General features: G+C 64.9%; 65 protein-coding genes and 1 pseudogene (2 of these 66 running past the window's edge). 26 read left to right on the forward strand and 40 right to left on the reverse strand.

Translation table 11 applies throughout. The annotated features are described in order from the left end of the window. The 8 genes from CBQ26_RS13385 to CBQ26_RS13410 all read right to left on the reverse strand — a co-directional run. Positions 1–612, reverse strand: the 5' portion of a protein-coding gene (locus CBQ26_RS13385; protein ID WP_088249127.1) for an ATP-binding protein. Its footprint begins 108 nt before the window's first position; the window shows 612 of its 720 coding nt (coding positions 1–612); the start codon lies at positions 610–612; its stop codon lies off the left edge, out of view. 1 nt (position 613) lies between these two features. Continuing rightward, positions 614–778, reverse strand: a complete 165-nt coding sequence (locus tag CBQ26_RS21940) for a hypothetical protein (protein ID WP_172418077.1) — start codon at positions 776–778, stop codon at positions 614–616. Beyond that, the gene (locus CBQ26_RS13390; protein WP_172418078.1) at positions 775–1,380 is read right to left on the reverse strand and encodes a M23 family metallopeptidase; all 606 of its coding nucleotides are present in this window, start codon (positions 1,378–1,380) and stop codon (positions 775–777) included. Before CBQ26_RS13390 ends, CBQ26_RS21940 begins: the two co-directional genes overlap by 4 nt. Further along, positions 1,373–1,951, reverse strand: a complete 579-nt coding sequence (locus CBQ26_RS21945; protein ID WP_172418079.1) for a hypothetical protein — start codon at positions 1,949–1,951, stop codon at positions 1,373–1,375. Before CBQ26_RS21945 ends, CBQ26_RS13390 begins: the two co-directional genes overlap by 8 nt. A gap of 493 nt (positions 1,952–2,444) precedes the next feature. Then, the gene (locus CBQ26_RS13395) at positions 2,445–3,233 is read right to left on the reverse strand and encodes a hypothetical protein (protein ID WP_088249129.1); all 789 of its coding nucleotides are present in this window, start codon (positions 3,231–3,233) and stop codon (positions 2,445–2,447) included. Continuing rightward, positions 3,233–3,634 carry a hypothetical protein gene (locus CBQ26_RS13400; protein WP_088249130.1) on the reverse strand — a complete coding sequence of 134 codons (402 nt, stop codon included), beginning with the start codon at positions 3,632–3,634 and terminating at the stop codon, positions 3,233–3,235. Before CBQ26_RS13400 ends, CBQ26_RS13395 begins: the two co-directional genes overlap by 1 nt. Next, complete coding sequence (locus CBQ26_RS13405) at positions 3,634–4,014, reverse strand: hypothetical protein (RefSeq protein WP_088249131.1); 381 nt, start codon at positions 4,012–4,014, stop codon at positions 3,634–3,636. Before CBQ26_RS13405 ends, CBQ26_RS13400 begins: the two co-directional genes overlap by 1 nt. A 164-nt stretch (positions 4,015–4,178) precedes the next feature. After that, positions 4,179–4,838: a tyrosine-type recombinase/integrase gene (locus tag CBQ26_RS13410; protein WP_244898043.1), complete on the reverse strand. Its 660-nt coding sequence runs from the start codon at positions 4,836–4,838 to the stop codon at positions 4,179–4,181. 167 nt (positions 4,839–5,005) lie between these two features. Here CBQ26_RS13410 and CBQ26_RS13415 point away from each other — a divergent pair, with 167 nt between their 5' ends. Next, the gene (locus CBQ26_RS13415) at positions 5,006–6,073 is read left to right on the forward strand and encodes a GTP pyrophosphokinase (protein WP_088249133.1); all 1,068 of its coding nucleotides are present in this window, start codon (positions 5,006–5,008) and stop codon (positions 6,071–6,073) included. Positions 6,074–6,111: 38 nt separating this feature from the next. Here the strand turns inward: CBQ26_RS13415 and CBQ26_RS21370 are convergent, their stop codons facing one another. The 9 genes from CBQ26_RS21370 to CBQ26_RS23160 all read right to left on the reverse strand — a co-directional run bounded on the left by CBQ26_RS21370 (position 6,112) and on the right by CBQ26_RS23160 (position 10,435). Then, a complete protein-coding gene (locus CBQ26_RS21370; protein WP_143342109.1) occupies positions 6,112–6,405 on the reverse strand; it encodes a JAB domain-containing protein in 294 nt (97 codons plus the stop codon). A 103-nt stretch (positions 6,406–6,508) separates the two neighbouring features. Then, the gene (locus tag CBQ26_RS13420; RefSeq protein WP_088249134.1) at positions 6,509–7,306 is read right to left on the reverse strand and encodes a hypothetical protein; all 798 of its coding nucleotides are present in this window, start codon (positions 7,304–7,306) and stop codon (positions 6,509–6,511) included. Between the two features lie 88 nt (positions 7,307–7,394). Then, a complete protein-coding gene (locus tag CBQ26_RS13425; RefSeq protein WP_088249135.1) occupies positions 7,395–8,672 on the reverse strand; it encodes a hypothetical protein in 1,278 nt (425 codons plus the stop codon). Then, positions 8,669–8,950 carry a hypothetical protein gene (locus CBQ26_RS13430; RefSeq protein ID WP_143342110.1) on the reverse strand — a complete coding sequence of 94 codons (282 nt, stop codon included), beginning with the start codon at positions 8,948–8,950 and terminating at the stop codon, positions 8,669–8,671. The genes CBQ26_RS13425 and CBQ26_RS13430 overlap by 4 nt, the downstream gene beginning before the upstream one ends. 216 nt (positions 8,951–9,166) lie before the next feature. Further along, positions 9,167–9,331: a hypothetical protein gene (locus tag CBQ26_RS21950; RefSeq protein WP_172418080.1), complete on the reverse strand. Its 165-nt coding sequence runs from the start codon at positions 9,329–9,331 to the stop codon at positions 9,167–9,169. An 8-nt stretch (positions 9,332–9,339) separates the two neighbouring features. Next, complete coding sequence (locus CBQ26_RS13435; RefSeq protein ID WP_172418081.1) at positions 9,340–9,531, reverse strand: hypothetical protein; 192 nt, start codon at positions 9,529–9,531, stop codon at positions 9,340–9,342. A 199-nt stretch (positions 9,532–9,730) separates the two neighbouring features. Next, entirely contained in the window at positions 9,731–9,919 is a 189-nt protein-coding gene (locus CBQ26_RS21375; protein WP_143342111.1) for a hypothetical protein, read from the reverse strand. After that, positions 9,916–10,188: a hypothetical protein gene (locus CBQ26_RS13440; protein ID WP_143342112.1), complete on the reverse strand. Its 273-nt coding sequence runs from the start codon at positions 10,186–10,188 to the stop codon at positions 9,916–9,918. The genes CBQ26_RS21375 and CBQ26_RS13440 overlap by 4 nt, the downstream gene beginning before the upstream one ends. Further along, a complete protein-coding gene (locus tag CBQ26_RS23160; protein ID WP_143342113.1) occupies positions 10,181–10,435 on the reverse strand; it encodes a helix-turn-helix domain-containing protein in 255 nt (84 codons plus the stop codon). The genes CBQ26_RS13440 and CBQ26_RS23160 overlap by 8 nt, the downstream gene beginning before the upstream one ends. A gap of 137 nt (positions 10,436–10,572) precedes the next feature. On the opposite strand from CBQ26_RS23160, the gene CBQ26_RS13445 reads away from it, so the two are divergent. From CBQ26_RS13445 to CBQ26_RS13475, 8 genes are all read left to right on the forward strand, one after another. Continuing rightward, positions 10,573–11,265 (forward strand): XRE family transcriptional regulator, encoded by a 693-nt coding sequence (locus CBQ26_RS13445; RefSeq protein WP_088249139.1) that lies wholly within the window; start codon positions 10,573–10,575, stop codon positions 11,263–11,265. A gap of 56 nt (positions 11,266–11,321) precedes the next feature. Next, complete coding sequence (locus tag CBQ26_RS21385; RefSeq protein ID WP_143342114.1) at positions 11,322–12,284, forward strand: ABC-three component system protein; 963 nt, start codon at positions 11,322–11,324, stop codon at positions 12,282–12,284. Between the two features lie 2 nt (positions 12,285–12,286). After that, complete coding sequence (locus CBQ26_RS23165; RefSeq protein WP_088249140.1) at positions 12,287–12,523, forward strand: ABC-three component system middle component 6; 237 nt, start codon at positions 12,287–12,289, stop codon at positions 12,521–12,523. Further along, positions 12,520–14,265 carry a DUF2326 domain-containing protein gene (locus CBQ26_RS13455; protein ID WP_088249272.1) on the forward strand — a complete coding sequence of 582 codons (1,746 nt, stop codon included), beginning with the start codon at positions 12,520–12,522 and terminating at the stop codon, positions 14,263–14,265. Before CBQ26_RS23165 ends, CBQ26_RS13455 begins: the two co-directional genes overlap by 4 nt. Before the next feature lie 12 nt (positions 14,266–14,277). Beyond that, the gene (locus CBQ26_RS13460; RefSeq protein ID WP_088249141.1) at positions 14,278–15,657 is read left to right on the forward strand and encodes a recombinase family protein; all 1,380 of its coding nucleotides are present in this window, start codon (positions 14,278–14,280) and stop codon (positions 15,655–15,657) included. A 50-nt stretch (positions 15,658–15,707) separates the two neighbouring features. Further along, the gene (gene miaB, locus CBQ26_RS13465; RefSeq protein WP_088249142.1) at positions 15,708–17,087 is read left to right on the forward strand and encodes a tRNA (N6-isopentenyl adenosine(37)-C2)-methylthiotransferase MiaB; all 1,380 of its coding nucleotides are present in this window, start codon (positions 15,708–15,710) and stop codon (positions 17,085–17,087) included. A 140-nt stretch (positions 17,088–17,227) separates the two neighbouring features. Continuing rightward, positions 17,228–17,803 carry a hypothetical protein gene (locus CBQ26_RS13470; RefSeq protein ID WP_229844052.1) on the forward strand — a complete coding sequence of 192 codons (576 nt, stop codon included), beginning with the start codon at positions 17,228–17,230 and terminating at the stop codon, positions 17,801–17,803. 113 nt (positions 17,804–17,916) lie between these two features. After that, positions 17,917–18,465 (forward strand): hypothetical protein, encoded by a 549-nt coding sequence (locus CBQ26_RS13475; protein WP_088249143.1) that lies wholly within the window; start codon positions 17,917–17,919, stop codon positions 18,463–18,465. A gap of 219 nt (positions 18,466–18,684) precedes the next feature. Here the strand turns inward: CBQ26_RS13475 and CBQ26_RS13480 are convergent, their stop codons facing one another. From CBQ26_RS13480 to CBQ26_RS13490, 3 genes are all read right to left on the reverse strand, one after another. Continuing rightward, positions 18,685–19,635 (reverse strand): ring-cleaving dioxygenase, encoded by a 951-nt coding sequence (locus CBQ26_RS13480; RefSeq protein ID WP_088249144.1) that lies wholly within the window; start codon positions 19,633–19,635, stop codon positions 18,685–18,687. Between the two features lie 184 nt (positions 19,636–19,819). Then, positions 19,820–21,001, reverse strand: coding sequence for an acetyl-CoA C-acyltransferase (locus CBQ26_RS13485; protein ID WP_088249145.1), 1,182 nt, complete (start codon positions 20,999–21,001; stop codon positions 19,820–19,822). A 99-nt stretch (positions 21,002–21,100) separates the two neighbouring features. Next, the gene (locus CBQ26_RS13490) at positions 21,101–23,203 is read right to left on the reverse strand and encodes a 3-hydroxyacyl-CoA dehydrogenase NAD-binding domain-containing protein (protein WP_088249146.1); all 2,103 of its coding nucleotides are present in this window, start codon (positions 23,201–23,203) and stop codon (positions 21,101–21,103) included. A 142-nt stretch (positions 23,204–23,345) separates the two neighbouring features. Here CBQ26_RS13490 and CBQ26_RS13495 point away from each other — a divergent pair, with 142 nt between their 5' ends. Together CBQ26_RS13495 and CBQ26_RS13500 are read left to right on the forward strand one after the other, a co-directional pair. Next, positions 23,346–24,335 carry an NADPH:quinone oxidoreductase family protein gene (locus CBQ26_RS13495; protein WP_088249274.1) on the forward strand — a complete coding sequence of 330 codons (990 nt, stop codon included), beginning with the start codon at positions 23,346–23,348 and terminating at the stop codon, positions 24,333–24,335. A gap of 271 nt (positions 24,336–24,606) precedes the next feature. After that, positions 24,607–25,815: an NAD(P)/FAD-dependent oxidoreductase gene (locus CBQ26_RS13500; protein WP_143342115.1), complete on the forward strand. Its 1,209-nt coding sequence runs from the start codon at positions 24,607–24,609 to the stop codon at positions 25,813–25,815. Between the two features lie 48 nt (positions 25,816–25,863). On the opposite strand, the gene CBQ26_RS13505 is transcribed toward CBQ26_RS13500, so the two are convergent. Together CBQ26_RS13505 and purU are read right to left on the reverse strand one after the other, a co-directional pair. Continuing rightward, entirely contained in the window at positions 25,864–26,307 is a 444-nt protein-coding gene (locus tag CBQ26_RS13505; RefSeq protein ID WP_088249148.1) for a hypothetical protein, read from the reverse strand. Positions 26,308–26,404: 97 nt separating this feature from the next. Further along, positions 26,405–27,292 (reverse strand): formyltetrahydrofolate deformylase, encoded by an 888-nt coding sequence (gene purU, locus CBQ26_RS13510; protein WP_088249149.1) that lies wholly within the window; start codon positions 27,290–27,292, stop codon positions 26,405–26,407. Between the two features lie 44 nt (positions 27,293–27,336). On the opposite strand from purU, the gene CBQ26_RS13515 reads away from it, so the two are divergent. Both CBQ26_RS13515 and CBQ26_RS13520 read left to right on the forward strand, forming a co-directional pair. Continuing rightward, positions 27,337–28,440 carry an aminopeptidase gene (locus CBQ26_RS13515; protein WP_088249150.1) on the forward strand — a complete coding sequence of 368 codons (1,104 nt, stop codon included), beginning with the start codon at positions 27,337–27,339 and terminating at the stop codon, positions 28,438–28,440. 100 nt (positions 28,441–28,540) lie between these two features. Continuing rightward, entirely contained in the window at positions 28,541–29,089 is a 549-nt protein-coding gene (locus CBQ26_RS13520) for a P-loop nucleotide/nucleoside kinase family protein (protein ID WP_172418082.1), read from the forward strand. A gap of 160 nt (positions 29,090–29,249) precedes the next feature. Here CBQ26_RS13520 and CBQ26_RS13525 read toward each other — a convergent pair whose 3' ends face one another. Next, on the reverse strand, positions 29,250–29,735 hold the full coding sequence (locus CBQ26_RS13525) for a hypothetical protein (RefSeq protein WP_088249152.1): 486 nt from the start codon (positions 29,733–29,735) through the stop codon (positions 29,250–29,252). 54 nt (positions 29,736–29,789) lie between these two features. Further along, entirely contained in the window at positions 29,790–30,392 is a 603-nt protein-coding gene (locus tag CBQ26_RS13530) for a C39 family peptidase (RefSeq protein ID WP_244898044.1), read from the reverse strand. Positions 30,393–30,754: 362 nt separating this feature from the next. Here CBQ26_RS13530 and CBQ26_RS13535 point away from each other — a divergent pair, with 362 nt between their 5' ends. The 5 genes from CBQ26_RS13535 to CBQ26_RS13555 all read left to right on the forward strand — a co-directional run bounded on the left by CBQ26_RS13535 (position 30,755) and on the right by CBQ26_RS13555 (position 35,020). Then, positions 30,755–31,180 carry an acyl-CoA thioesterase gene (locus tag CBQ26_RS13535; RefSeq protein WP_088249153.1) on the forward strand — a complete coding sequence of 142 codons (426 nt, stop codon included), beginning with the start codon at positions 30,755–30,757 and terminating at the stop codon, positions 31,178–31,180. Beyond that, the gene (nrdI, locus tag CBQ26_RS13540; RefSeq protein WP_088249154.1) at positions 31,177–31,581 is read left to right on the forward strand and encodes a class Ib ribonucleoside-diphosphate reductase assembly flavoprotein NrdI; all 405 of its coding nucleotides are present in this window, start codon (positions 31,177–31,179) and stop codon (positions 31,579–31,581) included. Before CBQ26_RS13535 ends, nrdI begins: the two co-directional genes overlap by 4 nt. Further along, positions 31,565–33,652, forward strand: a complete 2,088-nt coding sequence (nrdE, locus tag CBQ26_RS13545; RefSeq protein WP_088249155.1) for a class 1b ribonucleoside-diphosphate reductase subunit alpha — start codon at positions 31,565–31,567, stop codon at positions 33,650–33,652. The genes nrdI and nrdE overlap by 17 nt, the downstream gene beginning before the upstream one ends. 101 nt (positions 33,653–33,753) lie before the next feature. Beyond that, complete coding sequence (locus tag CBQ26_RS13550; protein ID WP_088249156.1) at positions 33,754–34,752, forward strand: ribonucleotide-diphosphate reductase subunit beta; 999 nt, start codon at positions 33,754–33,756, stop codon at positions 34,750–34,752. Beyond that, positions 34,745–35,020, forward strand: coding sequence for a thioredoxin (locus CBQ26_RS13555; protein WP_088249157.1), 276 nt, complete (start codon positions 34,745–34,747; stop codon positions 35,018–35,020). Before CBQ26_RS13550 ends, CBQ26_RS13555 begins: the two co-directional genes overlap by 8 nt. 158 nt (positions 35,021–35,178) lie before the next feature. Here CBQ26_RS13555 and CBQ26_RS13560 read toward each other — a convergent pair whose 3' ends face one another. The 4 genes from CBQ26_RS13560 to yidD all read right to left on the reverse strand — a co-directional run bounded on the left by CBQ26_RS13560 (position 35,179) and on the right by yidD (position 39,847). Beyond that, a complete protein-coding gene (locus CBQ26_RS13560) occupies positions 35,179–35,778 on the reverse strand; it encodes an HAD family hydrolase (protein ID WP_088249158.1) in 600 nt (199 codons plus the stop codon). 99 nt (positions 35,779–35,877) lie between these two features. Then, a complete protein-coding gene (polA, locus tag CBQ26_RS13565; protein ID WP_088249159.1) occupies positions 35,878–38,667 on the reverse strand; it encodes a DNA polymerase I in 2,790 nt (929 codons plus the stop codon). Between the two features lie 97 nt (positions 38,668–38,764). Next, positions 38,765–38,950, reverse strand: a complete 186-nt coding sequence (locus tag CBQ26_RS13570; protein ID WP_088249160.1) for a hypothetical protein — start codon at positions 38,948–38,950, stop codon at positions 38,765–38,767. A 600-nt stretch (positions 38,951–39,550) separates the two neighbouring features. Beyond that, on the reverse strand, positions 39,551–39,847 hold the full coding sequence (gene yidD, locus CBQ26_RS13575) for a membrane protein insertion efficiency factor YidD (protein ID WP_088249161.1): 297 nt from the start codon (positions 39,845–39,847) through the stop codon (positions 39,551–39,553). Between the two features lie 101 nt (positions 39,848–39,948). On the opposite strand from yidD, the pseudogene CBQ26_RS22555 reads away from it, so the two are divergent. After that, positions 39,949–40,026: pseudogene (locus tag CBQ26_RS22555) on the forward strand (hypothetical protein); the annotation flags it as partial. A 119-nt stretch (positions 40,027–40,145) separates the two neighbouring features. On the opposite strand, the gene CBQ26_RS21395 reads toward CBQ26_RS22555, so the two are convergent. Next, on the reverse strand, positions 40,146–41,129 hold the full coding sequence (locus CBQ26_RS21395; RefSeq protein WP_172418083.1) for an XRE family transcriptional regulator: 984 nt from the start codon (positions 41,127–41,129) through the stop codon (positions 40,146–40,148). Between the two features lie 928 nt (positions 41,130–42,057). On the opposite strand from CBQ26_RS21395, the gene CBQ26_RS13585 reads away from it, so the two are divergent. Further along, positions 42,058–42,450 carry a hypothetical protein gene (locus CBQ26_RS13585; protein WP_088249163.1) on the forward strand — a complete coding sequence of 131 codons (393 nt, stop codon included), beginning with the start codon at positions 42,058–42,060 and terminating at the stop codon, positions 42,448–42,450. A gap of 36 nt (positions 42,451–42,486) precedes the next feature. Here CBQ26_RS13585 and CBQ26_RS13590 read toward each other — a convergent pair whose 3' ends face one another. Next, positions 42,487–42,693, reverse strand: coding sequence for a hypothetical protein (locus CBQ26_RS13590; RefSeq protein WP_088249164.1), 207 nt, complete (start codon positions 42,691–42,693; stop codon positions 42,487–42,489). 89 nt (positions 42,694–42,782) lie between these two features. On the opposite strand from CBQ26_RS13590, the gene CBQ26_RS13595 reads away from it, so the two are divergent. Next, positions 42,783–43,490 (forward strand): DUF2726 domain-containing protein, encoded by a 708-nt coding sequence (locus CBQ26_RS13595; RefSeq protein ID WP_088249276.1) that lies wholly within the window; start codon positions 42,783–42,785, stop codon positions 43,488–43,490. Positions 43,491–43,564: 74 nt separating this feature from the next. Here CBQ26_RS13595 and CBQ26_RS13600 read toward each other — a convergent pair whose 3' ends face one another. Beyond that, positions 43,565–43,945, reverse strand: coding sequence for a hypothetical protein (locus tag CBQ26_RS13600; protein ID WP_088249165.1), 381 nt, complete (start codon positions 43,943–43,945; stop codon positions 43,565–43,567). Positions 43,946–44,143: 198 nt separating this feature from the next. Between CBQ26_RS13600 and CBQ26_RS13605 the strand changes: the two genes are divergently transcribed. Then, positions 44,144–45,109 carry a GGDEF domain-containing protein gene (locus tag CBQ26_RS13605; RefSeq protein WP_172418084.1) on the forward strand — a complete coding sequence of 322 codons (966 nt, stop codon included), beginning with the start codon at positions 44,144–44,146 and terminating at the stop codon, positions 45,107–45,109. A gap of 13 nt (positions 45,110–45,122) precedes the next feature. Here the strand turns inward: CBQ26_RS13605 and CBQ26_RS13610 are convergent, their stop codons facing one another. Next, entirely contained in the window at positions 45,123–45,728 is a 606-nt protein-coding gene (locus CBQ26_RS13610; RefSeq protein WP_088249167.1) for a glycoside hydrolase family 19 protein, read from the reverse strand. Between the two features lie 105 nt (positions 45,729–45,833). On the opposite strand from CBQ26_RS13610, the gene CBQ26_RS13615 reads away from it, so the two are divergent. After that, a complete protein-coding gene (locus CBQ26_RS13615; RefSeq protein ID WP_088249168.1) occupies positions 45,834–46,298 on the forward strand; it encodes an NUMOD4 domain-containing protein in 465 nt (154 codons plus the stop codon). Positions 46,299–46,318: 20 nt separating this feature from the next. On the opposite strand, the gene CBQ26_RS13620 is transcribed toward CBQ26_RS13615, so the two are convergent. After that, positions 46,319–46,657: a hypothetical protein gene (locus tag CBQ26_RS13620; protein ID WP_088249169.1), complete on the reverse strand. Its 339-nt coding sequence runs from the start codon at positions 46,655–46,657 to the stop codon at positions 46,319–46,321. Beyond that, entirely contained in the window at positions 46,654–47,013 is a 360-nt protein-coding gene (locus CBQ26_RS13625; protein WP_088249170.1) for a hypothetical protein, read from the reverse strand. The genes CBQ26_RS13620 and CBQ26_RS13625 overlap by 4 nt, the downstream gene beginning before the upstream one ends. A 93-nt stretch (positions 47,014–47,106) precedes the next feature. Here CBQ26_RS13625 and CBQ26_RS13630 point away from each other — a divergent pair, with 93 nt between their 5' ends. The 3 genes from CBQ26_RS13630 to CBQ26_RS21400 all read left to right on the forward strand — a co-directional run bounded on the left by CBQ26_RS13630 (position 47,107) and on the right by CBQ26_RS21400 (position 48,326). Further along, positions 47,107–47,322, forward strand: a complete 216-nt coding sequence (locus CBQ26_RS13630; RefSeq protein ID WP_088249171.1) for a hypothetical protein — start codon at positions 47,107–47,109, stop codon at positions 47,320–47,322. A gap of 186 nt (positions 47,323–47,508) precedes the next feature. After that, positions 47,509–47,796, forward strand: a complete 288-nt coding sequence (locus tag CBQ26_RS13635) for a hypothetical protein (protein ID WP_088249172.1) — start codon at positions 47,509–47,511, stop codon at positions 47,794–47,796. Positions 47,797–48,008: 212 nt separating this feature from the next. Beyond that, entirely contained in the window at positions 48,009–48,326 is a 318-nt protein-coding gene (locus CBQ26_RS21400) for a hypothetical protein (RefSeq protein ID WP_143342117.1), read from the forward strand. 75 nt (positions 48,327–48,401) lie between these two features. On the opposite strand, the gene CBQ26_RS13640 is transcribed toward CBQ26_RS21400, so the two are convergent. From CBQ26_RS13640 to CBQ26_RS22865, 6 genes are all read right to left on the reverse strand, one after another. Further along, complete coding sequence (locus CBQ26_RS13640) at positions 48,402–48,902, reverse strand: hypothetical protein (RefSeq protein ID WP_143342118.1); 501 nt, start codon at positions 48,900–48,902, stop codon at positions 48,402–48,404. Between the two features lie 138 nt (positions 48,903–49,040). Next, entirely contained in the window at positions 49,041–50,621 is a 1,581-nt protein-coding gene (locus CBQ26_RS13645; RefSeq protein WP_172418085.1) for an SGNH/GDSL hydrolase family protein, read from the reverse strand. A 67-nt stretch (positions 50,622–50,688) separates the two neighbouring features. Next, positions 50,689–51,420, reverse strand: a complete 732-nt coding sequence (locus CBQ26_RS13650; protein WP_143342119.1) for a hypothetical protein — start codon at positions 51,418–51,420, stop codon at positions 50,689–50,691. After that, a complete protein-coding gene (locus CBQ26_RS13655; RefSeq protein WP_088249176.1) occupies positions 51,401–52,069 on the reverse strand; it encodes a hypothetical protein in 669 nt (222 codons plus the stop codon). Before CBQ26_RS13655 ends, CBQ26_RS13650 begins: the two co-directional genes overlap by 20 nt. 9 nt (positions 52,070–52,078) lie before the next feature. Continuing rightward, a complete protein-coding gene (locus tag CBQ26_RS13660) occupies positions 52,079–53,773 on the reverse strand; it encodes a hypothetical protein (RefSeq protein ID WP_088249177.1) in 1,695 nt (564 codons plus the stop codon). A gap of 13 nt (positions 53,774–53,786) precedes the next feature. Further along, positions 53,787–53,889, reverse strand: the 3' end of a protein-coding gene (locus tag CBQ26_RS22865) for a phage tail tape measure protein (protein ID WP_088249178.1). 6,494 nt of this gene lie beyond the right edge of the window; the window shows 103 of its 6,597 coding nt (coding positions 6,495–6,597); the start codon falls outside the window, past its right edge; its stop codon occupies positions 53,787–53,789.

The following is a 53,889-nucleotide window of genomic DNA, read 5'->3' on the forward strand; positions in this document are numbered from 1 at the left end:
CCGGGCGAACGTCTCCGGATCCGGAATGGACGGGAACAGCGCCTGAATGCGCCGCCGGTCGTTGAAATCGGTCATGTTGAACACGACCAGGACGTTCACCTGCTTGATGGCCAGGTGCGAGAGCGTTTCGCCTGTGGTGCTCTGCAGGGTCTGCGTGATCTTCACCAGGTCGAAGCCGAACTTGCGGCCCTCGGTTTCCAGGCGGGCCATCGAGGACGGCATGCTCTTCTTCGCGAGGAACAGGTGCGTCTCGTCGTAGACGACCAGGCATTCGGTCACGTCGGTGTTGTACTGGCCCAGCAGCCACAGCGCCTTGCCCAGCGTCTCCAGAAAGGCCTTGCAGTTCTCGCCGGCGGCCACCTCGAAGAACACGCGGCGGTGGTGGCGGATCAGCCCGGCCAGGCCCTCGACGTCGTACGTCTTCAGCTGCTCTTCCTCGCCCACGTACTCCCGGTGGGCGCAGTGCCGTGACAGTTCCTCGGTGGTGTTGATCATCACCAGGTGGCGGTACCGGCCTTCCAGGGCGGGCAGCAGATCCTCGTCCACCCAGTGGCTCTTGCCACTGCCGGAAGATCCGCAGATCAGCATGTTCAGGTACCCGCGGCCGGCCATGTCAGCTGTCCCCGTCGCCCTCGTCCAGCAGGTCGCGCACCAAGTCCTCGTCCGCCTGCACCACGATCACGGTGGGGCGTGGACGCTCGAATAGCCCTTCGAAGATCTTGATCAGGCCGTAGGCGGCCAGGGTCGTCAGGACGATGTGTTCCAGTTGGTCTTTCATGCGTGGGCTACCTTCTGTGTGACGGGGTTCAGGGCGCTGCGGGCGTTCAGGAAGGCCAGCGGGTCCTGGAAGTACTTGCGAACCAGGGCTTCTTCGACGGGATCCAGACCGGAGAGGGGCGTGCGGACGCCACCGGTGGCCGGGTTGTGAGGGTTGAAGCGCGGGTTGGGCAGGGCGAGTTTGATGACGTCCCAGTGCAGGTGCACGTTGTCAGTGCCGCTGTCGCCCACGCGCCCGATCTGCTGCCCGGCGGTCACGACGTCACCGGCCTTCACGTCACGGCTGTACAGGTGCGAAGAGCGCGTCCACACGCCCAGCGCGGGGTGGTGAATCAGGACGTTGTGCCCGTAGCCGTAGCGGCTGGCCGTGGGTGTGCTGCTGACGACTACGCCATCCGCCATGGCCACGACCTTCAGGCCGACCGCACTGGTCAGGAAGTCCAGACCGGTGTGGTACCCGTAGCCGTGGCGGTAGGTCTTCAGGGCCGCGTGACCCATGAACTTGGGGCCGATCCGGACGCGGGACAGGTCCACTGGCCAGAACAGACGCCCGGCCGGGGTGGGGGTGGACGGGTCACGTTTGGGGGGGAGGGGTTTAGTCACCACCGCCTCCCGTACCAGTTCCGCTGAAACCGATATTTGTCGTCTGAAGAGGAGTGCCGAGGCCAGCGCCAGCGAACCCACCAGCAGCAGCTTCCGCTGCTTCTCCGGCGGGATCTCCCTGAAGTTGATGGGGGACATACTTGCTCCTGGTGGTCTGAATGCCGTACCCCAGGACCGCCACGCCCAGCGCCACGCTGAGCCATTCGGGCATCTTGCCGCCGCCGGCAGTCATGCCGTAGGCGGCGAGGGCGTTCGTCAGGCCGCTCATCTGCACGCCCAGCTGCACGATGGGGTTCGACTTGAAGTCGTTCTTGTACGCGTCCGCTAGGCCGCCCGGCAGCCCGAAGGCGGAGAATTCCGCTACGACCCCGATGATCTGTTCGGGAGTCATGGGCGGCGCGTCCGGCTCCGTCTCGGCCTCGGTAGGTTTCGCGGGTCCGGAGAGGGCGACGTCGCTGAGGGTTGGAACCGGGCCGGTAACTTCCGGCGCGAGCGGAGGCGGGGCGTCCGGCATCGGCGGGGGCGGGCCGGGCGGCATGAGGTCCTGCGGGGCAGTGGTGGGGGCGGTCATCTTGAACCTCCGGCGGTCAGCCATGACGCGGCCGGGGCCGGCACGGAAGCGGGAAGGATGGGTGAAGTGGAGGGTGTGGACGCGCGCGCTCCCTGGCCTGCCGGTACGGGATGACCCGTGACCGCGCGGCGGTGCCTCGTGGCTCCCGTGAGGACCAGCAGACCAGCGGCGAGCGTGCCACCCAACGCGACCAGAAACGCTGGTTGTTTCAGGCTGATCCCACGCCGCGGAGGGCGCTGTGGGTCAGGCTGTGTGGGTGGAGAGGGTTGGGATGGAATGGGTGGGGGCGTGGTGGCCACCAGGGGGGCCGCCTCGATCAGAGACCGGGTGAGGGGATCGAGCCCCGTGAAGGGCTCCCCTGCCGGCGCAGTGACAGGCGGCGCAGGAGTGGACGGGGTGGGAACAGGCGCGGCGGGAGTAGCCGGGGCGGCCGGGGCAGCCTCGGGCGTGGCCGGAGCCTTCCGGCCGGACAGACGATCAGGATTCATGGCCATCAGGTCCCCCTCCCGGCCTGCAGGTACTTCAGGAGCAGCACGCCCGCCACGCAGGCGGCCACGACAGCGACCGGGTTGGTGCTTGCCGTCTTCACGGCCTTCGTCGTGACGGCTTTCGTGGTCTGGACGGTCTTGGCGGTCGCAGTCTTGGTGGCCTGCACGACCTTCGTCGTCGCGGTCTTCGCGGTCTGCGTGACGGTCTTGGCCGGGGCAGCCTTGGGCGCGCTGGTCGTGCCGGCAGGCTTGGGCGCCGGGGTGGGCGCGGGCGCAGGAATCGGCTTCACGCCGGTGCTGGGCGCAGGAGTGCTGGGCGTCTGGTAACCAGGGGCCACGGCGCCACTCGACACGAACTGCTGATACCCGACCGACTTACCCAGCGACCGCAGTCGTGCCGAATCGTTCCCCAGCGCCAGCGGTAGCACGCCAGGAATGCGCCTCAGGACCCGCTCGTACAGGTCCTGTGTCAGTGCACCCGGCTTCACGGACGTCACGGCCATCAGGCACCAGAACGAACCGCGGGCACTGTCGTACCCCTTGCGCACCAGGTACGCACCGCCCGGCTGATCCAGTCCCGTGGAGGGATTGAGCGTGCTTGTTCTCGGGAACTTGAACGCGAACCTGGACCCCAGGATGGGCGCGTGCTCCAGCGTGCCGATCACGGCGCCCCACGACCTGGAAGAAGTGGCCAGGGAACGCAACGGCAGTTTCTCGACCCCGAACAGCGGGACCTCCACCCGGTACAGGCCCTTCTGCAGCGGCGCTTTGCCCGCCACGTCCTTGAAGCTCATCAGTCCTTGGCCCGCCGGCTGATGTTCTTCGTGCTGCCGTCCGCATTGGCCAGCGAGCGGCTGGCACTGCTTCCCGCGCTGTAGAGATCCTTGGAGGTCTCCACCGCTTCATGGGTCCCGGCGCGCACCTGGGCAATGACGAACACCGTCACGAACCCGATGGCCGCAATGCCGAACAGAGACGACGGCTTGTTCACCGCGTCATTAATGGTCTCCGCTGTCGTGGGCGGCTTCGAAGGCTCAGGCTGCCCGCCCTGCGCCGGCGTGGCGTTCTGCGCCGCGGCCGCGCCGGACACACCGTTCGTGACGTCCGCTCCCGTGAGATCGATACCGAACCCCTTCAGGACAGACGGAGCGAACAGCGCACCGATGATGATCTGCAGCAGCATGGGGATGGCCATCAGCTGACCACCACCCAGAGGAACGCAACGCCCGTCACGGGGTCGTACCCCTTCCGCGGGTAGTACTTGAACCCGGCGGGTACCTTCGCCAGCGGCGCCTGCTTCGTAACGCCGGCGCTGTCCGCGTAGAAGTTGCCCGAGGGGAACCGCAGGTTGGTGACTCCCTTGGCCTTCAGGGCAGCGTTCATGGCGGGAATAGCCACACGGTCCCAGAAGGTCTTGCTGCTGAACACGAAGGCCGTGGCCTTCTTCATCACCGGACTGGTGACCTTGAACTGCAGCTTGGCGACCCCTTTACGCAGGGTTTCGTTGCTCCCGACCGGGACCGTGTACAGCCCGGCCGGAGCCTTCGCGTTGGTGCTCGTGGCGGTCATGGTCATGCCGCCTGCCCGCCTTCAGAGTTCACTCGCATCGAGGAGGGTCATAGCAGGGGCTGCAGGACGATTACGACAGGGATACTTGATGTGGCACCCACTGAGGGATGCCACTTCTTTGCCGTGCTGAACAGGGTTTATGAAGGCGTCTTAATACTTTTTTCGACCCTCTATTTCAGGGCCTTCATGTATGACTCGCCCATGTTCCGCACACTGGTTTCCGCGTAAATCTGCGTCGTCGCGATCCGCTTGTGACGCAGGAAGCGCTGCACCTGGTCAAGCGGCATGCCCGCATCGAGCAGGATGGTGGCCACACTCGCCCGCAAGCGGTGAGGCGTGACCTGCTTGTCGATCCCGGCCACCCGCGCCGCCTCTTTCACGATCTTCTGCACCATGCGCGGCGTGTAGGCGTCGTGCCGGTTGCTCTCGAACAGGTACCCGACGGCGCGGCCGCCGAGGTACGTGCGCAACTCCTGCGCCAGCGCCGGCAGGACCGGCACGTACCCGTCACTGCCTCCCTTCGCCACGGCAATCCGGATCTGTGGCGGTTCCAGGTTCAGGTGCAGGTCACCGGGTGTCAGGTTCACCAGTTCACTCACCCGTGCGCCGGTATAGAACAGTGTCTTCACCAGCAGGCCGTACCGGGGGGACTGCCGGTAAGCCGCATCGATCAGCGCGTCGATCTCTCCCCTGTCCAGCCGCTCGACCGTCCGCTGCCGCTGGCGGGGCGGCGTGAGCTTCAGTTCCTTGCGGGCCGCCTCGACCACGTGTTTGGTCTGGTCGTACGTCAGGTGGTGCCGTCGCCACAACCTGGCCATCTCGCGGGCCACATCCGCCAACGGGACAGAGTTCGCAGTGTCTGAGTGACCACGAACTTCGCCCCGTTTCTGCCCTGTCTCACCGACCGTCATGCCCCCATTCTACGGGGAAAAGTTCGCAGTATGAGCATTAGGCGAAATCCCAAATCGACTTTGCAAATGTGCGTATTGTTGAGTGCATGCCACTACTCACACCTGAAGAGATTCCAATAATATACAAAAAGCATATTGACGATTTTACTCTCCTTGAGGCCACAGTTAAATCGCTTCTATCAAATTTAATATCCGCAAAAGGCCACAAGATCCATCTAATAACATCTCGAGTAAAAACTCTGGAGAGCACGACGGAAAAAATAACTAGAAAAAATAAATACTCCTCTTTAGAAGACATGACCGACATAATCGGAATCAGAATCATAACCTTCTTCGAAAAACAGGTCGATGAAATTGCCGAAATAATAGAAAGAGAATTCGATATAGATGAAGAGAATTCAATAGACAAGCGTAAATCTATAGATCCAGAAAAGTTCGGCTACCTCTCATTGCATTACGTAGCATCCATAAACCATTCCAGAATGTCTATGCCTGAGTATCAGCATTTAACCAAGCGAAAGTTCGAAATTCAGGTTCGATCAATATTACAGCATGCTTGGGCAGAAATAGAACATTCGATTGGATATAAGAGCCGCGATGATGTTCCACGAGAGATCAGAAGGACATTTTCACAAGTAGCAAGTCTGCTTGAGGTCTCCGATAAAAACTTTAATGACGTTGGTAAGCAGATATTAGAGTATAAAGAAAAGGTTAGAAGAGAAATTAACATAGATGCCAATGGCATTAAACTAGATAAGGTCTCTTTAGACGAATTGAAAAACAACTCCTCCTTCCAAGAATTAGAAGATAGGATTGCGAATGAATTTCGATTCACGGTGGTTGAAAACGCGGGCAATATCAACACGCATTTAATTAATGAAGCCGGATTTAAAAGTATTGGCGAATTACTTGGTTATCTCGCCCGCAACTTTGATAAAATTAAAGAATACCATAGGATATATGATGATCCCTCCAACTCCGCTACTTACTTCAAACCTAGAGGATTCACTATAGCAACTATGTGTTACCTTAAGCTGGATGAGCAAAATAAACTGGAAAAATATTTCCACGAATCTCCATTACCAAAAAAGTACGGCAAGCTAGCCTTGTTAAATAGGCAGAGAATAGTTGAAAAAATTAAAAGCCTGAAATAGCGAATCGCTCCATAAATACAAAAAGATAGCAATCTATTTCAACCCAGCCTACAACTCACTTCAAACAACACATCCAACTTCAATGCCGTTCCCTTGCTGATCCCAGGTCGGTGCATCATTCCGGCGCCCTCACCGATTCGACTGAAATGGCCCAGTTCGCCTATCTCCTCGAGCACACTGGCGGCCGCCGTGGGGTTGCCGAGCAGGATAGTCAGCAGTTCCTGATCGCTGAGCGATTCAACCTTCGTGGGGGTGCGCTTGCTGTAGATCCGGTTGAAGCGGGCCGCACCGGGATTCTTGATGGAACGCTTCTTAGTGTGGGTGCCACTCAAAGTACTTCCTCCACGGTGAAAAACGAAGTCACAGGATGCCCAAGAAGGGGCCTGCGAGAAGCAGCGAGGGGTACAGCAGGGGGGCAGAACACGTGGGTGCCACTCACAGGCTCACCCCGGCGGCTTTCGCTTCCTTCCGCAGCTTCGCGGCCTTGATGGTCAGGCTGTGGATCCGCTTGCGTTTCGCCTCTACGGACTTCGGGGTGCGCGCCGTCTTCAGGGCGAAGCGGGCGGCCTGCAGGTCCGCCTGGATCTTCAGGTGGTCGGACTGGATGGCGGCCGCCGACCGGTGCTTCCGGGTGGCAGCCTTCGCCTTGCGCGTGACGGCCGCGCGTTTCGCCTTGTCGCTGCGGTGGGCGGCGTGCATCTCCTGACTGTGCTGGGCCGCCTCGACCTGGCGCATGATGGCCTGCCCCTCTTCGGACATGAGGCCATCGGCGAGGTCGTCTTCCAGGGCACGGAGTTCGGCGGTCCCCAGTTCGCCGCGGCGGTGGGCTTCGCGCGCTTCCAGGTACTGCACCTTGTAGCGGACGGGGACGCGCATGCCGGTTGCCTCGTCGCGTTTGAAGGTGCGGGTGATGACCATGCCGTCCTTCGCGCCGGCGCGCGGCCGCGCCACCTTCAGGCGCAGAGGCGTGCCCTCGTTCGGTGACTTCACGAACTTGCCGGTACGGGAATCCTTCCAGCGGGTGGTGACCACCTGAATCGGGTAGATCCGGCCTCGACCGCCGGGCCGCGCGGCGGGCGTTCCCTTCCCTCCCCCACTGCGGGAGGTCCAGCCTTTCCCGGCGCGCTTCACGCCCGGTTCCTGCGGTTTGCCCTGCACGTGTACAGGGGGCTGCTTGGAGCCTTTCAGGACCTTCGCGCGGGCAGGTTTCCGGGTCTGATCGTCAGTGGTCATGCAGTGCCTCCAGTGCGTGTGAGAGAGGAAAGAAGTGGCATCCACATGTGGTCGTCACGGGTGGGGCGTGTGGGTGGCCGCCACATCGTCATGCCCACACCGACTCCCGCGGGGCAAGCACGTACGCGTCTTTCAGCTGCGCCCACAGACTCTGCCCACCCCCTTCCGGAACGGACTTCAGGCGCCACATCAGCAGCGCGCCGGCGTTCGTGCAGTCACCGGCCGCCAGGTCGCCGCGCACCTGGTCCATGGTCAGTAGCACCACGTCCCAGAGGTTGACGCCGATGGTGTCCAGGCGCAGCAGTCGCCAGAGCACCCAGTGGTACATGCTCACGCTGCCCGAATCCCCGTACAGGGCGGCAAGGTACTGGGCCGCAGCATCCACGGCAGAGGCCTGCTCGTGCCGCCGGAGTCCCCGGACACTCTGCACGTCCCAGACAGCGCCCAGCGCGGCCCCACGGGTTGCAACAGTCATGTTTAACGGGGACTCTGATTTGAATCCCGGATTAACAGTCCAGCGCACGGCGATCTCTGCTCCTTCAATCGCCTTTAGGCTCTTACATGACTGTTGCAACCCGGCATTTTTAAGCGCGTAGACGGTGCGCAGCCCTTCCGGCTGACCCTTGTACCGGCTGGCGGCCACGCTGTCCGCGCACAGGTCCCGCCACTCGTGCGCGAGGGCTTCACGGGACACCCGCAGGCCTGCACGCGGCCCGGTAAGGCTCACGGCCCACAGCAGGCCATCGGATACCCCGGCGCGCAGCCGGCGGCGTTTCCCGGCCGCCTCTGCCCCGTCTTTGGCGGGTCGTTGAGCAGCGGGCGGCAGGTTGCCGGTCTTGTGATCCCAGCTGACGGCCAGCTGGTGGCCACGGACCTCGCCCGTCTCCCGGTTCACGTCCTGCCCCAGTTGCCCAGCCCAGCGCCACACGGTGGAACGGTCGACACCCAGGATCAGGGCCAGCAGTTCGGCCGGCAGGTGCAGTTCCGCCACGTCGGGCACACGGGCCAGTCCGCGCGAGCGGGCGTTCCCGACCGCGCACAGGACCAGCAGGGAGTACAGCCGGCGGGCTCCAGGGCTAAGTTTCAGGTCACGGGTGGCGCGCTCGGCGATCCGGTCGGCCGTGGCGTGCAGGTCCCGGTACGCCTCGACCATCAGGGGACTGGGGCCGCTGATCGACACGCGCGCCCCCTGCACCTCCCCTGCTTCCGGTCGGAACGTGACCTCCTTCAGCGCGGCCGCCGTCACGAGTGGCCGCTCCGGCTGCGCTGGGGGGATCAGAGCGGGTGGGGTCGGTTCGGCGAACAGGGGCGCCGAGGGCAGCAGGCCCTTCGCCTTCAGCCTGTCCAAAAACTTCTGGGCGCTCATGCGACCTTCCCGGCCAGCCGGCGGGACACCTGCGCGCGGCGCAGGCGCAGCAGGCGGTCCACGCGGCGCACCGCGCGGATCACGTTCAGACGCGCCATGTGCCGCGCCGCGATGCCCGCCACGCGCTCCGCCAGGCGGTCCAGCTCATCCAGATCCAGGCCGTCCGTCGCCCGGTCGATCAGGGCGTCCAGGCGGTTCAGTTCAGCAACATCGATACGGGCAGCGTCCGGTACGTCACCGAACACGCCGTCCATAGGGGGCAGGGGAAAGTCGATCATCAGAGTTCCTTTGGGACGCCCACACAGCGGGCGGGAAGTAACGAGAAAACGCGACGGGAACACCAATGAAGTGGCGTCCACACGTGGACACAGGGGCAGGACGCCCACCAGGGGTCGGTGGGGAACTTGAGGGGGCAGCAACGTCAGGTCACAGCAGCAACCCTCCACACGTGGCAGCCACCCGGCCGGGCGGGCCGCGCACCTGTACGTGCCGGGTCATGCACGACCGCCGCGCAGCAGCTCGGTCGTACTGAGCAGAGCCAAGCAGGCACCCGCGGCCACCAATCCCCACAGCACCAGTCGGACGACCTCCGGGAGCACCAGGACTTCCAGGGCCACCACGGCCGTCAATACCTCCAGCCACAGCACCAGGGTCAGCACGGCAGGTCTCACTGCAGCCCCCAGCGGCGCAGCGCCCACGGGAACAGGTGCTGCGCGCGGCGCGTTGCCCAGCCCAGCGGCTCCACGTACGCGCAGCAGGCGCACGTCACGACCAGGCGGGTCACGCCCACGCGCGCCAGTTGCTCAGTACTGATCGTCAGCCGCTCGTGCGAGCAGGCCGGGCAGCACGCCAGCGTCATGTCCACGTCGACGGCAGGGGGCGCGTTCAGAGGGCTCCCCTCTTCAGCAGTGCCCCACCGCAGCAGTCCTCTGGCGAGCACAGGCGGCAGTACTCAGGCAGAGCGGCGTCCAATTCCTGAGCGGACACGTCACGCAGTTGCCCGGCCGGTGCTTCCTGTTTCCCGCCGCGCTCCTGCTCCTGATGACCAGGGTCCGGCATCAGTCCGCAGCCTCCTCTGCAGGAGCCGGGGGCGGAACGACCGGATTGGCCAGGACGTGCCGCACCAGTCGCTCGGACACGAGGCGGGTGGCCTCCTCCATCGTGCCGCCACCGGGGACGCCCTCAATGATCACGCCCGCGAAGTACGGCCGGACGGCTTCACGCCGGGAGCCTCTGCCGGACTTCATCCCCGCAGCCCTGCTTCCTCGAGCAGTTCCGTGTCCGTCATCGGCTTCATGGGAGCAGCGCTGGCCAGCACGTCCTGTTCCAGCTGGTCAGCCAAGCTGCTCAGGTGATCAGCAGTGATCGTCGCGCCCAGGCACACGCTGTGATGGGCTGTCGCGCGCAGGTACAGCAGCAGATCCCGCACCAGCGCCGGAGAAACCGCTACATCCGGGCAAGCAGCGTCCAGCAAGGCGGCCGGGTACGGCAGGGAGGGGGAAAGCGCGTCATTCATGGTTCGGCTCCTGCTGCGGGCTCAGATCCGCATTACTGTAGTAATCCCGATTGGCGTGAGTGATCCAGATATCCACTTCGGGCAGTCCCAAGTGCTGGGCTATAAGGCGTCTCGTGGAGCGGTGAGTGGGTCTGCCGTTTATAGCATTCCTCAGGGTCTTTTCGGTAATTCCCGCTGCCACAGCTGCTTGCGCCAGTGTCTCCCCCTTCCGAGCAATCAGTTCCCGTATCCGGTTCGACGTAGCCATACCCCTAAGCTACACGCTCGTAATATTACCGTCAATATCACTAGAGTAGTTTTCGGGGGTGTCGGAACGCTACCGGTAGCATTGCCGTAATAGACGGCATGCTCGCAGCAATATTGCCGTCACTACTGGCGGTAGGAATGACCAATGAATCCCGGAAAATTCAGGAGTGGCTCATAGACCTGCGTGACAGGCAGCAACTGCGCCAGGACGAAGTGGACAAGAAGTCCCGCGATTTGGGGGCAAGGATCAGTCAGTCCTATCTGTCCCAGCTGGAGCGAGGCATCAAACCTCTCGCTTCGCTCGGCGGCGAACGCATGGACGTATTGCGGCGCATCTATGCAGTGTCACCTGAGGAATGGGCAGCACGCACTGGACTGTCCATTGCAACGCCCACAGCAGCACCAAGTCAGACCCTCTCCCCTGTGCCCAGTCTTCACCGAGTCCCTGTGATCGGCCTTGCTTCCGCCGGCGCACCCGTCAGCGACGAAGAAGACGAACGCATCATCGGCTGGGAGTACCCCACCGACAGCGAGTACCGCCCCCACATGCTCTGCCTGGAAGTCGACGGCGAAAGCATGAACAACGGAGACGCCGACGGCATGCGCCACGGCGACCGCCTGTACGTCGACCCCACCGACATGCAGCTGCAGGAAAACAAGATTTACGTCGTCCACCTGCACGGAAACGGCATCGTCGTCAAACGTGCCCGCCGCCTCGGCACCGACTGGTGGCTGTTCAGCGACAACACCGACTACAAACCGACACGCCCAGACGAAGCCACCGTGATAGGAAGGGTGTACTACCACCAACCCAGGGGCAAACGACTGTGAACTGACCGGCCGCCGAAAACGACCATCGCAACCGTCGCCCGCCAAGAGAGGCAATAGTGACTCAACTAATTTGCGAACTGAACGATGTCGAGATACAAGTCTTTACCCTGAGGCTACAAAACCAATATCTCCGATCCTATGGCAACGACTACGAAAATTTCGTAGGAGATATTCTTGCTCGCTGTTACCCTGGCGACTTTATGCCAGTCTCTAGTGCTGCCGGGGATAACAAAAATGACGGCATTATTATGCAGACCCGGCATCTTTATCAGTGCTACGCACCGGCAAAGTTTAATGATACAGCCACAATGAATAGGAAAATACGTGAGGACTACGAAGGAGCGATCCAGCATTGGGGTGAGGATTTCGATATCTGGAAATTCTCTTTCTGCCACCCCAAAGACGATGGGGCGAACAAAGAAACAGTGAAGCTAATTCTTGACCTACAAAAAGCCCATGGCAAGAAGATTGATTTTGTAGGTATGACTGGGATGGTTTCACTTGCACTGACGATGCCCAGGACAAGTCTTATCGAGTGGCTTGGCCCCCCCCCGATAATGGTGAGGGAGTTAGGCTTCGATTTACCTTTGCCAACTATTGGGCTTGTAATTAAGGCAATTGCCAACTCAGATATCGCCATCGACGATATGGAAAACATTGACCCGGTACCCCCCACCAAGTTAGCATACAACAGAATTCCTGCTTCTATTCAGGATTATATCGAAAAGGGCAAAGGGCTATCTAACCGGGTAGGGCAATACTTGGCTACAAGTGCCGAACCGCTGCTAGGTCAGCAAATGGCGGAAAAATTCCGCGAGGAGTATCAGCATATTCGTCAACAGGACGAGCCTGTCCAAAGTGCTGAAACAGTCTACTGGCGCCTGTATGATTTTATCCGTCATCGCCTTGCACCACCCCTATCCGAAGAGCAGCAGTTGGCCGTGCACGCCGTCCTATCCTATCTTTTCCACCATTGCGATATTTTTGACCGCCCGCCGGCAGGCTGGACTGGACATTAAGGATGATCTTACCGACCAAATACCTCAACACTGACCGCTCGCTTCTAAATCTTGGGGCTGAGGTCATGATGTTATTGGGTCGGGAGAAACCAGTGTCCAAACTTTGGGAAGAGTTTCAGAAAACTCGTCAAGGAAAGGCAATGGTGACTTACGAATGGTTCGTACTTACCCTTGATCTCCTATTTTGCCTCGGCCACGTCGAGTATAAGAGTGGCAAGATTGTTAGGAGGGTTCCATGATCTTAGAGATCACTAGTACGCTCCCGACGTACAAATCCATGAAGTTCAAGCCAGGCCTTAATATTGTCTTGGCAGAGCAGCATTCGAAGGCAACAAATCAAGATACGCGCAATGGCGTAGGTAAGTCTAGCCTGCTGGAGATAATACATTTTCTTCTTGGGGCAAACGTGGGGCCCGGCTCCCTATTTCGATCGGCGGAGCTGGAAAAAGTTAAGTTCTCAGGGAAATTTGCCTTCACAGGCCAAGTGTGGCAAGTGACTCGCGATACAGAGGCGCCTAAAGTGATATCCCTTCTAAGGCCGATTTTTATACCTGAAGAGGACGGGATGCTGATTTCAACGGGCGGAAGATATACCGATAGAAGTCTAAAAGATTGGACCGATTTGCTGACTAAAGAAGTTTTTAAAATTGACTGCTCAAAAAAGATTAAACACTGCCTTAGTTCAAGGATTCTGTACGGATACCTTATTCGGAGACAAGCCGACGGCGCTTTTCGAGAATTTTCTGAATCAATGGCCAAGCAGTCCAAACTGCCTCAACAGGCCGCAATGCTCTACTTTCTTGGTTTAGATTGGACAATCGCTCGAGACTGGATGATTCTTAGCGAAAAACTTAAGACGGTATCCAGTTTCGAAAGCATGGCAAAAAACGCCGATCTGAAAGATGTTTTCCCCAAAGAAGATGAACTACGGAGTCAAACTATAATTGAGCAGCGTCGACTGAGGCAGATGAGGCAAAGCATTGAAAGCTTCCAATTACTGCCAGAATATAGAGAATTGGAACGCGAAGCAGATGAAATTACGAGAAGGTTACGAGCAATCGCAGACGAGCACTCACAAGACGCCATACGACTTGAAAACCTAAATCAGTCCTTGCAATCAGAAGCTGTTGCAGGAGAATCAGACAATCTTCATAATTTTATAACGCAGGTGCAATCCCTCTTTAAGGAAGATGTTCTTGAGCGCCTTTCCAAAGTCAAAGAGTTTCACGAATCCGTTTTGCGGAATCGACAAGAATATCTCAGGCAAGAGATAGGGCAAATTCAGCAGAGAGCTTCCGCAAGAGAAGCGGAGCAGCGGGTGCTTGCTTCCAGACAAGCAGAGGTTCTCGGTGTCCTGAAAGCGTCTGGCGGGCTAGATCAATACAATAAATTAAACAGAGAAATGGCGAAGCAAGAAGGGAAAGTTGAGTATTTAACAACGCAGCTAAAGAAAGCGCAAGAAATCGCCCTTATCAAAATAGAATGCGATGAAGAGCGTGCTCGACTAGCCCACCGACTGCTCATCAACTATACAGAGCAGAGCGAAGATATAATGAACGCAGTTTCGCTTTATCAAGAGATATCTAATCAACTCTACGAGCAGTCAGGCGTTCTCGTCGTTGGGCAAACAGAAAATGGACCAGATATTAACATCAAGAAATCTGGACAGCGAAGCAAAGGCATAAAAAACATGCAGATCTTCACATTTGACCTCACGGTAGCCGTTTTAATGGCAATCCGTGGAGAGGGGCCGAAGTGCTTAGTGCATGATAGCCATATTTTTGACGGGGTTGACCCTCGCCAAGTCAAAACAGCTCTGGTTGTAGCCAAAAGTTTATGTAATGAATATGGAATTCAATACATCGTCTGTCTCAACTCAGACCAATTAGAGGACCAGGAATCTTACCAACAAGAAATCGTTCAACCGATTCTCTACGATCATGTGGACGATGGCGGACTGTTCGGCTTCCGCTTCAACTGATCTGTGAATAGCATGCTGGGGCACACCCTCCCTGCTGCCATCTACCTCCGTGTCTCCGGCAAGCTGCAAGCCGGGCCTGACCGGTTCGGCTTGCAGTCCCAGGAGCACGAGTGCCGGGCGTACGCGGCCCGCCTGGGCCTGTCAGTGGCGCGGGTGTACGTGGACCAGATCACGGGTGTCAGTGACGACCGGGAGCAGTTCCAGCAGTTGCTACGGGATGCGGAGGCTTACAGCGCCGTGATCCTGGGCGTGCAGGACCGCCTGGCGCGCAATGTGCCCCTCAGTTACATGATGCTCGAGGCGTTACAGGCGGTCGGCCTGCAGGTGCACAGCGCCGGCGAAGGCCGCCTTGACCTGGAAGACGACACGAACGCCCTGGGCTTCGGGATCCGGGCGGTGATCGCCGACCAAGAACGCCGGCGGATCACCAAGCGCATGTACGGCGGGAAGCTCGCGAAGGTGCGGGCGGGTCAGCCGGTGGCGCCCATCCGCGCCTACGGGTGGAAGGATGGCCGTCCGGATCCGGAGACCGCGCCGCGGCTGCGATGGATCTTCGAGCAGATGGAAACGCAGGGCGCGAACCAGGTCATTTACACCCTAGAAGCGGAGGGCGTCCCCTCCCCTGCTGGCAGGCCGCGGTGGACGAAAACGACCCTGCTGAAGATCATCGGGAATCCGGTGTACAAGGGCGAGTACGGGTTCGCCCGGAAGGGGGAGCGGCTGACCATCCCCGTGGAGCCGCTGGTGACACCGGAGCAGTGGGAGCGGGTGAACGCGGCCGTGCACGCCAGGCACCGCAACCAGGGGCGCGCGGGAACGCAGGCGCACATCTACCAGCTGCAGGGCGTGGCCCGCTGCGGTCGCTGCGGCAGCGTGATCACCAGCACGGGCGTGCAGCAACTGAAGAGTGGGGAGAAGCTGCGGTACTACTACTGCCGGGGCACCCTGCGCATCGAGGGCGCCCACTGCGAGCACCGCACCTACTACCGGATTGAGGACGTGCACGCTGTCATAGAGGACGCCCTGACGGCGCTGGCACAGGACGACAGGGCGGTCATGCAGGCCGTGCAGGCACCAGCACCCACCCCGCGTACCCAGGACGGCGCGCTGGCCCGCCTGGACGCCGAGTGGGACCGCTGGAAGGGTGCCCTGCGCGCCGGGGCCATCACGCCGGAGGAGCTGGCCACCGAACGCCGCCGCATCGATGCCACCCGCGCCCGACTGCTTGAGGTTCCGGCGGCCGCGCCGGCCCTCGACGTGAAAGCGTGGCAGGCCGCCCTGCTCGAACAGCGGGCGAACCTGCCACTAGGGCAAGCGTTACGGGCGGCCGGGATCACGGTGCTGCTGGACGTGGGCGGCGCTGTGACATTCAAAATTCGGGGAAGCGGCTAGAATTCCGGCCATGCTGTCTTTCGCTTTCACCACAACTGGAGTTCTATAAAGTGCGTGCCCACATAGTTACCTACGGGTGTCAGATGAACGAGTACGACACGCATCTGGTCCAGTCGCAACTCGTGAGTTTCGGGGCGGACATCGTGGACAGCGTGGACGTGGCCGATTTCGTGCTGCTGAACACCTGCGCCATTCGCGGGAAACCCGTCGAGAAGGTCCGCAGCCTGCTGGGCGACCTGCGCAAGATCAAGGCCCGCCGCCCCCTGGTGATCGGCATGATGGGCTGCCTCGCGCAACTGGAAGAAGGGCAGCAGATGGCCCGCAAGTTCGGCGTGGACATCCTGCTCGGGCCGGGCAGCCTGCTGGACATCGGCAAGGCACTGGAAAGTAACGAGCGTTTCTGGGGACTGGCGTTCCGGGACGAACTGCACGACCACGTCCCCCCCGCCCCGGCCGGACAGTTGCAGGCGCACCTGACGATCATGCGCGGCTGCGACCACCACTGCACGTACTGCATCGTCCCCACCACGCGCGGCCCGCAGGTCAGCCGCCACCCGGACGACATCCTGCGGGAACTGGACCTGCAACTCGCAGCGGGCGTGCAGGAAGTCACGCTGCTGGGCCAGAACGTCAACGCGTACGGCGTGGACCAGGGCGCCCGACTGGGCGGGTACCCCACCTTCGCGAACCTCCTGCGACTCGTGGGCCGCAGTGGCGTGCGCCGCGTGAAATTCACGACCAGCCACCCCATGAACTTCACCGAGGACGTCGCCGCCGCCATGGCCGACACGCCCGCCATCTGCGAGTACGTGCACCTGCCCGTCCAGAGCGGCAGCAACCGCGTCCTGCGCCGCATGGCCCGCGAGTACACCCGCGAGCAGTACCTCGCGCACGTCGCGGACATCAAGAAACACCTCCCGCACGTCGTGCTTGCCACCGACATCATCGTCGGTTTCCCCGGCGAGACCGAGGACGACTTCGCGCAGACCCTCAGCCTTTACGACGAGGTCGGGTACGACAGCGCGTACATGTTCGCGTACAGCGCCCGCCCCGGCACGCCCAGCTACAAGCACTTCGACGACCTGCCCCGCGAAGTGAAAACCGAACGCCTGGAACGCCTGATCGCCAGGCAAAAGGACTGGAGCGCCCGCAAGAACGCCGCCAAGGTCGGCACCACCCAGGAAGTCCTGATTCGCGGCGAAGCGCACAGTGACGGCTTCCTCGAAGGCCACACGCGCGGCAACCACCCCACCATCGTCCCCGCCGCCATCGGCGCGACCGGCCCCGGCGTGTACCCCGTGCGGATCGATCACGCCACGCCGCACATGATGTACGGCACGGTCCTCGGCCCGGACGGCCACCCCCTGCCGCAGGTGCCGCGCCTGGACCCGCAGGCCGCCGCCCTCAGCGCCCCCCTCAGCATGGCCTGACCCGCCCGCACCACACGGCCCACCCCGGCACGTCCGGCGGTGGGCCGCCCCCTTACCCTGCCACGCCGGATTCACGGAACTGAAGGTTTCCTCAGCGGCCCGTCACACCCGGATCAGACTGAACGGTCAGAGTGAGAGCCATGAAGAAAGTTCTGGTAGCGGCAGTCGGCCTGAGCGGAATCCTCGCAGCGTGCGGAAGCGCCGGCATCGCCCCCGACGGCAGCGGAAGCGGTTTCATCCAAGAGATGCGAACCGAATACAAGCTGGGAAATACTTTCGTTGCCTGCAACAATACTAGTGGCAATGGAGTTCGTAATGCTCAGACACAGGTGGGGGTGCGCTTTGTCCTCTCCGGAGGTATTAGCACCGTCGATGTCCAGCTTAAGGGTGTGAACACGAGCCAGTACGACAACAACTTCAAGGCCACGTTCAAGAACGAGGAACTGGAAAAAATTGATACCAACACCTACCGGGCGCTATTCAATGCGAACTCGACCACTGGCCCGCTTCTGCCCCAGTCGATTATCGTTAGGCCCGCACCCGTCAAGGTAAAGACAGTTACAGCATCCAATCAGGTTGGAGAATTCTATGCAGCTCTGACTGTTAATACCGGCACAGCTTCCTACTCCTTTGATGGGAACGGACGTCCGCTAGGTTATCGTGTCCCCGTGTACAGCAACTGCACCGTGACGGGCGAAACGGGCGAGAACGTCTGATCGCCTGACCTGTCCACACCGGCCCCTGCTTCGTGCGGGGGCTTTTGTCTGTTCTCAGGTTCGCTGAGGAGTTCATCACATCCCGGTCAGGTTCGGGGGGCACAGTGAGAGTCATGAAGAAACTGGCGTTGGCGGCAATCGGGTTGACGGGCATCCTGGCGAGTTGCGGAGTGACGGTGGTGGTCGGCACTTCCGATCCCGTGCGGAATTTCCGCCTGCTTTCGTATCAGAGCCAGTACACGCTGCCGTCTGATTACGTGGACACGGCGACGGGAACGCGTTACCCGAAAGGGACTTCGATCATCTGCGACAACTGGAACACGCGCCTGAGCGTGACGCTCGACTGGGACGGTACGGTTGATCTGGTGGGTGCGCGTCTGGTGGGTCGGGATTCCGGGCAGACACGCACGGTCTACTCGGCACCACTGGGGGATATGTACTCGGATTCTCCCTCTGTGTTCGAGTTCGTGGTCGGCCCGAACACTGCGCCTCTGAGCGTGGGGAAAGGCGGCATCAGCGCGCAGGCAATCGTGGTGACGCCCGTGAATACGTTCACGGTCAAGGGGGCGACGTTCGTGGACGTGCAGGCGCAGTCGTCGGACGGTACGGTCAGTCCGGTGCGTCAGAGCGTGCAGGCGCTTCCTGTGGCGAACTGCTCCTGATACGGACTCCGATTGAATGGGCTGCACAGCCCGTTCAATCCGAGCGGATGCGACTCGGAGAGCTGCCCCGCAGAGAAGGAGAGAGACGGGTTCCGGACGTGGAGCTGGCAATCCGGTGACGTTCCGGATTGTCGGCGAAACAAACGGAATCCGTATGAGTTCTGAACGGTGAAGGCCGCCCCCACCAGTCAACGGTGGGGGCGGCTCTGTCGTGGGTGTTCAGTTGAGGGGGGTGAGGCCGGCTTCGATCTGGGCGCGGCGGGGTTCGAGGAACGGGGCGAGGATCAGCGTTTCGCCTAAGCGGTCGGGGTGTTCGTCGACGGTGAAGCCGGGGCCGTCGGTGGCGAGTTCGATCAGGATGCCCTGCGGTTCGCGGTAGTAGATGCTGTGGAACCAGTGGCGGTCCACTTCGCCGCTGGTGCGCAGGCCCAGGCTGGTCAGGTGGGTGTTCCAGTCGTGGTACTGGTCGTCCTGGACGCGCAGGGCGATGTGGTGGACGCCGCCGGCGCCGGGGCGGGCGGGGGGCAGGGCGGGGTCGATGCGCAGGTGCAGTTCGGCGTGCGGGCCGCCTTCCTGCATGGCGTAGACGTGGATGGTGCGCGTGGGTTGTTCGGGGTCGGGGTACGTGCCGGCGGGGGTCATGTGGTAGGCGCGTTCGAGGACGCGGGTGGTGGGGAACAGGTTCGGGAGGGTCAGTTCGCTGGGGCCGAGGCCGTGAATCTGTTTGTCGGTGGGGATGGTGCTGCCTGCCCAGGGGGTGCCGTGCGGGCCGCCCTGCACGAGGCTGAGGCGCTGGCCTTCGGGGTCGCTGAAGTCCAGGTGGGGGCGGCCGTGGCGGGTGGTGGGGGTGACGGTCAGGCCGTGGGCGCTGAGGTGGGCGTGCCACCAGTCGAGGGTGCCGTCGGGGATGCGGAGGCTGGTGCGGGTGACGCTGTTGTTGCCGGGTTGTTCGGGTGGGACGGGCCACTGGAAGAAGGTGAGGTCGCTGCCGGGGGTGCCGGCGCTGTCGGCGAAGAAGAGGTGGTAGGCGGTGACGTCGTCCTGGTTGACGGTTTTCTTGACGAGTCTCATGCCGAGGACGCCGGTGTAGAACTGGAGGTTGGCGCGGGCGTCGGCGGTGACGGCGGTGACGTGGTGCAGGCCGTGCGGGGTGAGGGGCGTGGTGGTCATACCCACATTCTAATTCGTTTGACGTTAAGCGATTGTGACGAGCCGACAGCAGGAGCCACAGCCCCCGACCCTCTCCCCTGGGGAGAGAGCGCCCCGAAGGGGCGGGTGAGGGGTCACGACACCCTGCAACAGAAAGCGGGCCGCAGGGTCACCCCCACAGCCCACTTCCTCCTCCCGACGATGCTTACAGCACTTCGAACAGACCGGCTGCGCCCATACCGCCGCCCACGCACATGGTCACGACCACATGCTTGGCGCCCCGGCGTTTGCCTTCCAGCAGGGCGTGCCCGGTCAGGCGGGCGCCGCTCATGCCGTAGGGGTGCCCGACGCTGATCGCGCCGCCGTTCACGTTGTACTTGGCGGGGTCGATGCCCAGCGTATCCCGGCAGTACAGGGCCTGCACGGCGAACGCCTCGTTCAGTTCCCACAGGTCGATGTCATCGACGCTCAGGCCGTGGCGTTTCAGGAGTTTCGGGACGGCCAGCACGGGACCGATGCCCATCTCGTCGGGTTCCAGGCCCGCCACGGCGAACCCCTTGAACAGACCCAGCGGGGCCAGTCCACGCTCGCGGGCCATGTCGCCGCTCATGACGACCACGGCGGCCGCGCCGTCCGACAGTTGCGAGGCGTTCCCGGCGGTGATCACGCCGCCCTCGATGACGGGTTTCAGTTTGCTCAGGCCTTCCAGGGTGGTGTCGGCGCGGTTCCCCTCGTCGAGGCTCAGCGTGACCTCGCGGGTACTGATCTCGCCCGTGGCCTTGTCCTGCACCTTCATGCGGGCGGTCATGGGCACGATCTCATGCTCGAACAGCCCGGCCTGCTGGGCCGCCGCCGTCCGCTGCTGGCTCATCAGGGCGTACTCGTCCTGCGCCTCGCGGCTGATGCCGTAGCGCTTGGCGACGATCTCGGCCGTCTGGAGCATGGGCATGTAGATCTCGGGCTTGTGCTCGGTCAGCCATTCGCCGCGCAGGCGGTACTGGTTAGCGTGCTCGTTCTGCGTCAGGCTGATGCTTTCCAGGCCGCCCGCCACGAACGCGTCGCCCTGACCGGCCATCACGTGGTTCGCGGCCAGCGCGATGGTGTTCAGGCCGCTGGAGCAGAAGCGGTTCACGGTCACGCCGGACACGCTGACCGGGAATCCGGCGCGCAGCGCGATCTGCCGGGCGATGTTGCTGCCGGTCGCGCCTTCCGGGTTCCCGGCGCCCATGATCACGTCCTCGATCTCGGACGGGTCGATCCCGGCCCGCTGCACGGCGTGCAGAACAGCGTGCGCGCCGATGTCGGAGCCGTGCGTGTCGTTCAGGAAACCCCGGTAGGCCTTGCCGATGGGGGTGCGGGCAGTGGAAACGATGACAGCTTCTTTCATGGTCGAACTCCTTGCTGGTGGGGGCGGTCGCCCCTGCATGTGCTTTGAACAGGTCCGCCCTGGCCTTTCCGGTGGGGCCGGGCGGACCGGGGGGTTACTTTAGCGGCCTTTCTCGGCGTCGTACTGGGCAAAGGTCTTGCCTTCCTCGGCCAGTCGTTTCAGCAGGGGCGCGGGCGTCTGGCCGTACTTCTCCAGGTCCGCGACCACGCTGCTCAGCCCCTGTTCGCTGGCGTACTGCATGGGGCCGCCACGGTAGGCGGGGAAGCCGTACCCGTAGATGTAGATCACGTCGATGTCCCCGGCGCGCTGCGCGATGCCTTCTTCCAGGATCTTGGCGCCCTCGTTCACCAGGGAGTACGCGAGGCGTTTGGTGCTTTCTTCCTGGGTGATCTCGCGGGGCGTGATGCCCTTCTCGGCGCGGTAGTCCTCGATCAGTTTCTGCATGTCGGCGTTGGGGATGGGCCGGCGGGTCTCGTCGTAGTCGTATATGCCGCCCTGCGTCTTCTGGCCCTTGCGGCCGGTTTCGACGATCCGGTCGAGCCAGCCGTCGGGTTTGGGTTGCCCGGCGACTTTGGCCTGGTGCTGGCGGATGGCGTACCCGATGTCCAGTCCGGCCATGTCGCTCATCTGGAAGGGTCCCATGGGGAGCCCCAGGGCGTTCATGCTGGCGTCCACGTCCTCGGGGCGGGCGCCTTCCTCGACGATCTGGCGGGCCTCGTCGCCGTAGCGGTGGACCATGCGGTTGCCGACGAAGCCGTCGCAGACGCCGACGACCACGCCGACTTTCTTGATGCGCTTGGCGAGGGCCATGCTGGTCGCCAGGACGGTGTCGCTGGTCTTCTCGGCACGCACGATCTCCAGCAGTTTCATGACGTTGGCGGGGCTGAAGAAGTGCAGGCCGATCACGCTTTCGGGGCGGCTGGTGACGCTGGCGATCTCGTTCACGTCCAGGGTGCTGGTGTTGCTGGCCAGGATCGCGCCGGGCTTGGCGATGCCGTCGAGTCGCGTGAAGATGTCCTTCTTCACGTCCATGTTCTCGAACACGGCCTCGATGATGATGTCGGCGTCTTTCAGGTCGCCCATGTCCAGGGTGGGGGTCAGGAGGGCCATGCGCGCCTCAACGTCCTCCATGCTCATGCGGCCTTTCTTGGCGGTGTTCTCGTAGTTGCGGCGGATGACGCTCAGGCCGCGGTCCAGGGCTTCCTGCTGCGTTTCGACGATGGTGACGGGAATGCCGACGTTCAGGAAGTTCATGGCGATGCCGCCGCCCATGGTGCCCGCCCCGATGATCCCGGCCGACCTGATTTCCGTGGTGGGCGTGTCCTTCGTGATGCCGGGAATCTTCGCGCTTTCCCGCTCGGCGAAGAAGATGTGACGCAGGCCACGGCTCTGGGGGCTGTCCTTGGCTTCCATGAACTTGGTCGCCTCGGCGTCCCAGCCTTCCTGGAAGGGAACGGTGGCGGCCATCTCGGCGAGGTCCACGATCAGCGACGGCGACAGCTGCCCACGGTGCGTTTTCTTGATCCCCTGGCGGGCAGCCGCGAACACGTCGGGGGTCGCGCCGGGCACGCTGCGGTCGCTGATGCGCGGCAGGGGGCGGGCGTCGGCCATCTCGCGGGCGAACTCGACCGCGCCGGCCAGCAGGTCGCCGTCGATCAGGCGGTCGATCAGGCCCAGCTGGCTGGCTTCCGTGGCCTTGATGGGGTTGCCGCTCAGCATCATGTCGAGCGCCTTGGCCGCACCGACCACGCGGGGCAGGCGTTGCGTGCCGCCGGCGCCGGGCAGGACGCCCAGTTTCACCTCGGGCAGACCGACCTGCGCGCCGGGCACGGCCACGCGGTACGTGCAGCCCATGGCGAGTTCCAGACCGCCGCCCAGCGCGGTGCCGTGAATGGCGGCGACGGTGGGTTTGGTGAACCCGTCGAGTTTCTCGATGGTGCCGCGCAGGTCCGGGGACTGCTCGCGGGGCAGGTCGAAGGTGCGGATGTCGGCCCCGGCGACGAAGGTGCGCCCGCCTCCGATGATGACCACGGCTGTCACGCTGTCGTCGGCGGCGGCGGCGTCCAGTCCGGCTTTCAGGCCCTCGGGCACGCCGGGTGAGAAGGCATTCACGGGGGGGTTGTTGATGGTCAGGATGAGGACGTTGCCGTCACGGGACTGCTGCACGAGGCTGGGCTGGCTGCTGGAATCGGGGGTGCTCACGGTAGGGCCTCCTGATGGGTGGGGGGTGGGTTGTGGTTCGGCCCCTAGCTTTTCACGATTCCTGAACCCGGTCAAACACGTTGACGTTCAAGGTGTACGTCAACGTTCACTTTCGGGGTGACAGTCGGGTATGCTGCGGGTCATGAGTGAATCCATGAAGGCCATCCGGGTCGAACGACTCGGCCCCCCAGACGTGATGGAACTCCAGGACGTCCCCGCCCCCACCCCCGGCCCCGGCGAGGTCCGCATCGAGGTCGAGGCGGTCGGCATCAACTTCGCGGACGTCCTGAGTGTCGCCGGGGAGTACCTGACCCGCACCCGCGTGCCGTACACGCCGGGCATGGAATTCGCCGGAATCGTCGAATCCCTCGGCGAGGGCGTCACGGGCGTGCAGGTCGGGCAGCGGGTGGCCGCGCTGGGCGGCAGCGGCGCCCTGGCCCGTTACTCGGTCGTGAACGCCGCCGGGCTGATCCCCGTCCCGGAGAACCTGAGCGGCGCGCAGGCCGCCGCGTTCCCCGTGTCGTACTTCACCGCGTACCACGGCCTGAAAACCCTGGGGCGCGGCGTGGAAGGCGAGTGGGTGCTCGTGCAGGCCGCCGCCGGGGCGCTCGGCACCGCCAGCATCCAGCTCGCCAAAGCGATGGGCATGCACGTGATCGCGCTGGCCAGCACCGAAGAGAAACTCGCGCTGGCCCGCGACCTGGGCGCCGACGTGACCATCCTCCAGGACGACCCGGACCGCGTGCAGAAAGTCCGTGACGCGGCCGGCGGGAAGGGCGTGCCCCTGATCCTGGAAGTCGTGGGCGGCAAACGCTTCCAGGAGAGCCTGGACATGGCCGCCCCGCAGGGCCGGATCATCGTGATCGGGAACGCCAGCCGCGAGCAGGCGAACCTGCGCCCCGTGGAACTCATGAAACGCAACCTGACCGTCACGGGCCTGTGGCTGACCAGCCTGATGAACGACCGCGCCGCGACCATGCAGGCCGCGCAGGCGCTGGCCGGACTGGTCGGGAGCGGGAAGGTCACGCCGCAGGTCGGCCCGACCTACGCCCTGGCCGACAGCGCCCGCGCCTTCCAGGACCTGCTGGACCGCAAGACGACCGGCAAGGTCATCATCGAACCCGCCCGCTGACCCCACCCTCCCCTGCCGACCGCCACCCCGCCCACGCGGCCAGTGGCGGTTTTTCGCGTGCCGTACTGCGCGGCAGCGGCTCCACCCGACCGGGACGGGCGAACCTGACCGCCAGCCGATCACGGTCCGGTCATGGTGTGCACGGCAGCATGCCCAGGCAGGGGCGTCCGCTAACGGCGCATTAACGCCCCGGCGGGCAGACTTGGACACGCCACTGCCCGTTCCCACCCCCGGCCGCTCACCGCGCCGCCTGACCCTGGAGGTTCCTGCCATGCCCGCCACCCCCCCCACCCGGCCCGCCTGCCTGCCATCCCACCGGCCGCCCGGCCGTTCCCTGGTGACGCGGGTGGTGATCGTGGGGAGCGGCCCGGCCGGTCTGGCCGCGTACCGGGCGATCCTGCGTGCCTGCGGGCGGGCGGTGCGCAGCGGCGAACTGCACCTGAGCGTGATCAGCGACACGCCGGACTTCCGCGCGCCCGGCCTGAACGCCGACGTGCTGGCCGGGCACCTGCCAGCAGAGGCCAACCGCACGCCCCTGCGTCGGCTGCTGCCACGCGCGACCGTGCTGGTGGGCCGCGTGACACAGGCGGACCTGACCATGCAGCGCCTGCAGGTGAGCCGCGCCGATCACGACCCGTACTGGGTGGGGTTCGATCACCTGATCCTCAGCGAGGCCCGCCCGGACTTCCGGACCGGCCCGCTCGCCGCGCACCTCGAGGCCCGTCAGGCGGCCCGCCTCACTGTGCTGGACAGCGACGGGACCGGGGTGGAACTGGCCCTCGCCGCGTGCGAGCGGCAGCGGCGACACGCCCCGGCACGTGCGCCGCTCAGCGTGACCCTGCTGTGCAGTGGCGAGTTGCCCGGCGGGCGGCCGGGCGGGCCTTCACCCGTGCGGGCGGCGCTGGCGGCGGCCGGGGTGACCGCGCACGAACTGACGCGCGCCGTCCACACCGCGAGCGACGGGGTGCGTGACCAGTACGGCCGGCTGCACCCGTCGGACCTGACCGTGACGGCCGACGCCGCGCCGCCCGTCCTGCCCGGCACGGACAGCCTGCCGCGCGACGGGCAGGGGTTCCTGCTGACCGACGCGACCCTGCGCGTGCCGGACCCCGCGAACGTCTGGGCGGTCCGCACGGCGGCGCAGGGGGATCACGCCGGGAGGAACGTGGCCCGCGCCCTGCGCCGCCGCGAGGCGCGGCCCGTCCCGGACGGCCAGTGGACGGCGCGCAGCGTGCGCCTGGGCCACTGGAACGCCGTGACGCACCTGCACGCCCCGCCACCGCTGACCGGGGCGGGGCACCTGCACCTGATCCTGCGGGGACGGCTGGGCTGGCTGGCGCGGACGCTGCTGCTCGGCGCGGCCCTGCCCCGCCCGGCCGAGCGGCTGCGGGTCGCGCTGGCCCTGCTGCGCCCCGCCCCACCCGCCCGACCGGACACGCCGGCCGCGCCCCGCACCACCGACCAACCCACCCCGGTCTGAACCGGCCCCCGCCCACGCGGGAAGGGGGCCGGGCACAGCAGGGCGCGCTTACTGGTTAAAGAAGCGCAGCAGGGGGCGCCACCAGGGAATGCCCGCCAGGATGACGATCATGGACAGGCCGGTCCACAGGGCGGCCGCGCGGAATTTCAGGGGATCGGTGGCGGCCTTGCGGCTCTGGACGCTGCCCAGCGTGGCGAACACGGCGGCCAGCACACCCAGGCCCAGGTGCTCCCACTGGAAGCTGGGGCGGGGTGCGCCGGCGAACACCGGGATGTTCTGCATGCCCATGAACGCGAACAGCATCAGGCCCAGCACCAGTTGCAGGTGCAGGCTGCCCATGAACGCCACGACGGGTCGGCGATCGGCGGGCGTGAAGGGTCGGCCACTGCTCAGGCCGGGAATGGTCTGCGCGAGCGCCCACAGGCCGGTCAGCAGGATCACCCAGCGGTTGAGGTTATGGAGGGTCAGCAGCACGAGGTACAGGGTCGCCATGCCCGACAGCCTAACCTGACCGATCGGTAAGCTCAAGGGACACGGGCGCGGCGGGACGTGCGGGCAGACCTCACAGCCACACCCTGCTCATGCCGGATCAGAACACGACGGTCTTGTTGCCGTGGACCAGCACGCGGTCCTCCACGTGGGCTTTCACGGCGCGGGCCAGCACCTGCCGTTCCACGTCGCGGCCCAGGCGCATCAGGGTGTCCGGTGTCTCGCGGTGCGTGACGGGAATCACGTCCTGCGCGATGATCGGCCCGGCGTCGAGTTCCTCGGTGACGTAGTGGCTGGTCGCGCCGATCAGTTTCACGCCCCGGTTGAACGCCGCGCGGTACGGATTGGCACCCACGAACGCCGGCAGGAACGAGTGGTGAATGTTGATCACGGGCCGCCCGAAGTCACGCAGCAGGTCGCCACTCAGGATCTGCATGTAGCGGGCCAGCACGGCGAAATCCACGTTCGCCTCGTGCATCAGGCGCACCTGCTCGGCCTCCGCCTCGGCCTTGTTCTCCTTGGTGACCTTCACGACATGGAAGGGAATGCCGAACATCTCCGCGTCACGGCGCAGGTCCTCGTGGTTGCTGATGATCAGCGGGATCTCCACGTTCAGTTCGCCCCGGCGTTTGCGCCACATCAGGTCCAGGAAGCAGTGGTCGTACCGGCTGACGAGTACGGCCATGCGTTTGGGCTGCGTGGTGTAGTGCACGCTCCAGTCCATCTCGAACGGCGTGGCGACCACGTTCGCGAACGCCCGCTCGAAGGGCTCGCGGGCCAGGTCCAGTCCCGCGAGGTGGAATTCCATGCGCATGAAGAACGTGCCGCCCTGCGGGTCCGTGCTGTGCTGGTCACTGTGAATGATGTTCGCGCCGTGGTTGTGCAGGAACTGCGAGACGGCCGCGACGATCCCGCCCCGGTCCGGGCAGGCGATCGTCAGTACGGCGGTGTTCAGGGGGTCGAGCGCGGTTGAAGCGGGGGCCGTCATATCCGGCGAGGATACCCCGCGCGCCGGGTGGTAGCCTCGCGGACGTGCAAACAAACACTCCCCACGCCGACCTGCTGGCGTACGACCCGGACCTTCACGCGGCCCTGCTGGCCGACTACTGCCTGTCGGCCGCGCCCGGCGAACGCCTGCTCGTCGCGGGCGGGCAGGAGGCCACGCCCCTGATCCGCGCCGTGACCCGCGCCCTGCTCACGCGCGGCGCGCGGCCCGTGGTCCGCGTGGACTACCCCGGCCAGCAGGAGGACTTTGCGGAACTCGCCAGTGACGCCGTGCTGGACGCCATTCACCCCGCCGACCTGAACGACGTGGAAGCCCTGGACGGCAGCCTGCGCGTCCTGACGCCCACCCCCGCCCACCCCGTGGACGCCGCCCGCCGCGCCCGCCTGCTCGCCGCGAACGCCCCCGTCGCCGCCGCCCGCGCCCGCCGCAAGTGGAGCCTGACGCTGTACCCCACCGCGCACGCCGCCGCGCAGGCCGGCATGAATGAGGCGCAGTTCGGGGAGTTCGTGATGCGCGCCATGTTCCTCGACCGGCCCGACCCGGTCGCCGCGTGGGCCGAGGTCCGCGCTACCCAGGCCCGCCTCATCGAACGCCTGACCCGCGCCGACGTGGTCCGCATCGAGGCGCCCGGCACCGACCTGACCCTGCGCGTGGGCGGACGCACCTGGGCGAACAGCGACGGGCGGCGCAACATGCCCAGCGGCGAGGTTTTCACCGGCCCGCACGAGGACAGCGCCGAAGGGATCGTGACCTTCACCGTGCCCGCCGAGTACCAGGGTCAGATGGTACGCGGCGCCCGCCTGGAATTCCGAGCCGGGCAGGTCGTGAACGCCAGCGCCGAAGAGGGCGAGAGCGCTCTGCACGCCGCGCTGAACACCGACCCCGGCGCGCGCCGCCTGGGCGAACTGGGCATCGGTACGAACACCGGCATTCAGGTGCCCACCGGGAACATCCTGTTCGACGAGAAGATCGGCGGAACCGTCCACCTCGCCATCGGCAAGAGCTACCCGGAAACGGGCGGCGTGAACGCCAGCGCCGTCCACTGGGACCTGATCACCGACCTGCGCCAGGGCGGCCGCCTGAGCCTGGACGGCGAGGTCGTGCAGGAAGACGGCGTGTTCCTGATCTGACCGGTACCCGGACAGCCGCCGCCAGTCGCCGGTCAAACTGCCGCCGTTCATGCCGCACCTGAGGAAGGGCGTGGGTGGGGGCTGCGCTACGCTGCCCGGCATGAGCGGCGTGATCTGGGTGCTCAGCGGCAGTCCGGGGGCGGGCAAGAGTACGGTGTCGGCGGCACTGCTGGGCCGCTTCCCGTTCGGGCTGCACCTGTCCATCGACGATCTGCGTGAGCAGGTGGTCTCCGGGCTGGCGCAGCCGGCGCTGGATCACCCGCCGGAGGCTGTGCGGCAGTTCGCGCTGGCCCGCACGTCGGCCGCGCAGACGGCCCGCCTGTACGCGCAGGAGGGCTTCGCGGTGGCCGTTGAGGACGTGCTGTGGCCGGACGATCTGGCGTTCATGGCGCGCCACTGGGAGGGTCTGGACGTGCGCCCGGTGCGGCTGTACACCACCCTGGAGGTCGCGCATGAACGCAACCGGACCCGCACGAACAAGACGTACGACACGTCCGTGCTCGTTCCCCTGATCGACGGGCTGTACGGGCAGATGCCGCCCGAACTGTTCCGCGAGGCTGGCTGGGCAGTCGTGGACAGCAACGCCCTGACAGTCGCAGAGACCGTGGACGCCCTGCTGGCCCTGGAGTGGCCCGCCCGCCAGGACTGATACGGATTCCGTTTGTTTCGCCGACAGATCGGAACACCACCGATCTACCAGCTCCACGCCCGGAACCCGTTTTTCTCCTCCTTTGCGGGGCAGCTCTACGAGTCGCATCCGCTCGGATTGAAAGGACTTTGCAGCCCATTCAATCGGAGCCCGTATGACCTCAATCCTGAAGCACGGCCTCGCACTGACCGAGCGGGGTGTCCTGTTGCAGGTACGAGCGGATCAGGTCGCCGTACACGTGCGTGCGGGGCGGGCCGCCGTCACGGATCAGGCAGGTGTACAGCGCGCCCGGCTGCCCGGCATTCCAGACGATCATGGTTTCACCGCTCTGCGGTTCGCGGGTGATGACCGGCGCGGTGTTCGGGAACAGGATCCGCGCGGCGAACAGGCCCGTCTGGTTGGTCGTGAGCTTCGGCACGGGCCGGTCCTGCCAGAACAGTTTCGTGCGGTCGGTGGCGATCTCGTCGCTGAACAGGCCGGTGCGGGCCACGGTTCGCAGAGAGATCGGGCCGTCCTGTCCCGTGACGATCCAGGTCTGACCGGCGTTGAAACTGCTGCGCGGGTCGTTCAGCAGCGCGCAGCTGCCCAGCAGGGCGGGCAAGAACAGTGCAGGCAGGAGCAGCGCGGTCAGGCGGCGGATGGGCATGCCGTCAGTGTACGAACGGCCAGTGCCCCGGCGGGGCGCACCTGAGCGGCCCCGTTACCCGATGACCTTGCGGACCGTCCCGACCAGGGTGGGCGGGTACAGCACGGCGAACTGACCGCGCTGGCCGGCCCAGACGCGGTCCATGTCGCTGTAGCGCATGGCGACGTACCCCAGCAGGGGGTCCATGATGTACACCTGCCCGGTCGCGTCGTTGTACCCGACCAGTACCCGCCAGTGCGGGATGACGGTGCCGGTTTCGGTGATGTGCGATTGCAGCGCGATGATGGGCAGCCCGGCGCGGATGGCGTTCCGGACGGTGTTTAGGTTCCCGCCCGTGAACAGCCGGGCCTGCATGCCGACCCTGGGGGCGTAGTTCACGATGGCCTGCGCGGTCATGTACGAGCGGTCGGTGGGGCGGGTCTGGCGGCTCACGTCGGCCATGCTGACCTGCCGTCCGAAGTACGCCAGGACCTGCGTGATGCTGGCGGGGCCGCAGGCGTTGTACGTCTGCCGGACGAGCGGCATCCCCTGAAGGACGTAGCCGGGCACCTTCGTTGCCGTCTGCGTGGGTGGTGGGGCGGCCGGCGCGGCGGCCAGGGCGCCGGGGGGCAGGGCGGCGCACAGCAGGGTCAGCAGGAGGCGGGCGGGGAACGTCACCGGGGCATCATGCCGCGTGGGGCGTCACGGGGGTCTTTCAGTGCGGGACACGCCGGGCGCTCAGTCAAGATCTTGCATGTGCAGGTGCGTTTGACCTGACCACGTACTACATGTAGACTCCGCGCTGTCGTTGCCACCCGGCAGCACTTCGCGGGAACAGAGGGAAGTCCGGTCACGCTCCCACAGGGGAGTTCAGTCCGGCACGGTCGCGCCACGGTCCTCAGTCCGAACGCTCGCCCAGCGAAGAGACGCCCACATCACGGCCCCCGCGCAAGGGGTACAAGGCGGTTTTCCCTTGATCACCTGACAACCCACCTCTGCTCCGTTCTGCCCCCGCTTCTCCCCTGTTTCAGAGGTGCTCCATGACCCTGCCCCTGTCCCGTCTTCCGCAAGGCGGCCTTCCGCCCGTGCCGCCGCGTGAGACGCGCGTGACGCACGTCGTCTTTCCCGGCCTGACGAACCACCACGGAACGCTGTTCGGTGGCGAGGCGTTGTCGCTGATGGATTCGGCGGCGTTCATTGCCGCGACCCGGCACTGCCGCCGCAAGGTCGTGACCCGGCACCTGAACGCCATGGAGTTCCGCAACCCGATTCCGCAGGGGTCGCTGGTGGAACTCGTGGCGCGGGTCGTGCGGGCGGGGCGGACGAGCATGACGGTGCAGGTGGACGTGTTCCGTGAGGACATGTATTCCGAGGAGAGGGAACTGGCGTGCGCGGGGACGTTCACGCTGGTGGCGCTGGGTGACGATGGGCAGCCGGCGCCGGTGCCCCCACTGGCGGACGTGTGAGGCTGGTCTTCGACTCCCTGACCGGAAACGTGCGCCGGTTCGCGCTGGCGGTGTCGCGCGAGGCGGGGGGCGTGCCGGTGGGGTCCGTGCGGGACGCGCCGCCCGCGCCGGGGGAGCCGTTCCTGCTGCTGACGTACACGTTCGGGCAGGGGGAAGTTCCGGCCAGCACGGCGGCGTTCCTGCGGTCGCACGCGGGGGGGCTGCGGGGCGTGGTATCCAGCGGCAGTTACCACTGGGGAGAGAATTTCGGGCGGGCGGGGGACCGGATCGCCTCCGAGTTCCGGGTGCCGCTGGTGGCGCGTCTGAACAAGGGTGGGACGGTCTCGGACCGTGAGCAGGTCACGCGCTGGGTGCGGTCGCACCTGTCGGGTGGGGGGGAAACGTATGGAACGCTGGATTGAACTGAACAACCGGGTGCTTTCGGGCACGCACATCGACACGAGCCATGACGCGCAGGCGCTGCGGGCGTACTTCACGGAGAAGGTGAACCCGAATACCGTGACGTTCCCGACGCTGGCCGAGAAGGTCGCGTACATGACCGAGAAGGGCGTGTGGGACCCGGCGGTGTTCGCGCGTTACCACCCGCGCGACGTGAAGGCCGTGTTCCAGCGGGCGTACAGCTACGATTTCCGGTTCCGGTCGTTCATGGGGGCGTTCAAGTTCTACAGCGAGTACGCGACCATGACCCCGGACCGCCAGCAGTGGCTGGAGCGTTTCGAGGACCGCCTGAGCGTGACCGCCCTGGCGCGCAGCAGCAGCGTCGAGGAGGCACTGGAACTGGTGCATCATCTGGTGAACCAGACGTTCACGCCGGCCACGCCCACCCTGATGAACTCCGGGAAGGCGAACACGGGGCGGCTGGTCAGCTGCTTCCTCCTGCAGGACTGCACGGACAACCTGGATTCCATCACGAAGACGCTGTCGTTTGTGGCGGAACTCAGCAAGGGCGGCGGCGGGATCGGCGTGGAGGTCAGCAACCTGCGCGCGCGTGGCGAGAGTCTGCGTGGCATCCAGAACGTCACGAAGGGCGTGATGGGCGTGGCGAAGATGCTGGACAACATGCTGCGCTACGCCGATCAGGCCGGGCAGCGTCCGGGCGCCGGGGCGATCTACTTGAGCGTGATGCACGCCGACTTCCTGGACACCCTGAGCGCCAAGAAGATCGCCACGGACGAGGACGCGCGCCTGAAGACCCTGTCGGTCGGGGCGACCGTGCCGGACGTGTTCATGCAGAAGGTCCGGGCCGGTGAGGACATCTACCAGTTCTACCCGCACTCGCTGTTCCAGGCGACCGGGCGCGAGTTCACGAGCATCGACTGGACCCGCGAGTACGACGCGCTGGTCGCGAATCCGGACATCCGCAAGAAGCGCGTGTCGGCGCGGCGCGTCATGGAGGAGATCGCGGTCACGCAGGGCGAGAGCGGCTACCCGTACCTGCTGTTCGAGGGCAACGCGAACGCCGTGAACCCCATCCCGAACGTCGGGACGATCAAGATGAGCAACCTGTGCAGCGAGATCCTGCAACCCACGCTGCCCAGCACCTTCCACGCGTACGGCAAGGAAAGCCAGGATCAGGTGGGTCTGGACGTGAGCTGCAACCTCGCGTCGCTGGTGATTGAGCAGAGTGTCGCCAGTGGCGACCTGGGCCGCGTGGTGCGCGCCGCCGTGCGCATGCTGGACGACGTGGCCCGCTCCACCAGCATCACGGAGGTGCCCGCCGTGCGCCGCGCGAACGAGGAGATGCGCTCCATCGGCCTGGGCGCCATGGGCCTGCACTCGTTCCTGGCGAAGAACGAGATCGCGTACGGCAGCCCGGAGGCGCTGGAGTTCGTGGACGTGTACTTCGCGGCTGTCCACTACCACGCCCGCCGCGCCAGCATGGAGATCGCGCGCGACACGGGCTTCGTGTTCCGGGGCTTCGAGGGCAGCCGCTACCAGAGCGGCGAGCACTTCGCGCAGTACCTGACCCAGGACTTCGCGCCCCGCACGCCCGAGGTCGCCGCGCTGTTCGAGGGTCACCAGCTGCCCACCCGCGAGGACTGGGCGCAGCTGGTGCAGGACATCCAGGCGCACGGGCTGGCGCACTCGTTCGTCATGGCGATCGCGCCCACTGGCAGCATCAGTTACGTCAGCAACGCGTCGGCCAGCATCATGCCCATCACGGAACGCGTCGAGACCCGCACCAGCAACAAGGCCCGCACCATCTACCCCATGCCGCACCTGAGCGAACTGACCGAGTGGTTCTACGAGGAAGCGTACGACATGGACCAGCGCCGCGTGATCGACACGGTCGCCGCCGCGCAGAAACACGTGGACCAGGGCATCTCCTGCACGCTGTTCATTCCCAGCAGCGCCACCACCCGCACCCTGCAACGCTACTACCTGTACGCCTACGCCAAGGGCCTGAAAACGCTGTACTACACGCGACTGCGCAAGGTCAGCATCGACGAGTGCCTCAGCTGCGCCGTCTGAGTTGAGCCGTCTGACGGCGGGTCGTCTGACCAGAACACCCCTCACCCCGACCCTCTCCCCAGTGGAGAGGGAGCACACCCCCACCCCCCTGTGAGACTCCCATGACCCGAACCCCCTTTACCGCCACGAACTGGAGCGAACCCGAGGACAGCTTCTCGGTCACGTTCTACGAGAAGTACACCTCGCAACTGTGGTTCCCGGAAGAGATTCCGCTGTCGAACGACGCCATCGTCTGGAAGTCCCTGACCGAAGCCGAACGCTGGACGTACATGCACGCCTCGGCCGGCCTGAACGCCCTGGACACCCTGCAGGGCGAGGTCGGCATGCCCGCCCTGCGTGGGCTGGTGCCGGGCCACATCCGCAAGGCGACCCTGCAATTCCAGGGCATGATGGAAGACATTCACGCCCGCAGCTACAGCCTGATGAACAAGACGTTCCTGTCCACCACCGAGGAACGCGCCGTGTTCGCATGGGTGGAGGCGCAGCCGCAACTGCAATTCAAGATCGCGTTCATTGGGGACGTGTTCGCCGACCCGGATACCAGCGACTTCGGGCTGTGGCGCAAGATGGTCGTGTCGTGCATGCTGGAAACGGCGCTGTTCTACAGCGGCTTCTACTACCCGCTGCTGATGGCCGGGCAGGGCCGCATGGTGTCGGCCGGTGAGATCTTCAACCTGATCATCCTCGACGAGGCCGTGCACGGCGTGTACGTGGCCCTGCTGGCCCAGGAACGCTTCGAGGCCCTGAACGACGCGCAGCAGGCCGAGGCCCTGGCGTGGTTCGACGGCGCGCTGGACACCCTGTACCGCAACGAACTGGCGTACACCGACACCCTGTACGCGCGGGTGGGCCTGACCGAGGACGTGGGGCGCTTCATCCGCTTCAACTTCAACATACTGGCCGACAACCTGGGCCTGGAACGCCGCTTCCCGGACGAGGACATCAACCCGGTCGTCCTGAACGGCATCCGCACGCGCGGCACCACGCACGACTTCTTCAGCGCCAAGGGCAGCAGCTACGCCAAACTGAACGTGGAACCCCTGGCCGACGAGGACTTCGCGGAACTCTGGCCCGAACGCCCGGCGGTCGCGCATGACTGACACCGATCAGACCCGGCCGTTCGTGCTGTTCACGCAGGACCAGTGCCCGCAGTGCGAGACCCTGAAACGGATGCTGGCCCTGCCCCTGCGCGGCGCGTTCGACACCCAGATCGAGGTCCTGCACCGCCAGGAACAACCCGACGCCTTCGCGCGGCTCGCCGAAGCGCACGCCCTGGCCCGCACGCCCGCCCTGCTGCACCGCCCCAGCGGCAAGCTCCTGCTCGACACTGGCAGCCTCGGCGCGGTCAAGGCCTTCCTGACGCAGTAAGGGATGGGGTCATACGGACTCCGATTGAATGGGCTGCAAAGCCTGTTCAATCCGAGCGGATGCGAGAAGGAGAAAAACGGGTTCCGGACGTGGAGCTGGCAATCCGGTGAAGTTCCGGATTGTTGGCGAAACAAACGGAATCCGTATCACACCCTCCCCTACTTCACACCAAGCGCCGCCAGTTCCTCCCGGAGCTGCGCGGCGTTGTCGTAGCGGATGGCGTGCATACCGACCCGGCGGGCGGCTTCGGTGTTCTGGGCGCGGTCGTCGATCATGACGGCCTCGTGCGGGGCGACGGCGGCCAGCGTGAGGGCGGCGCGGTAGATGGCGGGGTTGGGTTTCATGAGTTCCAGCGTGGAGGACGTGAAAAACGCCAGCAGGAAGTCGTTGAGGCCGTAGGTGCGGATGCGGTGGTCGTTCAGGTCGCGGCCCTCGTTGTTCAGGGTGTACATGCGGTACCGGCCGCTCAGATCGCGGGCGAGGGCCAGGGCGTCGTCGTGGGGGCGGCTCTCGGCTTCCATGGCGGCGCGGAAATCCTCGCGGGTAAAGTCACGCGGGGCGTGGAACACCGTCTGCGACAGGTACTCGTCGAGGGTCATGCGGCCCAGTTCGAGTTCCGGCGCGGCCAGTTTGTGCCGTTCAGTGAATTCGGTCAGGTCCAGTCCGAAACGTGAGAGGACGTCCGCACGTTGCTCGCGGTCCCAGCCGTTCGTGAGGAGCACCCCGCCGATATCCCAGAAGACAGCCTTGATGGCCATGCGCGCAGGGTACGCCGGGGCAGCGGAAATCCGGCAGACGCATAAGAAAGCGTGAGGGGGCGGGCTATTCCCAAAGCCTGCCCCCCACGACCCACCCCCTTACTTCGTGTCGTACCAGTTGGGGCCGGTGCCTGCCTCGACGGCGAGGGGCACTTTGAGGCTGGCGGCGCCTTCCATGATGGTTTTGACGAGGAGGCTGATCTCTTCGGCTTTCTCTTCGGGCGCTTCGATGAGCAGTTCGTCGTGGACCTGCAGCAGCAGGTGCGCGCCGGTGCCCTGGAGTTCGCGGTCGAGTCTGATCATGGCGAGTTTGATGATGTCGGCGGCGGTGCCCTGGATGGGCATGTTGTACGCGAGGCGTTCTCCGGCCTCGCGGAGGGTGCGGTTGGTGGCGACGAGTTCCGGGACGTAGCGGCGGCGGCCGTACAGGGTCTCCACGTACCCGTGCTGGCGGCCGAATTCGAGGGTGCGGTCGATGTAGCCGCGGATGCCGGGGTAGGTGTTGAAGTACGTTTCGATGAAGCCGGCGGCGTCGGCGTAGGGGATGCCCAGGTCGTTACTCAGGCGGTGGGCGCTCATGCCGTACAGCACGCCGAAGTTCACGGTCTTGGCGGCGCGGCGCTGGTTGGGGGTAATGGTGGCCTCGTCGAGCCCGAGGACCTGCGCGGCGGTGCGGCGGTGGATGTCGGCGCCTTCCTGGAAGGCCTGTTGCATCAGGGGGTCGTCGGCGATGTGGGCCAGGAGGCGCAGTTCGATCTGTGAGTAGTCGGCGCTGATCAGGCACATGCCGGGCGCGGCGATGAAGCCCTTACGGATCTCACGGCCGGCGTCGCTGCGGATGGGGATGTTCTGGAGGTTGGGGTTGAGGCTGCTGAGGCGCCCGGTGGCGACGGCGGCCTGCGCGAAGGTGGTGTGCAGGCGGCCGGTGGCTGGGTTCACGAGGTTGGGGAGGGGTTCGAGGTACGTGCCGCGCAGTTTTTCCAGTTCGCGGTATTCCAGCAGGGCGGGGATGATGGGGTGTTCGTCCCGGAGGGGTTCGAGGGCGGCGACGGCGGTGCTGCGCTTGCCGGTGAGTTTGGTCTTCTTGCCGCTGGCGAGGCCGAGTTCGTCGTACAGGACCGCTTCGAGCTGGTCGCGGCTGCGGATCTGGAATTCGCGTCCGGCGAGCGAGTGGATCTGCGTTTCGAGGATCTGGAGGCGGGCGGCGGTGGCGGCGGACAGGCCGCGCAGGTAGTCGCTGTCGAGTTGCACGCCCCGGACTTCCATGCGGGTCAGCACGCCGGAGAGGGGTTTCTCCATGTCGTCGTACAGGGCGCGGCGGGTGTCGTCCAGCAGGGGCGGCAGCAGGTGCAGCAGCTGGGCGGTGGCGGCGGCGCGCCCGGCGGCGTCGTCGGGCCAGGGGGCGTTCAGGTACCGCCCCGTGACGGCGTTCATGGTGGTGTTGGCCGGGTCGAGCAGGTACGCCATCAGCAGGGGGTCGTCGCCGGGTTCGGTGTCCAGGCCGCGCACGCGCAGGTGCGTAGCGAGGGCCTTGGCGGCGGCGGCCGTGACGGTCGGCTGGCCGGCGAATTCGGTCTCGCTGACGGTGGCGGGGTACTGCGCGCGGAGTTTCGCGGCCGCCTTCTCCTGGTCTTTCAGGGCTTTCTCGGCGGCTTTCTGCTGCGTTTTCGTCAGGGGCGCGGCGGGCGTGTCCGGCTGGTCGAACAGACCGCCGGGCGGGGCGTACACCTCGGCTTTCTTCCACTGGGGGGGTTCGTGGGTGGGCGCGGTGCGCAGCACGCCCCGGTACTCCCCGGCGGCGGGGTCGCCGGTCGCCTCGAAGGTGGCGGCGTCGGTCAGGGCGGCGGTCAGGTCGTCCTCGCGGGACAGGGCGTAGCCCCAGATGACCGTCCCGGTGGGGGCCTGCCAGGGGGCCGTTTCCGTGCTCAGGTCCGGCAGGGGGTCGGCGGCGGGTTCGTCGTGCGGCGCGGTCTGGTGGGCGACGTCGTGCACGCTGTCCGGCGGGGTCGTGCCGGCGTCGGCGGCGTCCAGGGCGGCCACGTCACGCTTGACGCTCATGAGGTTCAATTCGTCCAGCAGCGCTTCCAGGCGGGCCGGGTCGCCCGGCAGCCGCCCGGTGCCGAGTTCCACGTCCAGCGGCAGGTCCGTGACCATGCACGACAGCGCGTGGCTGAACTGCACGTTCTCCTCGGAGTCCAGCAGTTTCTGGCGCGTCCCGTCGGGTTTCAGGGTTCCGGCCTTCGCGGCGGCGTAGATGCCTTCCAGCGTGCCGTACTCCTGCAGCAGCTTCGCGGCCGTTTTCGGGCCGATGCCCTTGGCGCCGGGAATGTTGTCGCTGGCATCGCCGGTCAGGGCGCGGTAATCCACCCACTGCCCCACCGTCACGCCGTACTTTTCGAGCACCTCGGCCGGGCCGATCAGTCGGAAGTCGTTCGTGATGACGCGCACGTGGTCGTCCAGCAACTGGTACGCGTCGCGGTCGCTGGTGACGATCCGCACCTGCATGCCGGTGCCCTCGGCCTTGCGGGTCAGGCTGGCGATCACGTCGTCCGCCTCGTAACCGGGTTCCTCCAGTCGGGGCAGGCCGATGGCGTCCACGATCTCGCGGATGCGGTCGATCTGGCCGGGCAGGTCGGCGGGCATCTCGGCGCGCCCGGCCTTGTACCCCTCAAACTGCTCGTGTCGGAACGTCTTGACCGGCGGGTCGAACACCACGATCACCTGATTGCTGCGCTGCCGCGCCAGCCGCAGGGTCAGGCGCAGGAAGCCCAGGATGGCGTGCGTGCTCTCGCCCTGCCGGTTGGTGAGGGGCGGCAGGGCGAAGTACGAACGGAACGCCAGGGCGTGGCCGTCGATCAGCACCAGGGTATCGGGGGCGGCGGAGGTCATAACCCCCATTCTACTGTGGGCGTAATGAAGCGGCGCGTCGGGCAGGCCCGGACGGCCACCCCACGCGCCTCATCAGCTTCCCCCGACAACCCGGCGATCAGTCCGCCGCCTGACCGTAGTGCTCGGGATCCGCCACCCGCCGGTTGCGGGGCCGCAGGGGTCGAAGGTCGAGAGGAAGGTCCTCCTGCTCCCGCAGCAGCGCGCGGTCGTCACGCGTGAGCGCAACGAAGGCACCCAGCATGATCAGGAGAGTCAGGGCCGCCATGATCAGAAGCAGGTTCATACGAGCAGTGTGCGCCCCGACCCGTCACAAGCCCATGACGGCCCCCTCAAGGCCCCTGCATGGAACCTTCAGCGGCACTACAGGCAACCCTGAACGAACCTCCATCTTGCACTGCACCCCGATCCGAGCCGAGGACCGCCATTCCCTACTGCACAGCAAAAACCCCGCCTGAGGCGGGGCTGGCCCTCACCGACTTCACCCGGTCGGTCTGAATTGTGGGTGACGCCAGCCTAGGCCGCCAGCGTGAGCCCCCCATCCGACCCACATGGGACGACCTTGAAGGATCAAGACCCGCTCAAGGAATCCCCATACCCCGCTGAGCTGTCGGAATGGCGCTATACGCAGGAGTTCGCCGACTTGTGGCGATATCCCCAGCCTCCCCGAAGGTCGGGGCGCCCTCCACACCCCCTAACAACGCTCAGGGCGCGCACTTCAACGTGCGCCCCCTGACCTGCCCCTCGCCCTGACGGCGCGCGGGGCGGCTGACGTTCAGCCCGTCTGTCCGAACTGCATTCTGCCACGCGAGTTTTCAAGGTAGATAACCGTTGCTGGCTGTCACGGTCGTGCTGTAGCTGGTGGAAGCATGTTACTGCGTTTCTGTCAGCCGCAGCGGAAGGGGATGGGCAGTGGGCCGCAGCAGCAGACGCCCTGGATTCGTCCCCCGGTTGCCTGGGTGCTGAGGAGGTGTCCGTACGCTTGCCGGCAGGTCTGGAATCGCGCTGCTATGTCTGCGCGGCCGCCTACCAGGCCGTGTTCGCTGACCAGTCGCCGGACGGCGGTTGAGCAGGATTCTCCGCCGAAGAATGCGGCGTGTGCGCAGCGGAAGCCTTTGAGTGGGGAGAGCCAGCGCTGGTACAGGTCGATGGAGTTCAGGGTGAGGGTGTTGAGTGTGTTCATGCCTGAGGGTAGGGCGGGTCCTAAGTTTTCGCCCTTCGGTTTCGTGAAGCGATGGAGCTTCCGGAATGACAACAACGCCCCCACCCTAGCGTAGGCCGGGCGAGGTCAGCCTCGCTTACCGGGGCCCGCTGCTTCTTGACGAGTTGCCGGATTTCAGCCGGAAGGCGGAGAGGCTATGACACCTGCTGGACATCGGTCGTCCGGCTTGAGAGTTGATACAAATATATCCACACGCAGAGTGTGTAGAAAGATAAACAGGCGCCGCCCCAAGCTAAGGGCAGCGCCTCACATTTGATGATTAGGCTGTAGCAGTCTGCATCACGAGATCACGAACACTTGGATGTTCACGAGCGAACTGGCTCCAGTCGAGATAAAGGTCGTTCTTGAGACGCCCCAACAGAATGCTGGGGTGGACAGGATGATGGCCTGAAGCAGCAGCGGCTTCAATTGCACTAAAAGTAAATACGCCGCGTTCCACGAACGCTTCGTACTCTTTATCCAGGATCAGGGCGTTGCGGGCCATCTCGTTAGCTTTCTGCTCACGCCGGTCATTCGTGGGAATTCGGTCGATGGTATCGGCCGGCATTTGGCTATCCTCGTTGTGGATATGCATCAGTTCGTGCATGAGGGCGAACCAGAAGCTATCCAGACGAGCGATACGCATGGACAGTCCCAAGTACGGGCATCCATCGTTGTATGACGCCACGCCGTCGACAGGGCATTTCTCCGGATTGGGGAGAATGACCACCCGGATGCCGTACTTCTGGACGATAGTCAGTGCCTTTCCTACCTTCCTCTCGTCATCCATCAATTTCTGTAGATCAGCAAGCAGGTCAGGGAATCGGGTTTTGTCGTACTTGGGGCACTCCCGGCTCATTGCACGGCGGTACACCTCGATGGTCCATGCACGTTTGGCCACGTCATTCATGGCTAGGCCAGCTCCAGAGCGCTTGAAGTTCACGACGACTTTACGCTCGAGATCCCAGAATTCTTGAAGGCGCTCATCAAGTTCCTCAGGTGGAAGTGTGCCATCAATCCACTTGAGTTTGACCAGTTGCTTGGCGAATTCATGCTTTGCCAAGATAGCGACACGCGTCGGTTTTGCACTCGCACGGTGGTAGTCGACTGCGGCAGCCATCCAGTCGGTGGCTTTGGGATGGCCTCCAAGAGCGAGTTCAAGCTGGATGGCCAAATCCACGTCCATTGCCTTCTTGCCCTTGATGATGTCTGTCACGTATTGGGCAGATCGCCCGAGTAGCTCGGCCAGGTGGGTGTTGGTCATCCCTCTGTTGGCAAGCTCCTGCTGCAGGATCTCGCCGGGAGACCTAGTGGTTCTGTTCTTTGTCATGGTGATTGCTCCAATGGATCCGAGTTGGGCCTGTCGGTTGCCGTGCGACGGACTCAGATGTGGAGTAGGTAGTCAGCCTCTCTAGCAGAGGCCCGCTGGCTGAGAACCTATGTCCTCGGATGATGCACGCAAGTATAGAAGGTTTGACATGGCGGGAGAAGTAAACCGATGTGAAGTGAGTGCAGTTGGGTGGCTGCCAGGTGTGAGGATAGGTTTCATACTGACCTCCTCGTGCCTCAGGACGCGAAAAAGACTGCTGAAGTGAGCTTTTCGTCCCGGGTACACAATTATTGTATCAGAAAATTCTCTGACCCCCTGAGCGCACCAGTACCTCGCATTTTCCGCAGCTTTCCATGTATCCGAGTACCTAAGCCTACTGAATTCCGCTTGACATTCGAGGACGCGGCGGGCAAACTCTATGGCAGTGAGCACGAACCCGCCAAACACAAAAAACGCCGGAGAGCACAGGGCTCTACCGGCGAGACTCGTTTGGCTAGTTTTTGGGCACTCAGGAGAGGCCAATGGAAAAAGGCCTGTAGATACTCATTGGCATCCCCAGGCCATTGGTACTGCGATGTTCAAAACTCAGAACGTTGTCGAGGCGTCCACTGAGAGTATAAACCGCAGTGCCATGGTCAGCAATGACACCCCCTTCAGGGAGGGGTCATGTTCTTCATCCGGTGACACCTCAATCCGGTGTCCCCGAAAGAGGGCTGAAGATGACACGGAAAAAACCACAACCCCCGCCCGGCAAAGAAGATCACATTCTCATCTGGCGCCCATACATCACGCTTCCCAATGGCCAAGTGCTCCATGCATACGAGCGTGGGATCAAGGCCTTCCCCATCTGGGTAAAACCGCAATGAGCCCTTACGAAATCAAGCTCCGCGTCTCTCGGGTACTTGCGGGCTTCAACTGCGGCATCAACATCTGGGCTCAGTTCGGTTCCGAAAGCTTCCCAGGGATCCTCTTCATGATTGGTCTGTACTTGATGGGCTTCATCGCGGGGCGCTGGCTCCGCCAGAACATGTACCTGTACGACCGACTCTGGAACGTGGCCACCCTGGTCGCACTGATTACCGTCTTCTTGCCCGCTCCGGCCTGGGAATGGCTGTTCCGCTTCGACGGTTGCCTGTGGGTCATGCTGCTAATCGCCACCTTCCCGCCGAGTTCAGGTAAGCGACGACGCAAGCTCCTCGACAGCCTGCCTAAAATCCCCCGACGTTGGGCAGGCGGGATTCCCGTTCATTCGTAAGACTCCCCCCACCTGCCACTAGGCAGGTGGGGGATTTCACTTGCTCAGCCAAGTCTTCAGGTCGTTCCAGCCGCCATTGCCGTATGCGTCCGGCCAGACGCTTCGCAGGAGACCCCACTGCCAAGTGCCGCCCTCGCGGGTCATGGTGCCCATCTCGCCGGACATCCGCTGGGCGTGGTACAGCGTGCGCTCCGAGGAGGCCTGCGGGTCGGCGGGGAGTGGGCGGCCAGGGAGGAACGTCATCCGGCCAGCTTACCCCCAGCAGGGGACGGGCAAACCACTCCGCACACGATGCTCACGCCTGTCATCCTGCGCGCATGGAACTTCTCGGGATGACGATTGCCCTGGTCTTTACTGGGCTCTGTATCGGCGCAGGCATAGCCTTGGCCCCACGCGTCGTGAGGCTCATAGGTCGGGCCCTGACTACTCCACCCTCCAGCTCGGGCAATACAGCACCCCGCCCCAGTAGCCCCACGCGGTCTAACTTCCCAGCGGGCACGGGCCGCCACGTAACTCCTGACCCCTTGCCAGGTCGGGATACCGAAATTCGTGCTCGGGTCGCCGCGCAATCGGCCCCAACGCCCGCAACGCCCAGCCCTCACCTGGAGGGCGTACCGGACCAGCTACCCGTGCGCATCAAACAGTACTTCCTGGCACGAAGCGAGTCAGCCTTCCTGGCAGCGTTGGAAGCCAGTCTCCCAAGTGGGTATCGAGTCTTCCCAAACGTGCGATTGAACGACCTGTTCTTCATTACAACCAAGCACCCTGGCCAGCAAAAGGGCACGTACGCCAGGCTGCGGGATAAGCACGTGGACTTCTTGGTTGTCGCATTGCCCGAACATCGCCCGGTGCTCGCCATTGAATTGGACGGTGCCAGTCACGACAACGTCCAGCAGCAGTACCGGGACGCGGTGAAGGACGTCGCGTTCCGCAGCGCGGGCTTGCCGCTGATCCGTCTGCGAGCTGAGGTGACGCACACGCCGGCTTCTCTGAGGATCGTACTGGGTGAGCACCTGAGCATAGGCCGCGCGCACGCCTGACCGAAACGAGAAAACGCCCCCACCCCAGCGCACGCCAGGGTGGGGGCGTTTTCGGCTCAGATTGTCTGTGCCTGTCAGCCGCCGGGGAAGACGCGGCGGTACGCGGCTTCGATCAGCCCGGACAGCATGCCGCTCTGCGCCAGGGCGTGCAGCCACGTGGTGGCGGGCGTGACCGGGACGAGTTCGCGAATCAGGTACCCGACGAGGTGCGCCACGAGCAGGCCGCGGGCCGTGCCGAGGACGACCGGCTTCAGCGCCTGTCCGGCCTGCACGGCGGCTTCGAGGAGAGCGCCCACTTCAGCCCAGGTGGCGCCGTCGCGCAGCGCCTCGATGCGACTGCGGAGACTGGGCAGGTGAGCGTCCAGCCAGGGGGTGAGCTGGTCGGCGGTGACGGTGCCACCAGCGCGGGCGGCGGCGTTCAGGGACAGCAGGGTCGTCAGGATTGCAGTGTTCACGGTGCCTCCAAAGGCGCGGCCCCCGCGCTGAGGCAGGGGCCGGTGAGAGTGGGTGGTTCGTTTGGATGGTGGGCGGTTGAGGCCTTGTCTGGGTAGCGTCAGAAGCCTGTGAGATTTCTGACACTAGCGTGAGGCATGTGGAGTGAAAGGCCAACCTATTTTCCTGAAGTGACTGGCCACTTACCTCCCCTGCGGTTCGTGTACCTCGGCTTAGCGCTCCTGTCCGCGCTCGTGCAGGCGTTGATTGCCACTCAGGCAGCCCAGGACGCGCAGAGCAGCCAGTACCAACAGTCCCTGGTCGGAATTGCCATGAGCCTGCTGATGGGCGTCCTCTCGAACCTTCCCAACTTTCCGATGCGGTGGATACAGTGCGGCACGATCCTGGTGGGGTACGCGTGGGTGCTGATTTCCGCTTTCCTGCTGGAGTCCGCTCCGGATCTGTGCGCGAGCATCCTGATCGGGCAGTTGATCTTCACGACATTCTCGTTCTCCTGGTTGCGGCAGCGGTCAGCGTTGCTACTCAGCAGCGTCACGTACCTGCTGCTGTGGGTTCCCAGCGGCCCGGACTCCATGCTGGACCGCCCGCCGCTGCTGCTGACGGGATTCGCGATGTCGTTGGTGTGGTTCCTCTCCCAGTACGGCTGGCACGTGTATCTGGAACGCAACCGGAAGGAGGAGTTCGCGGCCCTGGCGTTCACGGATTACCTGACTGGGATCGCGAACCGGCATTCGGGCCGGGAGTTGCTGGAGCGGCTGTTCGTGGAGCATGCGGGCGCGCCGGGCGGCTTGTCTGTGGCGCTGTGCGACATCGATCACTTCAAACGCATCAACGATACGGTCGGGCATCACCGTGGGGATGACGTGCTGATCGAGGTAGCGCGGGTGTTGCAGGCGTCCATGGCGCCGCAGGGTGGCCACGCGGTTCGGTGGGGTGGGGAGGAGTTCCTGTTGATCCTGCCGGGCCATTCGTTGCTTGTTGCGAGGAAGGTCGTGGAACGGGCGTTGATTGAGGTGCAGGGTGGGACGTTTCCGGAGCGGGTGCAGGTGACGTTGAGCGCCGGGGTGGCGTGCATGGCTGAGGTGGGGGACGTGCCGGGGCTGCTGCGTCTGGCGGATCAGCGGTTGTACGAGGCGAAGGCGGGGGGCCGGAACCGGACGGTCTGACGCGAACGTGGGTTCAGCGCAGGCCCAGCTGCCGTTTGGCGACGGCCAGCAGGCGCCGGCGGTCCTCCAAGCCGTTGCGCCCGCCGTTGATGCCTTCGGTCACGCGGGTCACGTCGTCCCGCAGCGCGGGGCGGCTCAGGCCTCGCGCGTTCCAGTACGCCCCGGCCACCAGCGCGCCCACTCCGTACTGCAGCAGCAGGTCCGGGTTGGCCACCAGGTCGAAGCCGACCAGCCGGCCGTACGTCTCGTAGTTGCTGCGGCCCGTCAGCTGGATCAGGCCGCGTCCCCGGAAGCGCCAACCATCCCCGGGCTGGGTGTTGCCCATGCGGCCGCCATACACGGTGTTCGCCAGCCGCTCCGGGTTCCCCGCACACGCCTGCGCGGCCGCCAGCGTCCGGAAGCGTGTGGGCCACACCTGCATCAGCCGCTCTGCCCGGTAGTGCAGGTTCTCCTCCCTGGGCACCAGGCCCGACTCGTGCGCCAGTTGTGCGAGCAGGTGCGCGAGGACCAGCGGGTCCGTGAGGCCCTGCTGGTCGAACGCCCAGCCCAGCTTCGTGGCAGCCGTCTCCGGATCTGGGTGGCGGGCGTTCAGGGCGCGGATGAGGTCAGGGGTGATCATAGGGTTCCTCCATCAAAAGACTTGAATTCGACCGCGGCCGTCCGGCACCACAGCGGTGACCACTGGTCTTGGACAACAGCGCCCATCTCATGCAAAATCTGAACCATGCAGTCACCGGAAGCCTGGAAGGCCGTCCCCGGTGCAGAACACCGATACGAAGCCAGCAGCTACGGACGCGTCCGTAGCCTCGACCGGACCAGCCCCACCGCCGGGGGCCGCACCGCCCAGGTCAAGGGCCGCGTCCTGAAACCGGTCGTCCGGCCGAACGGCCTGGCCACCGTCACCTGCGACGGTCGACGCTTCCAGCTGCACCTGCTGATCGCTGAACTGTTCGTCGACCGGCCGCCCGGCACCCGGTATGTCCGGCACCGGAACGGGGACCGGTCCGACCATGCCGCCGTGAACCTGGAGTGGGTCAGGAGCCTCCAACCGAACGGTGCCACGGACGATCAGATCGCGATGGTGGGCGCCATGCACCGGGCGTTCCGGATGACGCGGCGTGATATGGCCGCCCGGACCGGCCTGAGCGTGCAGCAGATCGGTCAGATCATCAAGGAGCTGGACGGGTAGAGGGCCATCCGGGCTGCCCTTCACCCGTTCCGGCACTGCTGAATGAGGCGGGCGCGGCGTTCCACCATGCCCAGCACGGCCCAGATGCCGTCCAGGATCGCCCAGGTGACCAGCAGCAGGGCCGCGAGGTTGCGGTACGTCTCCTCGATGGGAATGAAGGCCGGCAGGGGGCCGGCGCTGCCGTGACGCCAGACGAAGAACACGCCAGCAACCGCGTGCACGATCACGGCGAACAGCCGGCGCTCGCGCTGGTCCGGCCAGCTGAGGGCTGTCAGGATCAGGCGGATCAGGGCACTGATGAACCACCCGCCCGCCAGGACCGCCCACATGAGTTTCAGCCAGTAGCCGTCGATGATCACGTCGCGTCACCTTCCTTCTTGGGAGCGGCCGGACCGGCCGGGTTCGTGAGTTCGCCGAGTTCCACGCCGTACTTCTGTCCGATGAGTTTCACGGCGGCCCGCAGCGTCCACAGCGGGGGGATGGCCCCGGCGAGCGTGCCGACGGTGGCGCACACGTAATCGTCGAGGGCGGTGAGCTGCACGAGCAGGACGGTGGTGCTGGCGCTGAACACGAGGGACAGCAGCAGGAAGCCGTACAGCTTTCCCTTGTCCTTGGCCATGTCCATGGCGAGGCTGGTGCCGAGCTGCGCGACGAGGCCCAGCACGGCGGAGAGGACAGCGAGGAGCCACAGGGGCGGAACGTGTTTTTCAGGCATGGAACTCCAGAAGCCGGCCAGGAATGAAGCGCGACCCAGGGCCGGTCAGGCTGGGGCGCAGGATCAGAGGTGAGGACCACCTATCATCGGGGCGTGTTGGACAAGCTCAGCGTGCTGGACCATCAGGGATCTCAGGTCGTGATCGAGGGCTTCGGGCGCCCCATGACGTTCAAACTTCTGCTCGACGAGTACGTGCTGGAGGATCAGGAGACGCTCGTGCAGATCTGGTTGCATCCGATGCAGGACGTGACGGTCCGCCTGTCGCGGGTGGGTGCTGGGGCGTGGGACGTCATCGTCTGGCCGTACTGAAGGCCGGGGTGTGGTTTGATGGGTGGGCAGGTCTCCGGGTGTGGACCTTGGACCTGCACCAGAAACAGCCACTCTGTAGGGAGGGTGGCTGTTTCGCCTGTGTTGTCCGGTACCCTGCTCTGGCGGGACTGGCCCGCAGCGTAACGCCGCAACTCTGGGAAGGGAGGCGGCGTTACGCTATGGGTGATGCCGTTGCTGGAAGCCGCGTTCGTTCTCGACACCCCGATTGACACGCAGGAAGTTCGCGAAGCGGTGTCTGCCGTTGCCCGCCAGATGAATGTGATGCTGGTCGACGTGCACCTGGACATTGATGAGGGGCCCAGCGGTGAGGTGCAGTTCGTGCAGGCAGAACTGCTGTGCACGCCGGAGGAGGCGCACATGTGGCTGATGCGTGTGCTGGTCAGGCTGGAGGGCGAGGAGGGGTACGCGGAGCTGGTCACGGTCCGGATCGATGGGGTGGAATTCCAGGCATAGGCCCTCCAGGGATGAAGAACCCCCGCGCGTTGGCGGGGGCAGTCGGGTTACTCAGGCGATTCGAAGGGAGAGCCGCGCGGCTCCCCTTTCCTTCGTGTTCAGGGCCTGATACCGGGTCTGATTCTGTGTGTTATCGAGTCTGGATAGCTGCTGGGTGGTGGTCGCCTGCACCTCTGCGCACGCAAGGGCTTGCAGAGGTGCAATAGTTTCTTATGACCACCGATAGTCGGGAGCAATTAGAGAAGCTGGTAGAGTACTGCGATCAGATTCTGAAAGATCTGAAATATATAACTGAGCACATGAATTATAAATATTTCATGGAGCATGGATTTGAGCTTCACTTCGGCATCACAGATACTGCCGACAGCACAGAAAGGATATTCAAAGGTGCTCAGGGCTTATTGAACTCCAGTACTTCGTCGCAAAAAAATGTTAAGGAAATGCTAGATGCATACCCGGTGATGATCGAGCAACTTGATCTATGCAAACGTGTTATCTCCATCCTTCACCGTTCATATCCAACAAACTAGGATACGCTCCCGCCATTCTTTAGACTGGCGTACAGATCGGCTTGGAACGCCCTGGCCTGCTCTACGCTCTGCGCGCTAGCACCTCTCGTACAGCCCGCGTCGAACACGGCGAATCAACCCCTCGCGGTGCCACTGCATCAGCGCCACCCTGGCGCGATCTCGCGCTGCATCGTCGGCGCTGCCGTACAGGCGCAGTGCCATCTCGGTAATGCTGGCAGGCCACGTGGCCCCCTGCGCTCGCACCCACAGCGACTCCTGCGGCGGTAGTAGTCCGGCGGTGCGCAACTCACCCACGCGGCGGTACACACTGACGGGGTGCAGGTTGAGCTGCCTGCCGATCTCTGCCTGTGAGAGTCCGGCGCGGAAGAGTGCCAGCACCCGCGCGGCGATCTGATCACCCTCCCGCCGCGCCAGCGCCAGCCGCAGCGCGCCCCGCCACACAACCTGCCAGTCGCCTAGGCTGCTCAGGTCGGTGGGCAGATCGCCCCGCGCGGCCTCCCACTCAGCCGGGGTAGGCAGTATGGCCTCCCGCCGCACGTAGTCGGCCAGCGCCTCCAGCAACTCCGCCTCGCTCACCCGCATATCGTAGGGTATGACCCAACGCGACCGTGATCTGCGCCGCCTTGCCCGCCTGACCATAGAGCGCCAGGACGGCACACTCTGGACTGCGAATGACGAGGCGGCGTACCAGAAATTGCTACTGCGCCTGAGAGGCTAGCCCGTCACATCCGGGAACGACATGCTGTAGCACGTCACCGTTCCCTCGTAGGCGACAAGGCCAGGGTGGAAATGCCGGAACAGGCTGCTCGCCAGCGTCGCCCTGAGCGTGCCGTCGATGTACACTCGCACGTTCGCGCCGTCGAACTCCACGTCCCACAACTCGCCGCTGACCCCTGTTGTGAACGCACCCGCGCCCGCTGCGCTCGCTGTGATAGCCGAGTTTGTAAACTCTCGGATTTCGACTGTGGTGCCGACCCGCACCACGATGTAGCCACTGGTCAGGCCGAACGCGGGCAGGAATGGGCGGCGGGCAGCAGCGAACGCGAGACCGTACAGGGCGTTGCCCGTGCTGCCCTGGAGGCGGGCGGTGATGCGGGCCGTGCGGGCCGTGCTGCTACTGCCATCTGCGAGTGTCGTGATAACGCTGCGGGTGTCCAGCACATGCGCCCAGGTCGCGGCGGGTGCCGTGACACTCACGCCCGCCACGTCCGGGCGGGTGACGGCGCTGCTCTGCCCGGCAGTGAGGAGCGTCGGTGTGGTGTCAGCGCGGACCAGTCGGAGCTGCGCGATCTCGATGATGCCGCTGGCGCAACCCACGATCACGCCACGCACCCCCGCAGGCAGCACGTGCCCGAGCGCGGGCGTCATGCCGTTGCCCGCCGTGGGGATGGTCGTGAAACGGTTGGCGACCTTCGACCCGGCCCCGAAGTAGTACATCTGCACGGTCCCGATCCCCTCGGTCCCGCCGCTGTAGCAGTCCGCGATCACGCGGCAAGGCGCAGCCACGTCGAGCGGGATCACGGCCACCTGTCCCGCCGTGAGGCGCAGGGTGGCGCGTCCAGGCACGCCGCCTGAAATTGGCGTGCGCGTGATGAGCGTGCCGCCGTTGTGGTGCATCTGCTGCGGCAGGATGGTGTCACCCGGCCCCACGCGCGGCGGACGCGCACCGTTCGTGCCGAGGTGCATGGCGATGTTCCATGCGATCTGGTTGTAGGCGTATTTACTCAGGTGGACGTTATCCGTCCAGATTTCATCGTCCGGTAGGCCGCGCAGGAGGCTCAGGGTGTCGATGAACGGCACGCCGTACCGGTCGGCCACAATCCGCGCCGCCTCGCCATACGCCCGGATGAGGCGATTGTTTCCCTGGTTCAGCACGGGCGGCGGGGCCAGGACGATCACCTGCTGCCCCTGCGCGATCCGCCGGTCGATCAACTGCGAGAGCTGCTGCTGATACACGGGGATCGGCACGGTCCCACTCGGGTACCCGCCGTAATTTTTCGCATCGTTCGTGCCGTACATCAGGATGGTGATGTCACCGCCCGTCGCGTTCGCCCAGCGCGTCAGCCCCTCGGTGGTCCGGTCGCCCGGAAATCCCCGGTTCACCACGGTGGTCGTGCGGCCCAGAACGAACGACAGCGCCCCGGCCAGCGTCTCCGGGTACGGCGTGGCGCTGCGCGTGATGGCAGAGCCGTTTGTGCCTGCGGTGGTGCCTGTCGCACTGGTGTCCTGCCCGTAGGTCAGGCTGTCACCCTCACAGTTGATGATGATGCTGGTGCTGTTGGCGATTTTTGCCATTGCTGCGCCGAGCGTGGGGGCCGTGCGACTGGCACGCGGAATGGCTGGAACGTCAAGGATACCCATATCAGGAAACCACCAGTGCCGGTTTCGCGGTCACGGCTCCGCTACTGTCGCGGGTCACGGCGGCCTGCGTGACGGTTTTACCGCTGGCGTGCGTGACGGTGAACCCGTCGTACACGCTGTGGGTGGCGTTGTAGTTCGTGGCGGTCAGGGTCCCCGTGCTGCCATCCGGCCATGTCACGGTGGCGGTCGTCACGAGGCCGTCGCTGTTACGGGTGATGGTGGTCGGTTCGTATGCCTCCGCCTGCGTCCACTGCCGCAGCAGCAGGTTAATATCAGCGTCCCCGACGTTGTTCACGAGGCGCAGGCGGTCCACCTCAGTTCGTGCCTCGTCCGTAGCCTGCACGGTAGCGACCTTGATATCGGTCAAGTCCAGCACGGCGTCCGTGACCCGCTGCGCAGCTGTCGTGGCCGCGCCAGCCGCCTGGTTCGCGGTGCCGGCAGCCCCCTCAGCCAATTCAGCGGCCGTCACCGCGTCCCCGGCCGCCTGACTGGCCTGCAGGGCGGCCGCCGTCGCGCTGTTCTTTGCCAGGGTCGCCGCCTGAGCCGCCTGGGTTGCCTGCTGCCCGGCTGCCTGGGTGTCACCACCAAGCTCTTCGAGGTTCTGCCGGGCCGTGTCGGCCAGCTGGGCCGCCACGCTGGCCTCCTCGCCTTTCTGCCGGGCGTACGCGGCGTTCTGGTTCAGGACGTTCAGGTCGTCTAGGGTGACCACGCGTTTACGGGTTGGGTTCGTCATCAGTGACCTCGATCAGTGAGTAGGTGAAGGTGGCGTCCGGGTGCGCGAAAGCGTCCGGCGGGGCGTCCGTGACGGTCACGCCGCCCAGCGGTTCCACGTCGTAGAACCCCGGTCCTTCCTGCACGGCGTGCAGCATGCCCAGCGGGTAGTTCCCGAGGACGCCCGTGATGGGCAGCGGGGTGGGCCAAGGGTCGCCCTGGTCGTCCAGGCGCCACAGCGGATCAGCCAGGAGGTACGTGACGCGGAAGGTGCGGGTGTTGCCCTCCCCGAACGGTTCCTGCTGGTCGAGGACGCCCAGCAGGGTGACGCTGCTGGCCCCCTCGCCGTACTCGGTCGCGGCGAGGGCCAGGGCGTGCCAGCGTCGGGCGCGCAGGCCCGCGTCCCGCGCGTCCGCGCCTTCCACCCGGAAGGTCAGGGCCAGTTGCACGGGCTTCGGGCGGCGGCTCCCGGACGCCCAGGTGCGGCCGCGGGCCGTCTGACGGGGCGTGGTGTTCAGCGGGACGTCCAGGCCCGCGCGGGTCACGCTGACCGGGTGCGGTCCCTCGCTGGGCAGGTAGATCACGCCCCCCACCACGAGGGAGGGGGGCAGCGTTTCCGGCGGCGTCAGGTCCGGCAGGAGGGGTGGCAGTCGGGCGGTGAGTATCGTCATGGGCCTCCTTTACGTGCTGGCCTGCACGGCGTCGGTCGTGGCGTTCTGATCCCGCGCGCTGATCACGGCCGTGAAGCTCAGCGCCTCCGCTTCGTCCCGCTGCCCGCAGCGGACCTCGGTGAACAGCTCACCGTCGTCGTCCGTGTCGTACACGAGGAGCTCGATGGGCAGTGCCCGCGTTTCGATCACCTCGCCCAGCGGGCCGCGCAGGGTCAGCTGGGCCGCCCCTGCCGGGCGGTGGTTCCAGCCGGGCAGGCGGGCCGTGACGGGATTCAGGGTCGGCGTGCGGGCCAGCGGGAACGCGGACGCTTCCACCAGGGCGCGGTTCACGCCGATCAGGGACAGTTCCGAGACGAGCAGGGGCGCGGCCCGGTCGAAGGGCGCCAGGACGAACTCCACGCTGGCGCCGTCCTCCCAGATGGCAGGCAGGTGCTCGCTGCGCACCACGTCCGGGAAGACGTACATGGGCGGCGCGCCCGCACTGACCGTCCCCATCCGCATCTGCCCGGCAGGGGTGCGGATGGTCAGGCCGCTCAGGCTCGCGCCGGGCGCCACCAGCCGGAAGCCGTCTGGGACAGGCGTGCCCGGCGGAATGGAGACCGTCAGGTAGTACAGGAACACCGTGTTCCCGTCCGGCGGGGCGAGCGTCAGACCACCCGTGAGTGTCCCGTCCCACAGGGCCGCCGGGTCGCCCGTTACCGTCACGGGCGGCAGCGGATCGACCGGTCCCGTGAAGTAGAACGCCCGCGCGCTCACGCCGTCTCCGGGCAGGGTCGTGAACAGTTCCGGGGCCGTCGGCAGGGGCAGGGTGCGCCACGCCTCTCCGAACGTGCGCGGCGCGACCGGCACCGGAATGGTCCGCGGCGCCGTACTGCGGGCGGGCGTGGAGATGATCGTGCCGCCCTCTCCGTCCTGACCGCCCACCTCGGTCAGCAGGAACTGCGCGGTCATGGTGCGTGTGAACATCACCCGGACGTCCGTCACCAGGGTAGTGCTGTCCGTATCCATCCCGTCGATCTCCACGCCGAACGCAGCCTCGTCGATGACCAGGGTGCCGGCCGGGTACCCGAACACCGGCCGCAGGTCCGCGTTCACGCCCCACTCGGGGTTCACGTCGCGGGACTGGGTGCTGCCGTCCGGGTTCAGGTACGTGCGGGTCTGCCGGCTGCGGCCCTTGAGCCGCTCGTCGATCAGCTTCGCAACTGGCCAGTAGTTCCCGTGAATGGCGGCGCTGGTGACGTTCAGGTCCGGAACGCTCTCCTGGGTCGGCGCCTGCAGGGTGCCCCCCAGTTGCCCCGACGCGATCAGGTCCGTGAACAGCCGGCGCACCTGCGCGCCCAGGTCCGCATCCGGCAGCAGCGTCCGGGCTTCCACCTCGGTCAGTCGCCGGTACCGTAGGCCCTGCAGCTTGTAGCGGCCCACCTCACTGCGGCTGCTGCCCGTGATCACGGCCGTGCCCGCGTACCGGTTCAGCCACGGCCCAGCACCCGCGCGGTACTGCACCTGCACCGTGTCACGCGGCCCGATGCCCAGCGTCAGGGGATCCCCCTCGAACGTCGCCTCCCGGCAATCCCCCAGGGGCCCGACTTCCATGCGGCGCGGGCCGCCCACCAGGAACAGCGGCGTCCCGGCTGGCGGGTCCAGCTCGCGGACGTGTTTCTCCGTGCCGTCCGGGGACAGCACGCGAATCCGGTACTCCTCCATGAATCACCTCCTCTCAGACCAGCGCGCCGGTCGTGCTCGTGTAACTGCTGCTCCCCTGCTGCACCGTGACCTTCACGCCGCCCTTGAAGGTGTCGCGGATGATCACGGCCCCTTCC

The sequence above is a fragment of the Deinococcus indicus genome (assembly GCF_002198095.1).
Lineage (GTDB): Bacteria > Deinococcota > Deinococci > Deinococcales > Deinococcaceae > Deinococcus > Deinococcus caeni.

Coding starts and splice junctions, on each gene's coding strand:
- CBQ26_RS21940 (WP_172418077.1), bottom strand. CDS start 778: ATGAAAGACCAACTGGAACACATCGTCCTGACGACCCTGGCCGCCTAC.
- CBQ26_RS21945 (WP_172418079.1), bottom strand. CDS start 1,951: ATGACCGCCCCCACCACTGCCCCGCAGGACCTCATGCCGCCCGGCCCG.
- CBQ26_RS13395 (WP_088249129.1), bottom strand. CDS start 3,233: ATGAGCTTCAAGGACGTGGCGGGCAAAGCGCCGCTGCAGAAGGGCCTG.
- CBQ26_RS13400 (WP_088249130.1), bottom strand. CDS start 3,634: ATGGCCATCCCCATGCTGCTGCAGATCATCATCGGTGCGCTGTTCGCT.
- CBQ26_RS13405 (WP_088249131.1), bottom strand. CDS start 4,014: ATGACCATGACCGCCACGAGCACCAACGCGAAGGCTCCGGCCGGGCTG.
- CBQ26_RS13415 (WP_088249133.1), top strand. CDS start 5,006: ATGCCACTACTCACACCTGAAGAGATTCCAATAATATACAAAAAGCAT.
- CBQ26_RS13420 (WP_088249134.1), bottom strand. CDS start 7,306: ATGACCACTGACGATCAGACCCGGAAACCTGCCCGCGCGAAGGTCCTG.
- CBQ26_RS13425 (WP_088249135.1), bottom strand. CDS start 8,672: ATGAGCGCCCAGAAGTTTTTGGACAGGCTGAAGGCGAAGGGCCTGCTG.
- CBQ26_RS13430 (WP_143342110.1), bottom strand. CDS start 8,950: ATGATCGACTTTCCCCTGCCCCCTATGGACGGCGTGTTCGGTGACGTA.
- CBQ26_RS13435 (WP_172418081.1), bottom strand. CDS start 9,531: ATGACGCTGGCGTGCTGCCCGGCCTGCTCGCACGAGCGGCTGACGATC.
- CBQ26_RS21375 (WP_143342111.1), bottom strand. CDS start 9,919: ATGAAGTCCGGCAGAGGCTCCCGGCGTGAAGCCGTCCGGCCGTACTTC.
- CBQ26_RS13440 (WP_143342112.1), bottom strand. CDS start 10,188: ATGAATGACGCGCTTTCCCCCTCCCTGCCGTACCCGGCCGCCTTGCTG.
- CBQ26_RS23160 (WP_143342113.1), bottom strand. CDS start 10,435: ATGGCTACGTCGAACCGGATACGGGAACTGATTGCTCGGAAGGGGGAG.
- CBQ26_RS13445 (WP_088249139.1), top strand. CDS start 10,573: ATGACCAATGAATCCCGGAAAATTCAGGAGTGGCTCATAGACCTGCGT.
- CBQ26_RS23165 (WP_088249140.1), top strand. CDS start 12,287: ATGATCTTACCGACCAAATACCTCAACACTGACCGCTCGCTTCTAAAT.
- CBQ26_RS13455 (WP_088249272.1), top strand. CDS start 12,520: ATGATCTTAGAGATCACTAGTACGCTCCCGACGTACAAATCCATGAAG.
- CBQ26_RS13460 (WP_088249141.1), top strand. CDS start 14,278: ATGCTGGGGCACACCCTCCCTGCTGCCATCTACCTCCGTGTCTCCGGC.
- CBQ26_RS13470 (WP_229844052.1), top strand. CDS start 17,228: ATGAAGAAAGTTCTGGTAGCGGCAGTCGGCCTGAGCGGAATCCTCGCA.
- CBQ26_RS13475 (WP_088249143.1), top strand. CDS start 17,917: ATGAAGAAACTGGCGTTGGCGGCAATCGGGTTGACGGGCATCCTGGCG.
- CBQ26_RS13480 (WP_088249144.1), bottom strand. CDS start 19,635: ATGACCACCACGCCCCTCACCCCGCACGGCCTGCACCACGTCACCGCC.
- CBQ26_RS13485 (WP_088249145.1), bottom strand. CDS start 21,001: ATGAAAGAAGCTGTCATCGTTTCCACTGCCCGCACCCCCATCGGCAAG.
- CBQ26_RS13495 (WP_088249274.1), top strand. CDS start 23,346: ATGAGTGAATCCATGAAGGCCATCCGGGTCGAACGACTCGGCCCCCCA.
- CBQ26_RS13500 (WP_143342115.1), top strand. CDS start 24,607: ATGCCCGCCACCCCCCCCACCCGGCCCGCCTGCCTGCCATCCCACCGG.
- CBQ26_RS13505 (WP_088249148.1), bottom strand. CDS start 26,307: ATGGCGACCCTGTACCTCGTGCTGCTGACCCTCCATAACCTCAACCGC.
- purU (WP_088249149.1), bottom strand. CDS start 27,292: ATGACGGCCCCCGCTTCAACCGCGCTCGACCCCCTGAACACCGCCGTA.
- CBQ26_RS13520 (WP_172418082.1), top strand. CDS start 28,541: ATGAGCGGCGTGATCTGGGTGCTCAGCGGCAGTCCGGGGGCGGGCAAG.
- CBQ26_RS13525 (WP_088249152.1), bottom strand. CDS start 29,735: ATGCCCATCCGCCGCCTGACCGCGCTGCTCCTGCCTGCACTGTTCTTG.
- CBQ26_RS13535 (WP_088249153.1), top strand. CDS start 30,755: ATGACCCTGCCCCTGTCCCGTCTTCCGCAAGGCGGCCTTCCGCCCGTG.
- nrdE (WP_088249155.1), top strand. CDS start 31,565: ATGGAACGCTGGATTGAACTGAACAACCGGGTGCTTTCGGGCACGCAC.
- CBQ26_RS13550 (WP_088249156.1), top strand. CDS start 33,754: ATGACCCGAACCCCCTTTACCGCCACGAACTGGAGCGAACCCGAGGAC.
- CBQ26_RS13555 (WP_088249157.1), top strand. CDS start 34,745: ATGACTGACACCGATCAGACCCGGCCGTTCGTGCTGTTCACGCAGGAC.
- CBQ26_RS13560 (WP_088249158.1), bottom strand. CDS start 35,778: ATGGCCATCAAGGCTGTCTTCTGGGATATCGGCGGGGTGCTCCTCACG.
- polA (WP_088249159.1), bottom strand. CDS start 38,667: ATGACCTCCGCCGCCCCCGATACCCTGGTGCTGATCGACGGCCACGCC.
- CBQ26_RS13570 (WP_088249160.1), bottom strand. CDS start 38,950: ATGAACCTGCTTCTGATCATGGCGGCCCTGACTCTCCTGATCATGCTG.
- yidD (WP_088249161.1), bottom strand. CDS start 39,847: ATGAACACACTCAACACCCTCACCCTGAACTCCATCGACCTGTACCAG.
- CBQ26_RS21395 (WP_172418083.1), bottom strand. CDS start 41,129: ATGACCAACACCCACCTGGCCGAGCTACTCGGGCGATCTGCCCAATAC.
- CBQ26_RS13585 (WP_088249163.1), top strand. CDS start 42,058: ATGAGCCCTTACGAAATCAAGCTCCGCGTCTCTCGGGTACTTGCGGGC.
- CBQ26_RS13590 (WP_088249164.1), bottom strand. CDS start 42,693: ATGACGTTCCTCCCTGGCCGCCCACTCCCCGCCGACCCGCAGGCCTCC.
- CBQ26_RS13595 (WP_088249276.1), top strand. CDS start 42,783: ATGACGATTGCCCTGGTCTTTACTGGGCTCTGTATCGGCGCAGGCATA.
- CBQ26_RS13610 (WP_088249167.1), bottom strand. CDS start 45,728: ATGATCACCCCTGACCTCATCCGCGCCCTGAACGCCCGCCACCCAGAT.
- CBQ26_RS13615 (WP_088249168.1), top strand. CDS start 45,834: ATGCAGTCACCGGAAGCCTGGAAGGCCGTCCCCGGTGCAGAACACCGA.
- CBQ26_RS13625 (WP_088249170.1), bottom strand. CDS start 47,013: ATGCCTGAAAAACACGTTCCGCCCCTGTGGCTCCTCGCTGTCCTCTCC.
- CBQ26_RS13635 (WP_088249172.1), top strand. CDS start 47,509: ATGCCGTTGCTGGAAGCCGCGTTCGTTCTCGACACCCCGATTGACACG.
- CBQ26_RS21400 (WP_143342117.1), top strand. CDS start 48,009: ATGACCACCGATAGTCGGGAGCAATTAGAGAAGCTGGTAGAGTACTGC.
- CBQ26_RS13645 (WP_172418085.1), bottom strand. CDS start 50,621: ATGGCAAAAATCGCCAACAGCACCAGCATCATCATCAACTGTGAGGGT.
- CBQ26_RS13650 (WP_143342119.1), bottom strand. CDS start 51,420: ATGACGAACCCAACCCGTAAACGCGTGGTCACCCTAGACGACCTGAAC.
- CBQ26_RS13655 (WP_088249176.1), bottom strand. CDS start 52,069: ATGACGATACTCACCGCCCGACTGCCACCCCTCCTGCCGGACCTGACG.
- CBQ26_RS13660 (WP_088249177.1), bottom strand. CDS start 53,773: ATGGAGGAGTACCGGATTCGCGTGCTGTCCCCGGACGGCACGGAGAAA.